This is a genomic window from Rhodanobacter sp. K2T2 (assembly GCF_013408815.1).
GTDB lineage: Bacteria > Pseudomonadota > Gammaproteobacteria > Xanthomonadales > Rhodanobacteraceae > Rhodanobacter.
On the sequence record NZ_JACCCA010000007.1, the window covers coordinates 114,004 to 171,518 of the forward strand.

The window sequence follows — 57,515 nt, forward strand, 5'->3', positions numbered from 1 at the left end:
CCAAGATTTTCGCCAGCGACGTGGTGCAGTACTTCCGCATCGGCGATCGCGGTGGCGCCACCGGCTACGACTTCAGCCTGTCGTTCGCCTTGCTGGCGGTCGGCCATCTGGTAGGTCTGTGGGTCGGCATCGCCATGCTGCTGGGCGCGGCGATCGCCTGGGGCTGGGCCGTGCCGCACTACACGGCGCTGGCGGGTGCGGCCGGTGTCGCGGCCGATGTGGCACAGGCGGCTTGGAGCCACAAGGTACGCTTTCTCGGCGCCGGCACCATCGGCGTGGCGGCGATCTGGACGCTGGCCAAACTGGTCAAGCCGGTGATCAGCGGGCTCGGTTCGGCGATGGCCGCCTCGCGCGTGCGCAAGTCCGGGCAGGGCGCCACGCTGCCACGTACCGAGCAGGACATGCCGATCGGCATCGTCGGCCTGATCAGCTTGATCTGTCTGCTGCCGATCGCGTGGCTGCTGGGCAATTTCGCGGTGACGACGGGACTCGGTTCGCATCTGTGGCTGCTGATCGTGGGCGGTATCGTTTTCGTCGTGGTGATGGGTTTTCTGGTGTCGGCGGTGTGCGGCTACATGGCCGGCCTGATCGGTTCGTCCAATAGCCCGTTGTCGGGCGTCGGCATTCTGGTCGTCATCATCGCGGCGCTGCTGCTGGTAGTGACCGTGCAGTCGCAGCTGCCGGTCAGCGCGGGCAAGGGCATGGTCGCGTTTGCGTTGTTCATTACCTCGGTGGTGTTCTCGGTCGCGACGATCGCCAACAACAATCTGCAGGATCTGAAAACCGGCCAGCTGGTCGATGCCACGCCCTGGAAGCAGCAGGTGGCGCTGGTGATCGGCGTGCTGGTCGGCGCGGCAGTGATTCCGCCGGTGCTCGATCTGTTGAACAAAGCCTACGGCTTTGCCGGCATGGCCGGCGTCGATCCGGCGCGCGCGTTGGCAGCGCCCCAGGCGGGCCTGATCTCGGCGCTGGCGCAGGGCGTGATCCAGGGCAACATCGACTGGAGTCTGATCATTCTCGGCGCGATCATTGGTGTCGCGCTCATCATCGTCGACGCGCTGCTGAGTCGCTTCAGCAAGTCGGCCTCGCTGCCGCCGCTGGCGGTGGGTCTGGGCATCTATCTGCCGATCTCGACCACGTTGATGATCGTGGTCGGCGCGATGGTCGGCTGGTATTTCGACAAGCGCGCCGACCAGACGCCGAAAGCCGAGGCGACCAAGCAGCTCGGGGTGCTGCTGGCCTCGGGCATGATCGTGGGCGAGAGCATCATCGGCGTGATCATTGCCGCGATCGTGGTGTTTTCGGGCAAAGCCACGCCGCTGGGTCTGGTGGGTGACGGGTTCGATACGGCAGCGATCTGGATCGGCGGTATCGCCTTCGTGTTTGTCAATCTGGCGCTGTATCTGTGGGTAGCCAAGCGGGGCCGGAAGTCGGCGCTGGCCTAGGAGCTTGCCGGACTTTAGCTGGCCGAGCTACAAATCCGGCCATGCGGTCCATCTACCGTCGACTCTTGGCCCATAGCACCACGATGGGCCGGCGAATCGCCAAAAATCTGTCCTCGCATGGTCAGATTTTCGCCTCGACCGCCAAAGCCCGACAGGCTCCTAGCATTCCTGTGACGATGGCGAACGCAGCCAACAGGTTGTTCACGACCTGACATAAGCCAGGCTTTACACTAGACAGCTATACAGAGGGAGTTCGTCGTCGCGTGAAGCCACAGGGCCCTAAGCCAACAGACGCGCAGCCACAAGACGTGCAGGAAAAGGTCGAGCCGGCGTTGAGCGCCGAGCAGGTGCTGGCGCCGCCGAGCCAGCGCATGGTGCTGTTGCGCCGGCTGGCCGGACCGCTGTTCTCCGTGGCCATGCTGTGCCTCGCACTGTGGGCACTGCATCTGCTCGCCAAAGAGGTGGATTACCACCAGGTACGCAAGTACGTGAACCGGCTGTCGCGCGGGCGGCTGCTGCTGGCGGCGCTGTTCACGGCGCTGGGCTATGGCGTGATGACGCTGTACGACCGCTACGCGCTAGTGTCCATCGGCCGCAAGCTGTCGTGGCGCCGCGTCACCCTGATCTCCTTCATCAGCTACGCCTTCAGCAATGCGGTGGGCATGGCGCTGCTGGTGTCCGGCTCGATCCGCTACCGGTTTTACATACAGAACGGGTTGACCACCGCCGAGGTGGGCCGAATCGTGCTTTTCTGCACCACCAGCTTCTGGCTCGGCCTGCTGGCGCTCACCGGCGTGACCCTGTTGTGCATCCCGCTGCCGCTAGATTTTCAGCTGGCCCCGCTGCGCGTGATGGCGCAGTTGCGTATTCCCATTGCGCTGGCGCTGACCGCGGTGCCGCTGCTGTGGCTGGCCGGCGGTTTGCTGCGTCGGCCGCTGCGCATTTTCAATCTGCGCATCAATATGCCGTCGGTCGCGACAGGCTTTCGGCAGATTTTGATCGGCGCGTTCGACTGGGGTCTAGCCGCGGCGGTGCTCTACATTCTCATGCCGGACCAGCTCAACAACGGTTTCGGGCACTTTCTGGCGATCTTCGTGATTGCGCAGATCGCCGGCCTGGTCAGCCACGTGCCCGGCGGCCTGGGCGTGTTCGAGGCGATCATGCTGGCCGGCTTCGGCGCCACCGGCAACGAGGCGCTCGCCGCGCCGATCCTCGGCGCGCTGGTGGTGTTCCGGGTCATTTACTACCTGCTACCGCTGTGCGGCGCCATCGTGATGGTGCTGCAGCGCGAGGCGCGCGGCATCCGGCAAAAATCGCTGCTGTCGCCGTGGTTCACCGGACTATTGCCATCGTTCTTTGCGGGGCTGACCCTGGTCTCCGGCGCGGTGCTCCTGTTCTCCGGCGCCACGCGCGCGTTGCCGAACCGCATGGAGCTGCTGCGCGAGGTGCTGCCGCTGTCGGTACTGGAAGTGTCGCATCTGCTCGCCAGCGTCATTGGCATGCTGCTGCTGATTCTGGCGCGCGGGCTGCAGCGCCGGCTCGACGCCGCCTACGTGCTGACCCTGATTCTGCTGGTGGCCGGCGCGATCTTCTCGCTGCTCAAAGGCATCGATTACGAAGAGGCGACCCTGCTCACGCTGCTGGCGATGGCGCTGGCACCGGCGCATCGTCTTTTTTACCGGCGCGCCTCGCTGTTCAGCACCACCTTTTCACAGGGCTGGATTCTGGCCATTCTGGCGATTCTCATCTGTGCGGCATGGCTGGTGACATTCAGCTTCAAGCACGTCGATTACAGCAATAGCCTGTGGTGGGAATTCAGCTTCCACGAGGGTGGCGCGCCGCGCGCGCTGCGTGCACTGGTGGCCGCGGCGGCAGCCGGCATGCTGTTTGCCGTCGCCAGCCTGATCAAGCCGTTGAAGCTGCATCGCGAGCCGCCGACCGAGGCCGAGCTGGCGCAGGCGCTACCGCTGATCAAGCAGTTCCCCTCGGCCCAGGCGCATCTGGCGCTGATGGGCGACAAGACCCTGCTGTTCGATGCCGCGCACACGGCTTTCGTGATGTACGACATCGAGGGCCGCAGCTGGGTCACCATGGGCGATCCGGTCGGGGCCGACGACGACACTCGCCGCGAGCTGGTCTGGGCGTTTCTCGAACAGTGCGAGCGCGGCGGCGGCTGGCCGGTGTTCTATCAGGTCAGTCCGGCGGATCTGGACCTATATCTCGAAGTAGGCATGAACCTGCTGAAGATCGGTGAAGAGGCGCGCGTGCGTCTGGATGGCTTCAATCTGGACGGCAAGTCCAAGAAAGTGCTGCGCAATACGGTCAACAAGCTGGGTCGAGAAGGACTGCGCCTGGAAATCATTCCGGCCGAATCGGTCGCTCCGCTGCTGCCGCAGATCAAGCAGGTGTCCGATGCCTGGTTGGGCGACAAGCGCGGGCGCGAGAAGCGCTTCTCGCTGGGCGCTTTCGATCCGCGTTATCTGGTGCGTACGCCGATGGCGCTGGTCTGGCAGAACGACAAACTGGTGGCGTTCGCCAACCTGTTTCTCACCGACACGCACGAAGAAGCATCGGTGGATCTGATGCGCTTTCTGCCCGACGGTCCGCCCGGCATCATGGATTATCTGTTCGTGGAACTGATGCAGTGGGCAAAGGCCCAGGGCTATCGCTGGTTCAACCTCGGCATGGCGCCGCTGGCCGGTTTGCAGAACCGGCGGCAGGCGCCGCTGTGGAACCGCTTCGGCGCCCTGGTATTCGGCCGTGGCGAGCGCTTCTACAATTTCCGCGGGCTGCAGCGTTACAAGGACAAGTTCGATCCGGAATGGGAGCCGCGCTATATGGCGGTGCCAGGCGGCATCGCCTTGCCCATGATTCTGACCAACGTCGCCAGCCTGATCGCTGGCGGCCTCACAGGCGTGGTACGTCGATGAAAGGCCGGCCGATGAAACACAAGAAGCTCATGGCGCTGGCCATCGTGGTCGTGGTGGTGGCGGTCGTGCTGCTGATCTGGCGACCGTTCGCCCGCGTCAGCCTCGAGAGCGTCACCGTGCCGATGCAGGTGAGCAGCTTCAGCTCGCCGCCGCCGGCCGGCAAAAGCGATGTGATGGCGATCATCTATTCCGGCGACGGTGGCTGGGCCGACCTGGATCGTCGCCTCGGCATCGCGTTCATCGACCGCGGCATTCCGGTACTCGGCGTCAACACCTTCAAGTACTACTGGCGCAACCGGACGGCCGACGAATCGGCCGCCGAGCTCGATGCGTTGATGACCAAATACACCACCGCGTGGAACAAGCCGCGCATCTGGCTGATCGGCTATTCCTTCGGCGCCGACCTGCTGCCCACCCTGGTCGGTAAACTCAGCCCGGCGAACCGGGCGCGCATCACCCAGCTGGTGCTGCTGGCACCGAGCAAGGAGCTCAATTTCGAGATCGAGCTCGAGGGTTACATGATCAAGCAGGGCTGGTTTCAGGACCACTTCAAGTCGTTGATGGAAAGCATCAACCCGATCAAGGAATACGATGCCATGCCGCCGCTGCAGGCGCTCGACAACAAGCCGCCGGTGGTCTGCTACTACGGCCTGGACGATGCCGACGACACCGTATGCACCGAGCCCAACGTGCCCAAGTGGATCGTCATGCATCCGAAGAAGGGCGACCATCACTTCGACGGCGGCTACCAGCCGCTGGCCAAGCAGATGCTTGACGAACTGCCGGCGTCATCGGCGTCTGCTGCAGCTAGCCATTAACTTGACGCAGTGTTCGGAGTTGCCGCCGGGCGTCGCTCAATTCTCCGGCCGTTCCTCTGCTCTGCGTCGCGTGGCCGAGATGGCCCGCGCGACCACCAGGGCGAGAAACGCGCTGACCACCAGCGAGAGTTCCAGACCGTAAGCCCACCACTGGCGTGACAGCGCCAGCGATACCGGCATGTGTTCGGACAGCGGTATAAGCACATAGATCGTGAGCACGATGCCTGCAAGGTAAAACAGCGCCGATCGCGCGGTGGGCACAACGAACGAGCAATACGCGGCCAGCAGCGCACCAAAGGTGATCACGCCCGCGCCCAAACCATAGACGACGAGGGCGTCCCATAAAAACAGCCCGATCTCGAATGCTGCGCGCGAACGCAAGCCGAGAAAAATTCCGCGCGGAGCCGAAAACGCTGCCGTGTAGGCGAGCGTGTGAACTACCACAAGCCCAACCGCGACGCCGAGCAAACCGCAAAACAGGGAGTGGCGGCGCAGTGTTTTCGGCATGGCGAGTGTGTCCACGAACAAGGTGGCGTGGCGCTTATTGGATACCAGCCGCTGCGGCCGCGAAAGCGCCGCTGTTGACGCAGGTTCAGCCCCTCATTTCGATGACCGGCCCGATAGCCAAGTACAATGGCATCTCGTTTTACTGCCAAGAAATCCTGTGACGGCTGCCGGTGTGTTCGCAGCGCCGCCCGATGCGGCGCTGGATGCGTTGTTCTTTCCTTTCGAGTCGGCCCAACTTCGCCTGCCGGCGGACGGTCGCGTGCTTTTTTTGAACGCGCGTGCCGGCGTGCGGCTGCGCGAGATGGCGTCGAAAAGCTGGCTCTGCCAGCAGAGCTTTATGCCGTTTGCGGACGAACTGGCGCGCAACGGCTTTGCCGTTGGTGAGCCCGCGCAGGGCGAGCAATTTGACCTGGTCATGGTGTTACCGCCACGCCAGCGCGACGAATCGCGCGCGCTGTTCGCGCGCGCTTTGCAGCATCTCGCGCCTGGCGGCAAGCTGTTGGCGAGCATGCCCAATACGGAAGGCGCCAAGTCAGGCGAAGCCGATCTGTCCAAGCTGGCCGGCGCCGTGCAGCACGTTTCCAAGCACAAATGCCGGGTCTTCTGGAGCACGCCCGCGAGCGCCGATATCGATCAGCCGCTGCGAGACGAATGGCAGGCCCTGGATGCACCGCGCGAGATGATGGACGGCTATATCAGTCGGCCCGGATTGTTCGCCTGGAATCGCGTCGATCGCGCCTCGGCACTGCTGGCGTCGCATTTGCCTGCCAGCCTGCACGGTCGCGTGGCCGATCTCGGCGCGGGCTACGGCTATCTCGCAACGCAGCTGATCGCGCGCTGTCACGGGGTGACGGCGCTGGATCTGTACGAGGCCGAGGCACGTGCGCTGGAGCCGGCGCGGATCAATCTGGATCGCGCCTGTCGCGCCAGCGGGCATGCCCCGGAAGTAGCCGTCCACTGGCATGACGTTACGCGCGGTCTGCGGCAGACCTACGATGCGATCGTCAGCAATCCGCCGTTTCATCAAGGTCGCGCCGATCTGCCGGCGCTGGGTCAGGCGTTCATTACCAGCGCGGCGGATGCGCTGCAGCCGGACGGCTGTTTGTGGCTGGTGGCCAATCGCCACCTGCCGTACGAGGGGCTGCTGACCCGACGTTTTCGCGAGATGCGCGTCGTGGTACTGGAAGAGGGTTTCAAGGTGATCGAAGCAAGCGGAGTGCGGCAATGAAACGGGTCAAGCCATGAAGTTAGTCAAACTGATCGCCAATCTGGGCTACGGCAGCCGCAAGGACGTCGCGCAGATGTTTCGCGCCGGGCGCATCACCGACCTCGCGGGCGAGGTGCTGTACGCCGACGACGTCGTGCCGCATGAAACCATCCGCATCGACGATGAGCCGATCGATCCGCCGGTGGGTTTGGTGCTGATGATGAACAAGCCGCTCGGCGTGACCTGCTCGCGCAAGGATCCGGGGCGGGTGGTCTACGATCTGCTGCCGCCGCGCTACAACGTGCGCACGCCGTCGCTGTCCAGCGTCGGTCGACTCGATCGCGATACCACTGGACTGCTGCTGTTTACCGACGACGGTGCGCTGCTGCATCGGATCATTTCGCCCAAGGCCCAGGTAGCCAAGGTGTATGAGGCGACGCTGGCGCAGGATCTGCGCGGCGACGAAGGCGAGCTGTTCGCCAGCGGCACGATGATGCTGGAGTCGGAGAAAGAGCCGCTGGCGCCTGCTTCGTTGGAAGTGCTCGGGCCGCGCCACGCGCGTCTGACCGTGACCGAAGGCCGCTATCACCAGGTGCGTCGGATGTTTGCCGCGGCCGGCAACCACGTCGAAACCCTGCAGCGCGTTTCAGTGGGTGGACTCACGTTGGGCGACTTGCCGCTGGGCGAATGGCGTGCCATCGATGCGGCAGAAGCTGCAAGGATTTTCGATCCCGCGTGATTAGCGGCGGCGGTCTAATGCCTTTAGATCAGATTGACGAGGGTCGGCACGGGCTCGCCGTACCACTTCAGCCGCTCATCCTGACAGCTGGGGCTGCCCATCGCGTACTTGCGACAGATCGACGGACGTTCGTCGTAGATCGTGCAGCGCGAGGTGTTGGGATCCACCGCGGCACACCAGCCGTCGTCACCTTTGGCCAGCGTTTCCATGCCGTGCAGATCGCGATCGATCAGCCATTCGGGCACGTGATCCTCGGGCATCAATACCACCGTGAGGCGGCAGCAGATGGCTTCACAGGATGTGCAGCGGATGCTGGGATCGATGCTTTCCGCGTAGGGTTTGGCGAGGCTGTTCACGCGTCAGCATGACAGCATCGCTCGCAGCGCATATGAACCGAGGCGTTTCAGCGCGCCGCCATCAGCTGTTGTTATCGCGCCACAGTGCCTGCCAGCCCTCGTTCCCCAGGCGCTGCAAGGTGTCCATGTTGCGCCGGTAGATGGCGTCGGTATCGGTCATCGCTTCCATCGCGCGCTCCACGCTGGCTTCGCGCAGCAGGTGCAGCGTGGGGTAGGGCGAGCGGTTGCTGAAATTCTCGATATCGTCCGGATCACTGTCGGCGAATTGATAATGCGGATGAAAACTGGCGACCTGCAGCTCGCCCTCCAGCCCCAGCGTTTCCACCGCGGCATCGGCGCTGTCGAGAAAATCGTTGTAGTCGAGAAAGTCGCCCAGCACGTGCGGATGGATCAGCAGCGTGGTTTCGCACTCGCTGGCGTCGATCGCATGAAGGCTCTGCAGCTCGCCGAGCAGATCGTCCAGCAGCGCGTCGGTGTCGCGCGCGTGGCTGACCACGTAACGGATCTTTTGCTGCACCATCGGCGCGCGTGCGAACGGACACAGGTTGAGGCCGACCACGGCACGCTCGACCCAGCGACGCGTGGCGTCGATATAAGGTTCGTCGCCAGGCTGCAGATCGGCGGTGATGAAAGGACTGACGGAGTCGTTCATAGCGTGCGGCGGTAACAGAGAAAGCGCGACTATAGCCGCTGCACCGGTCGACATCATTGGCGATCGGCCGACGCATCCCCATATCGTTTGTTCGACCATTCAGGCGCGCGCCGTATGCATCAACCGACCTTCGATAATGCGTTCGTCCGCGAGCTGCCCGGCGATGCGGTGCTGGGCTCGCGCCGTCGGCAGGTGGAGGGCGCCGCGTATTCGCGCATCGATCCGTCGCCGGTGAGCGCGCCGCGGCTGCTGGCGTATTCGCGCGAGATGGCGGCGACGCTCGGTTTCAGTGAAGAGGATGTGCTCGATCCGCCATTCGCCCAGGTTTTCGGCGGCAACGCCTTGTTGACCGGCATGGAACCCTACGCCGCCAACTACGGCGGCCATCAGTTCGGCAACTGGGCCGGCCAGCTGGGTGACGGCCGGGCGATCTCGCTGGGCGAAACCGTCAATACCCGTGGCGAGCGCTGGGAACTGCAGCTGAAGGGCGCCGGCCTGACGCCGTATTCGCGCGGTGCGGACGGCCGCGCGGTGCTGCGTTCGTCGGTGCGCGAGTTTCTGTGCAGCGAGGCCATGCATCATCTCGGCGTGCCGACCACGCGCGCGCTGAGTCTGGTCGATACCGGCGAGCATGTGGTGCGCGACATGTTCTACGACGGCAATCCCGCGCCCGAGCGCGGGGCCATCGTCTGCCGCGTGGCGCCGTCGTTCATCCGCTTCGGCAACTTCGAACTGCCGGCCTCGCGCGGCGATATCGCGTTGCTCAAGCAGCTGGTCGATTTCACCATCTGGCGCGATTTTCCGGAGCTGGAAGGCGAGGGCGAAGCGCTCTATGCCGAATGGTTTGCGACCGTATGCGAGCGCACCGCGCAGATGGTGGCGCAGTGGATGCGGGTGGGCTTTGTGCACGGGGTGATGAACACCGACAACATGTCGATTCTCGGTCTCACCATCGACTACGGCCCGTATGGCTGGGTCGACAATTTCGATGCCGACTGGACGCCCAATACCACCGACACGCAGCGCCGCCGTTACCGCTTCGGCCAGCAGCCCAACGTGGCGTGGTGGAATCTGAGCCGGCTGGCCGGTGCGCTGGCGCCGCTGTTTGCCAGCACCGATCCGCTGCAGGCCGGACTCGATCGCTATGCCACGGCGTTCGGCCTGGCCGATCGCGCCACCATCGCGGCCAAACTGGGTCTGGCCGAATGCCGCGACGACGACGTGACGCTGATGCAGTCGCTGCAGTCGCTGCTGCAGCAGGCCGAAGTCGACATGACACTGTGGTTCCGCGCGCTGGCCGATCTCGACCTTGCGGCTCCCAGCCTCGCGCCGTTCGACGACGCGTTCTATGACGAGGCGAAAAAACAGCAGGTGACGCCGGACTTCAACGCGTGGCTGGCGCGCTACACCGCACGGCTGGCCAACGACCCGCAGTCGACCGAGCAGCGTCGTGCCTGCATGAACGCGGCCAACCCGCGCTACGTGCTGCGCAATTACCTCGCGCAGCAGGCGATCGATCGGGCCGAGCAAGGCGACAATAGCGGCATCGACGAACTGCTGGATGTCATGCGCCATCCTTACGACGAACAGCCGGAGCGGGAGCATTACGCACAGAAGCGTCCCGACTGGGCAAGGCAGAAAGCCGGTTGCTCGATGCTGTCGTGCAGCTCCTGAGCCCACGCCCGAGCGACGCTTTGTCTGCTACGAAAACGCAAAAAGCAGGCAATGCCGGCTTTTTGCTTGAATGAGTGGTGCCCTCGAGACGATTCGAACGTCCGACCTGTCCCTTAGGAGGGGACCGCTCTATCCAACTGAGCTACGAGGGCAGCGGCGGGATTTTCGCATGGATCTTCCGACGGTGCGATCCGAGCCACGCGCACCTACCTGGTCCGCCCATTCTGGCGGCCGTCTCCCGGCCGATAAACAAGGCGCCTGCTAGAATGGCGGGCTAGGTCCTTTCAATTCACGGCGCCGCAAGGTGCCAAGCCCGTATCAGGAGTTACCCATGCCCCACGCCATCCTCACCGCGCTCGGCCTTTCCGACGCGCAGTCCGGCACGTATCTCGGTCAGGGCGAGTGGTCGAAGACCACCGACGCCGGCACGCTGCAGCCGGTCAACCCGGCGACCGGTGAAGTGATTGCCAGCGTGCATGCGTCCAGCGCCGCGGATTATGCGACGATCGTCGAGCGTGCCCAGGCAGCGTTCAAGGTCTGGCGCACCACGCCGGCGCCACAGCGTGGCGAAGCGGTGCGGCTGTGCGGCGAAGCACTGCGCAAGCACAAGGATGCGCTCGGTTCGCTGGTTGCGTTCGAGATGGGCAAGATCAAGCCCGAGGGCGATGGCGAAGTGCAGGAGATGATCGACATCGCCGACTTCGCCGTGGGCCAGAGCCGCATGATGTATGGCGCCACCATGCATTCGGAGCGCCCGGGTCACCGCATGTACGACCAGTACCATCCGCTGGGCCTGGTCGGCATCATCAGCGCGTTCAATTTCCCGGTCGCGGTCTGGGCGTGGAACGCCATGCTGGCCACCATCGCCGGCGATATCTGCATCTGGAAGCCGTCGCCGAAGACGCCGCTGTCGGCGATCGCCACGATCAAGATCTGCAACGAGGCGCTGAAGGCCGGCGGATTCCCGGACCTGTTCTTCCTGTTCAACGACGCCGGCACCGAGCTGTCGCAGGCGTTTGTCGACGACAAGCGCATCCCGCTGATCAGCTTCACGGGCTCGACCAAGGTCGGCCGCATGGTCGGCGAGCGCGTGGCGCACCGCATGGGCCGCTCGCTGCTGGAGCTGGGCGGCAACAACGCGATCATCCTGGACGAAACCGCCGACCTGAAGCTGGCCATCCCCGGCATCGTGTTCGGCGCGGTCGGCACCGCCGGCCAGCGCTGCACCACCACGCGCCGGCTGTTCGTGCATCACTCGATCCATGACAGCGTGGTCGAGACCCTGGTCAAGGCCTACGGCCAGGTCGAAGGCAAGATCGGCGATCCCACGCTCGCCACTACGCTGATGGGCCCACTCAACAGCCCCGAGGCGGTGCAGGGCTATCTGGCCGCTGTGGAAAAGGCCAAGGCAGCTGGCGGCAAGGTGCTGACCGGCGGCAGGGCGCTGACCGAGCGCAAGGGCAACTTCGTGCTGCCGACGATCGTCACGGGCTTGAAAAATTCGGACGAGGTGGTCCAGACCGAAACTTTCGCACCGATTCTCTACGTGATGCCGTTCACCACGCTGGACGAGGCCATCGACATGCAGAACGACGTGCCGCAGGGCCTGTCCTCGTCGATATTCACCAACAACCTGCGCGCGGCCGAGCAGTTCCTTTCGGCTGCAGGTTCGGATTGCGGTATCGCCAACGTCAACATCGGCACCTCCGGTGCGGAGATCGGCGGTGCGTTCGGTGGCGAAAAGGAAACCGGCGGTGGCCGCGAATCCGGCTCGGACGCCTGGAAGGTCTATATGCGCCGACAGACCAATACCATCAACTACTCCGACTCGCTGCCGCTGGCGCAAGGCATCAAGTTCGATCTGTAATCGTTCGAGCTTTTATGGCGCCGACGAAAGGCGGATGATGCGTCACCGCCTTTCGATCGCGAAGGCTTTGTTCCCACCCTGCACGCGTGAGCGAACCGATGAGCTATCAACCGGCGTACCCATCCGCCCGCACGACCAGCACCATGGCCATCGTCAGCCTGGTCTTCGGCATTCTCTCCTGGCTATTGCTGCCCTTCATCGGAGCGATTGTGGCCGTGGTCTGCGGCCATCTGGCGCGCAGCGAAATACGTCGTGCGCCGGTGGATACGGTGCTGGAGGGCGACGGCATGGCCGTCGCCGGACTGGTGCTCGGCTATCTGCACCTGACTTTTGTCGTGATCTGCCTCGTCGTGCTGTTTGGCGTGCTGTTTTTCAGCATCGGCACGTTCTGGCACTGATTCGGCAGAAGCGACCGATTTGCCTTCACGGCTGCTTGTCCGGATTTCATGCGTCAAGAGAAGCTTTTGTTACTTTGCTTTTCAGCTATGGCACTATGATCTGCGACAATTCAAGCTGCCTTGGTTCTAAGTTCGTCAGCTAATGTCTAGATACTCCAGAATAAGGAAATTTTCGGATGACATCGCAAACTATCGATCAGCCGTCGTTGTCTAGCACCAGCGCATACGCCGTCGTCAGCCTGATCTTTGGAATATTGACTTGGGTAGCGCTACCTTTGGCCGGTGCGCTGGTTGCCATTGTTTGCGGACGATTAGCAATGAGGGAAATCAGCAGGGCGGCGCCAGGTGAAATCGCGGGAGCCAGCCTTGCCAAAATCGGTATGTTATTAGCCCGCGTGCAGGTTGTACTTTGCGTGTGTTATGTCGCTGCTCACATGATCATGCAATTGATGTTTCGGCATCATTGAATATCCGCGGCACTACGTATCAGTGAATCGTTTCCACACGCCTTTTGATTTTCGTAGCTACCGCATCGTCGTCGCCGGCGGCAGTCGCGGTATCGGGCGCAGCATGGCGCTGGCGTTTGCGCAATCGGGCGCCGCGGTTTCGATCTGCGCACGCGGTGAACTCGCGCTGGAAGACACCCGTGTAGCGATGGCGGCATTCGGCGGGGTGACGCATGCGCAATCGTGCGATCTTGCCAGGCTCGATGAGATAGACGGCTATATTGCCAACGCGGCGACGGCTTTGGGTGGCGTCGACGTGCTCATCAACAACGGCACCGGTTTCGGTTTTGCCGATGACGAAGAGAGCTGGATGTCGGGCATCCATGTCGATCTTCTGGCGGCCGTTCGTGCGTCTCGCGCGGCGCTGCCGTTTCTCACGGCATCGAAGCGAGCGAGCATTCTGCACACCACGTCGATCGCCGCGCTGCGCCCGCGCGGCAGCGGTGCGCCGTATGCGGCGGTCAAGGCGGCGCTGACGCACTACGCCGGATCGCAGGCGTTGGCCCTCGCGAAAGACGGCATACGCGTCAACGCCATCGCGCCGGGTTCGATAGAATTTGCCGACGGCCTGTGGGAGCAGCGCAGCAAGGACGCTCCCGACGTCTATCGCGCCACGCTGGCGAAGATTCCGTTCGGGCGCTTTGGCAAGCCCGAAGAGGTGGCGCACGCTGCGCTGTTTCTGGCGTCGCCGTACGCGGGCTGGATCACCGGGCATACCCTGGTAGTCGACGGCGGACAGATGCTCAATGGCTGAGTATCTGGATAGAGATCCAACCATAGACAGGCCCGAATAACATGACGCTGCTGCAATCCACCTCGCGCTTCAGCGATCGCGTCGACGACTACGTGCGCTATCGCCCCGACTATCCGGCGGCACTGCTTGAATGGCTGCAGCGCGAGTGCGGTGTCACGACTGATTGGCTGGTGGCGGATGTCGGCGCCGGCACCGGCATTTCGTCGAAGATGCTGCTCGACGCCGGCTATCGGGTGATCGCGGTGGAGCCGAATGCGCCGATGCGCGCGGCGGCCGAAACGTGGCTGGGTGGCAATGCCAACTTCAGCGCGGTCGATGGCCGCGCCGACGCCACCGGCCTGGACGATGCCAGCGTCGATCTGGTCACCGTGGCACAGGCCTTTCACTGGTTCGATGAAGAAACGACGCGGCGCGAGTTTGCACGCATTCTCAAGCCCGGCGGCCTGGCGGCGATCTGGTGGAACTCGCGCCGGCTCACCGGTACGCCGTTTCTGGAAGGCTACGAAGCGCTGCTGCAGAACTACGGTACCGATTACACCAGCGTCGCCGAACGCTACGCCGACGACGTGCGGATGCGCGCGTGGTTCGGCGCGGGGTATGTCGGCAGCGGGCGTTTTCCGCACAGCCAGAAGCTGGATTTCGAGGCGCTGCGCGGGCGGCTGATGTCGTCCTCCTATGCGCCCAAAGAAGGCCATCCCAAACATGCGCCGATGCTGAAAGCGCTGCGCGAGCTGTTCGAGGCCTGCGCCGAGCGCGGCACGATAAGCTTCGATTACGACACCCGCGTCTTTGCGGGTCATCTGGCCTGACCATGTACGACGTTCTTCGCCCCCTGCTGTTCAAGCTCGATCCTGAAGTGGCGCACGGCCTCACGCTGTACGGGCTGGGCGTGGCTCAGCGCAGCGGCTTCGCGCACTGGCTGGCCAGGCCGCCGGTGGATCTGCCGACCACGGCGTTCGGCATCACCTTCCCCAATCCGGTCGGCCTGGCCGCTGGGCTGGACAAGAACGCCGACCATCTCGATGCACTGGCCGCGCTGGGCTTCGGTTTTATCGAAGTCGGCACGGTCACCCCGCTGCCCCAGCCGGGCAACGACAAGCCGCGCATGTTTCGACTGGCCGGACACGAGGCGATCATCAATCGTCTCGGCTTCAACAACGGCGGCGTCGAGGCGCTGGTGCGCAACGTGCAGAAGGCGGCCTATCGCGGCGTGCTCGGCATCAATATCGGCAAGAACAAGGACACGCCGAACGAGCGGGCCGTCGACGATTACCTGATCTGCCAGCGCCGCGTGCACGAATACGCCAGCTACATCACCGTGAATATCTCCTCGCCGAACACGCAGGGTCTGCGTGATCTGCAGGAAGAGGCCACGCTGCGCCGCTTCATCGGCACGCTGCGCGAGGCGCAGGAGCAACTCGGCTCGCAGCAGGGAAAGCGCAAGCCGATGCTGCTGAAGATCGCGCCGGATCTGGCCGAGGCCGAGCTCGATGCGATCGCCGAGGTGCTGCTCGATACCGGCATCGACGGCGTCATCTGCACCAACACCACGATCGATCACGCCTCGGTGGCGGATGATCCGCAAAGTACCGAGACGGGCGGGCTTTCCGGCAGGCCGCTGTTCGATCGCGCCACGGCCGTGCTGGCCGGTATGAGCCGTCGCGTGCAGGGGCGTATTGCGCTGATCGGCGTCGGCGGCATTCTCGACGGCAGCAACGCGGCGGAGAAAGTCGAGGCCGGCGCGGCGCTGGTGCAGATCTATTCCGGGCTGATCTATCGCGGGCCGCAGCTGATCGGCGAATGCGTCAACGAAATGCGCCGGCAGCGGGAAGACACGCATGCCGGCTGAGCGCATGAACACCACGCCGCAAGGCACGGACATGCCAGCGGAGCGAATAGATATGGGTGGCTACACGCTGATCGAAAACGCCTCGCTGGCGACCCGCAACACGCTGCGCGTGGCGGCCAAGGCCAGCCTGCTGGCGGAAATTCGCGATGCCACCAAGCTGCCCGAACTGCTGCAGTTTCCGGGCATTCGCGATCGCCCGCTGCTGGTGCTGGGCGAGGGCAGCAACGTGCTGTTTACTGGCGACTTCGACGGCACGGTGCTGGTCATGGCCACGCGAGGCGTGCAGGTCGAAAGCGATGGCGACAGCGCGCGCATCGCGGTGGCCGCCGGCGAGCGCTGGGACGACTTCGTGCGCTGGACTCTGGGTCAGGGTTACGCCGGCATGGAAAACCTGATCCTGATTCCCGGCACGGTCGGCGCCGCGCCGATTCAGAACATCGGCGCCTACGGCTGCGAAGTGGCCGAGTTCGTCGAGAGCGTCGAGGCGTGGGACATCCGCGAGCATCGTGTGATGACGCTGGATCATGCGACCTGTGCCTTCGCCTATCGCGACTCGCTGTTCAAGCGCGAGCCCGGTCGCTACATCGTCACCGCCGTGCGCTTCGTGCTGCCGCGCCAGCGCGAACTGCGCACCGACTATGCCGGTATCCACGATGAGCTCAAACGCATGGGCGTGGACAAGCCCGCGCCGTTCCACGTGGCCGAGGCCGTGGTGCATCTGCGCACGAAAAAATTGCCCGATCCGGAAGTGATCGGCAACGCCGGCAGCTTCTTCAAGAATCCGATCGTCGAGCGCGCGCTGGCCGAATCGTTGGCAAACGCGCATCCCGGTCTGGTGTCCTGGCCGGCCGGCGACGCGCACAGCAAGCTGTCCGCCGCGTGGCTGATCGAGCAGGCCGGCTTCAAGGGCCTGCGCGAGGGCGACGCCGGCATCTCCAATCGCCATGCGCTGGTGCTGGTCAATCACGGCAGGGCCAGCGGCGCGCAGCTGTGGGCGCTGGCGCAGCAGGTAATGGCCGGCGTACAGAAGACCTTTGGCGTGCAGCTCGAGCCCGAGCCGCTGATTATCGGTGCGAGCCCGCGCTGACGACGATCGCTGACGACGATTGGCTGCCATCGCCGGAACTTGCGATCGAGCCTGCGTTCCATGGAAGCGTTCGCCGCGGGCGCTCTCCGCCATACCTGCTGCGGTTCTGCCTCGTCATGGGATCATGGCTTCTGGCACGCGGCAGTCGGCCGGGGCGCCAGCAGAATTCCGTCGTCGTTTCATGGTCGAACAAGGCGCGGCATATCGCGCCCGCACGACACCTCCCATCAGCAATCCACAAGGAATCACCGGTCATGATGTTGAACAAGCTCAAACCCCTGACATGGAGCGTGCTGCTGGGTATCGGTTTGCTGGGCGGCGCGGCGCATGCAGCCGAGGCGGCGATTCCGGCCGTCGCCAGCGAAGCGGGCAACGTCACCCGCGCCACGCTGACGAACGGCCTGCGCGTGGTCATCGTGCGCGACACGCTGGCGCCGATGGTCACCACGCAGATCACCTATCTGGCCGGCGGCTGCGAGACGCCGAAGGGCTACCCCGGCACCGCGCACGCGCTGGAACACATGATGTTTCGCGACAGCGCCGGCATGACCGGCGCGCAGTTGAACGAGATGACCGGCAAGATGGGCGGCGACAACAACGCCTTCACCACCAACGATGCGACCCAGTATTACTTCGTGGCGCCGTCGGCCTATCTCGACATCCTGCTGCATATCGAAGCCACCCGCATGCAGGGCCTGCTGGTCAGCGACAAGGACTGGGGCCTGGAGAAGGGTGCGATCGAGCAGGAGGTATCACGCGACATTTCCGATCCGGGTTTCCTGGCCTTCGAGAAGGCCGAGGGAGCGCTGTTCGCCGGCACCGGCTACGAGGCCGATCCGCTGGGCACGCGGCCCACGTTCGACAAAACCACGTCGGCCGTGCTCAAGCAGTTCCACACCGACTGGTACGTGCCGAACAACGCGATCTTCGTGATCGTCGGCGACGTCGATCCGCAGGCCACGCTGGCCAAGGTCAAGCAGCTGTTCGATCCGATTCCGCAGCGCGCCACGCCGGCGCGCGTGCCGATCGCGCTGAAGCCGTTGAAGCCGCAGACCATCAGCAGCAGCACGCCGCAGGGCACCGGCACGGTGCAGTTTCTGTATCGCATGCCGGGCCAGCAGAGCAAGGATTACGCCGCGGCGCAGGTGCTGATGGACGTGCTGGGCAATGCGCGCAGCAGCCTGTCGGAGCTGGCGGCGCAGGGCAAGGTGCTCAGTGCCGATGCGCAGATGCAGCCGTTCACCCGCGGCGGCATCGGCGCCATCGAGGCCAGCTTCCCCAAAGGCGGTGACGCCAAGCAGACCCAGGCCAATCTCGAGGCCGTCGTGGCACAGCTGTTGAAAGACGGCATGTCGCCCGAGCTGGTCGATGCGGCCAAGCGCTCCGAACTGGCCCAGGCCGAGTTCAACAAGAACAGCGCCGTGACCCTCGCCAGCGCGTGGTCGCAGGCGCTGGCCTGGCAGGGCGTGGATTCGCCTGAGGCCGCCGAAAAGCTGATTGCCGCCGTCACCGTCGACGACGTCAACCGGGTGGCGCGCGAGTATCTGAAATCGCACCAGCGCATCACCGTGGTGCTCACGCCTAGCAATGACGGCAAGCGTCCGCCTGACAGCAGCGGCTTCGGCGGCACCGAATCGTTCGGCGGCGACGACAAGCTCGACGCGCCGCTGCCGGCGTGGGCCGAGAAGGCGCTGGGCACGCTGCAGATGCCGCACTGGACGCTGGCACCCACCGATATGAAGCTGGCCAACGGCCTGCGTCTGATCGTGCAGCCGGAAAGCATCAGCAAGACGGTGACCGTCGTCGGTCATGTCGATCACGACGCCGGCCTGCAGGAGCCGAAGGGGCAGGAGGGCGTCGGTCGCCTGCTCGCCTCGCTGTTCGATTACGGTACCACCAGCCTGGACCGCAGCGCGTTCCACAAGGCGCTGGACGATATCTCCGCCTCCGCGTCCGGCGGCAGCGACTTCACTCTCGCCGTGCCCAGCGGCGCATTCGACAAGGGCATGCAGCTGCTGGCCGACAACGAGCTGCATCCGGCGCTGCCGGCGCAGGCGTTCCAGGTGCAGCAAAGCACGCTGGCACGCACGCTGGCCGGTGAAATCGAATCGCCCGAATACAAGATGTTCCACGCGCTGACCAAGGGCATGCTGCCGGCCGGCGACTCGGGCCTGCGCGAGGCCCTGCCGAGCACGGTGAATGCGGTGACCCTGGCGGATGTCAAAAGCTACTTCGATGCGACCTATCGTCCGGACCTCACCACCCTAGTCGTGGTCGGCGACGTGACGCCGGCGCAGGCCAAGGCCACCGTGGAGAAGTACTTCGGCGACTGGAAAGCCACCGGACCCAAGCCCAACGTGATCCCGAAGCCGGTACCGCTGCATCCGGCCGCTTACACCGTGGTCAACAATGCGTTTGCTTCGCAGGACCAGGTGCTGATGGGGCAGATGCTCGATCTGAACCTGACCGACCCGAATCGTTACGCGCTGAAGCTCGGCAACGACGTGCTCGGCGGCAACGGTTTCGCCTCGCGCCTGATGGTCGACGTGCGCGTGAAGCACGGCTTCGCCTACGGCGCCAGCTCGGGCATGCGCTTCGATCGTTCGCGCTCGATCTTCTTCGTGCAGTACGGTAGCGACCCGAGCAAGGTCGGTCCGGTCGATGGGCTGATCCGGCAGAACCTGGCCGACATGCAGAACACGCCGGTGAAGCCCGACGAGCTGACCAACGCGCGCCAGTTCGAAATCCGCTCGATTCCACTGGGTGTCTCCAGCGTCAACGACATCGCGCATTCGCTGGTCGCCTGGGGCTACAAGGGCCAGCCGCTGGACGAGCCGATGGTCGCCGCCAAGTATTACCTCACCCTCACCGCGCCGCAGGTGCAGGAAGCCTTCAAGAAATACCTGCAGCCGGCGCACCTGGTCCAGGTCGTGCAGGGGCCGCTGCCAGCGGCGCATTGACGTCGCCGCGCGCCGCGCGCCGGCCCCGGCTTTCGCCGTGGGCCGGCGCGCATCTCAGGCGGCGCGCGGCTGGTCGTGCCGTGGACTGTCCAGGTTCGGCAGAAATACGGTAATCAGGCCCATCAGCGGCAGGTATGCGCATATTTGGTAGACGTACTCGATGCCGTGGCTGTCCGCGACGTGGCCCAGTACCGCCGCACCGATGCCGCCCATGCCGAAGGCGAAGCCGAAAAACAGCCCGGAAACCATGCCGACGCGACCGGGAATAAGCTCCTGCGCGTAGACCAGAATGGCCGAGAACGCCGAGGACAGGATCAGTCCGATGATCACGGTCAGCACGCCGGTCCAGAACAGGTCGACGTGGGGCAGCAGCAGGGTGAATGGCGCCACGCCGAGGATCGAGGCCCAGATCACCCACTTGCGTCCGATGCGATCGCCGACCGGGCCGCCGATCAGCGACCCGGCCGCGACCGCGAACAGAAACACGAACAGATGGACCTGAGCGCTCTGCACCGACGCGCCGAACCGGTGGATCAGATAAAACGTGTAATAGCTGCTGAGGCTGGCCAGATAGAAATACTTCGAGAAGATCAGCAGGCCGAGGATGCCCATCGCCAGCGTTACCTTGCGCAGAGGGAGCGAGTGCGTCGTTGCCGGCGCCCGCCGCCCGACCTGCTGCAGATGCTGCTGCCGATACCAGCGGCTGACCTGCAGCAGCACTACGATCGCCAGCAAGGCCGCCAGCGAAAACCACGCCACGCTGCCGCGCCCGTGCGGCACGATGATCCAGGCCGCTAGCAGCGGCCCCAGCGATGCGCCCGTATTGCCGCCGACCTGAAACAGCGACTGGGCCAGGCCGTGACGTCCGCCCGAGGCCATCCGCGCTACCCGCGAGGATTCCGGGTGGAACACCGACGAGCCCGTACCGACCAGCGCGGCGGCCAGCAGCAGCACGGAAAAATGCGGTGCCAGGGCCAGCAAGATCAAGCCGCACAGGGTAAACCCCATGCCCAGCGGCAATGAATACGGCATCGGGCGGCGGTCGGTGAACAGGCCTACCAAGGGCTGCAGCAGCGACGCGGTGATCTGGTAGGTGAGGGTGATCAGCCCGATCTGGCCGAAATCGAGCGCGAAATCGTGCTTGAGAATCGGATAGATGGCCAGGATCAACGACTGGATCATGTCGTTGAGCAAGTGCGAAAAACTGATCGCGCCAAGAATGCCGAAATCGGTACGGTCGCGGGTTGCCGCCGCGGTCGGTGCCGCCGTCACGGGCAAGGGCGACAGGGGGAAAGGATCAACGCGTGTCTGCATGGTCAACTCGATCAATGGGAGCCGGAGAGCCGGCGGCGCCGGTCGTTGCGCCGGCGACTGCGTCACCATAGAGTGCCGCGTGGCGGCCCGCATTCATGCATGGGCCAACAATCATCGAATCCGGGCCAGACCATGCGCAATACCCGTATCGACGCCTACGAAGACACGCCGCGCGACGTGCTCGCTACCGCCAACGACTATCCTACACAGGCCTTGCTGCCGCCGCACGCGCACCGGCGCGGCCAGTTGCTGCATGCCGTCGCCGGCGTGGTCACCGTGCACACGGCGGCGGGCAGTTGGGTGATGCCGCCGCGGCGCGCGCTGTGGATTCCCCCCGGCGTCGTGCACGAGGTGCAGCTGCGCGGTTCGGTGTCGATCATGAGCGTTTACGTGCACCATGCGGCGGCCGCTGCGGCGGGCTTGTCCACGACATGCCGGGTTATCGAGGTATCGCCGTTGCTGCACGCGCTGCTGCTGGAGGCGGTCGACCTGCCCGCCGAATACGCCCTGGATGGGCGCGATGGGCGGCTGATGGCCTTGCTGCTGGACGAGATCGGCAACATGCCGGAGCTGCCGCTGAGCACGCCGCTGCCGCGCGAGCGCCGGCTGGCGGCGCTGTGCCGCGCGCTGATCGACGCGCCTTCGCTGGAGATCGGCATCGACCAGATAGCGGCACGCGCCGGTATGAGTCGACGCAGTTTCACCCGGGCGTTCCGCGCACAGACCGGCATGAGCTTCGCCGCCTGGCGCCAGCAGGCCTGCCTGCTGGCCGCGCTGACCCGGCTCGATCGCGGCGAATCGATCACGCAGGTAGCCATGGATCTGGGCTACGGTAGCGCCAGCGCGTTCACCGCGGCGTTCCATCGCGTGCTGGGCGCCGCCCCAAGCCGCTATCTGGCATCCCACGAACGCGCCGCTCGCAGCGGCGCGGGCAGCTGAACCGGGGATTCGCTCGTCGGCTAGCACGCCGCGGGTTCATCGGTTTGTCAAAGTCCTGCGGCAAGCTGGTGAAGCCATCACCCGCTGCGGTATACCGCACTTGCACGCGACCGCGGGTTACCATCCCCCCAGCTGCACCCACGGGCCGGACACACGACCTGCCCGACGGACTATTGGACTGTACCGATGAACACCCGCATTATCCGCGAGGCCTTGCCGACCGATGCCTCCGTGCCGGCGGCCAACGATGCCGAGCCGTCCGTACCGACGCCGGTCGATCTGGCCGACAAGCGGCTCTACATCCACCGCGAGCTGTCCCAGCTGCAGTTCAATATCCGCGTGCTCGACCAGGCGCTGGACGAGCGCACGCCGCTGCTCGAACGGCTGAAGTTTCTGCTGATCTTCTCCAGCAACATGGACGAGTTTTTCGAGATCCGCGTGGCCGGGCTGAAGGGTCAGATTGCGCTGGATCACGAGATGATCGGCCCGGACGGCATCGCGCCGCGCCAGGCGCTGGCCGAGATCAGCAAAATCGCCCATCAGCAGATCGAGCGGCAGTACGGCATCCTCAACGAACGCATTCTGCCGGCGCTGGTCGACAAGGGCATCCGCATCGTTCGGCGACTGCAGTGGTCGCACAAGCAGAAGCTGTGGGTGCGCCGCTATTTCCGCGATGAGGTCGCGCCGCTGATCACGCCGATCGGGCTCGATCCCACCCATCCGTTTCCGCTGCTGGTCAACAAGAGCCTCAACTTCATCGTGCGGCTGGAGGGCATCGATGCGTTCGGCCGAGACTCCGGCCTGGCCATCGTGCCGGCGCCGCGTGTGCTGCCGCGCCTGATCCGCGTGCCCGAGGCGATCTGCGAGGGCGGCGACAAATATGTGCTGCTGTCGTCGATCATCCACGCCCACGTCGATGAGCTGTTCCCCGGCATGAAGGTGCTGGGCTGCTACCAGTTCCGCCTGACCCGCAACGCCGACCTCAGCCTCGATTCCGAAGACATCGAAGATCTCGCGCTGGCCTTGCGTGGCGAGTTGTACTCACGCCGCTTCGGCGACGCGGTGCGGCTGGAAGTGGCCGACAACTGCCCGAAGGAGCTGATCGACTACCTGCTCAAGCAGTATGGCCTGGCCGAGTCGGAGCTGTATGAAGTCAACGGCCCGGTCAACCTGGCGCGGCTGTTCCGCATCGCCAGCGAGGCCGGCTACCCCGAACTGCAGTACCCGGCATTTACGCCGACGCTGCCCAAGACACTCAAGCACGCCGAAGATCTGTTTCAGGTAATCGGCAAGCAGGACGTGCTGCTGCTGCATCCGTACGAATCGTTTGCGCCGGTGGTCGACCTGCTGCGGCAGGCGGCCAAGGATCCGCAGGTGCTGGCGATCAAGCAGACGCTGTATCGCACCGGGGCCAAATCCGAAATCGTCGACGCCCTGGTCGACGCCGCGCGCGCCGGCAAGGAAGTCACCGCCGTGGTCGAGTTGCGCGCGCGCTTCGACGAGGAATCGAATCTCTCGCTGGCTTCGCGTCTGCAGCAGGCGGGCGCGATGGTGATCTACGGCGTCGTCGGCGTAAAGACACATGCCAAGCTGATGCTGATCCAGCGCCGCGAAGGCAGCGAGCTGGTGCGCTACGCGCATCTGGGCACCGGCAATTACCACACCGGCAACGCGCGGCTGTACACCGACTACAGCCTGCTCACCTCCGACCAGGTGCTGTGCGACGACGTGCACAAACTCTTCAGTCAGCTCACCGGCATGGGCAAGGTGCTGCGCATGAAAAAGCTGCTGCATGCGCCGTTCACGCTGAAAAAGACCCTGCTCGAACTGATCGCGCGTGAAACCGCGAACGCCGAGGCCGGCAAGCCTGCACACATCATCATCAAGGTCAACGCGCTGACCGAGCCCAAACTGATACGCGCTTTCTACAAGGCCAGCATCGCCGGCGTGCAGATCGACCTGATCGTGCGCGGCGTCTGCTGCCTGCGACCGGGCGTGGAAGGCGTGTCGCAGAATATCCGCGTGCGATCGGTCATCGGCCGCTTTCTCGAGCACAGCCGCGTCTACTGGTTCGCCAACGACGGCGAACCGCTGCTCTATCTGGCCAGCGCCGACCTGATGGAGCGCAACCTCGATCGCCGCGTCGAAACCGCGTTCCCGATCCAGGGCAAAAAACTCCAGCAGCGCGTACGCAGCGCGCTCGATCTCTACCTCGCCGACAACACCAGCGCGATGCTGTTGCAGCCCGACGGGCAGTACGTTCGGGCGCCGTTAGCCGAGGGCGATACGCCGCGCAATGTGCAGGTTCAGCTGCTGGAAAAACTCTGCAACGTGGGTGCGCCTGTTGTCCATTGACGCATGCGGTGCTGGACGTTTATGGCGTGGCTTTCATCATCATTTGACGATGAAAAGATCGCAGATGCTCTGCACCGAGCTAAACATTTTTGCAGCAGGCATTTGAACTAACGCGTTTGCATGCGTAGATGCAAACGCGCGAAAAGATTCGCTTGCAAGTTGGAATGGCCCATGCAGCACCGGATGTGTCGGCATAATCTTACGCGACGACGCGCAACATCCTTACGTTGAGCGTTTGCTATAAAGCACGACGAGTGGTTCGATAGCTTCCTTGCAGACAGCCGTCTTGCAACGCTGCTATAAATTTTTCGAAAGGGGCGCTCGCGGAATCAGTGAGCCAATAGCCAACCGCCGCAACGGCGATCAGGGAGCCACATGTCAGGGATGAACATCCATATCTGGAAAAATATCGGCGCACGCCGAGCACTGCTTTTATGGCTTGCTCTGGTCCTGCAGATCGGATGGACTTTGCCAGGTTATGCCAATGACTACTGGGGGCCGCCCTATGCTTCATATTCAGGAAACAATACCCCTTATCCGACTATACAGGCGGCCGTCAATGCGGCGGCGGGGCCTTTATATGCGGATATTGGACAAAATCCCCCGTTTGGCACGGATTGTGTCCACGTCACTTGCACTGTCGTCATCCAGTATCTCGATCCCACCGCATCTGGAACAAAGGGCCTGGTGGCAGAAGTAGGACTCTCCGTTGGCGGCGCCGCGCCGAATGGAGTTGCTATACATGCAACCGATAACTCTGACAGCCCGCGCAAAAATATGGGCGGATGCAACATCTGCACTGGCAGCATTGGTACTTCTGGAGGCGATGCCAACCCGCATGGAGGCGTCGGAGATGGCGCAAAAAAGAGCGCTGGCGTAAATGTCGGCACAACCCTGGAAGGCGACCCGATCAATGCCGCCAACGGCAATGAATTCCGACAGGACACGGACTTTCAAATTTCCCCATGGCTGACCTTTCGGCGCTTTTATAACAGCGCAACTTACGTGCCATCGGCGGAATTGGGCATGCAGTGGCGCCACTCGTTCGATCGCTCGTTGGAAGTACTTCAGTCCAGCGCTGGTAGCGGCGGCATCAATACGCTGGTTCTCGACCGACCCGACGGCAGCGGCGAGCAGTTCAAACAGAGCAATGGCCTTTGGGTGGCCGACGCCGATACGCCGGACACGCTCACCCAACAGAACGATGCGAGCGGTAATCCCCTCAGCTACTCCGTTTTCATCGCGGCACTGCGCCAGACCGAAACCTACAGTGCGGCTGGCCTGCTACAAAGCGTCACCGATGAAACCGGGCAAGGCATTACGCTGACCTATAGCAACGCCTCGACTCCCGCCACGGTAGCACCGAGCGCTAACTTGTTGCTGACCGTTACGGACCCGAACGGTCGTACCATCGCCTTTACTTACGATAGTAGTGCGCGCGCCAGCACCGTCACCTTGCCTGACGGCGGCGTACTGACATATGGCTACGACACCAATAATCGCCTTGTGTCCGAGCAATATCCGGATGGCAAGACTCGTCAGTATGTCTACAACGAATCATCGCTGAACGGAAATTATAGCCAGCCGAGGTTGTTGACTGGCGTTATCGATGAAGCGGGAATTCGTTACGAAAGCACCGGCTATGACAATCAAGGTCACGCTATCTCTTCTAGCTTCGCCGGAGGCGTCGATAACACTGCCTTCAGTTACAACTACGGTTACAACGGTGCCGGCAATCTTGTGGTCAACTCAGCCACGTTGACCACACCTTTAGGGACGTCAACTACCATAAGCAAGCAGGACGATGGCTTTGGCGCCTTGAAAGGCAATGGCAGTTCATCGCCATGCGGTACGCAATGCAATCAGTTATGGAAGGCGCGGACTTACGACGCCAACGGTTATCCGGCGTCCTATACCGACTTCAACAACGTCCTCACCAAAACCACCTACGACGCCAACGGCCTACTCGATCAACAGATCGATGCGTCCGGTACGACCAGCCAGCGCACCACGACGACCACCTGGAATATCCCGCTGCGCGTGCCACTGACCCGCACTGTGGTCGACAACAACGGCAACACCGTGGCGCAGATGGCGTGGGTCTACAACGCGGCCGGCCAGCCCACGGCGCAGTGTCAGATGGACCCGATGATCGCCGCTGCCTCGTCCTACACCTGCGCCACCACCGGCACGCCGCCCAGCGGCGTACGCCGTTCGACGGCCACCTATTGCACCGCCGTCGACACGGTGCAGTGTCCGATTGTCGGCCTGCTGTTGACCACCACCGGCCCGCGCACGGATCTGACCGACGTCACCACCTACGCCTATTACCTGACCGACAGCGCCACGTCGAAACACGGCGACCTGCAGTCGATCACCAATGCGCTGGGTCACGTGACGACGTACGCCAGCTACGACGGCGCTGGCCGTGTCACCCGCACGATCGATCCCAACGGGGTGATCACCGATGTGACCTATACCCCCCGTGGCTGGCTGCAGACGAAAACTGTGCGCGCACTGGCCAGCGGCGCCGCCTCGTCGGCGGACGCCACGACGACGATCGCCTACACGGCTTACGGCGCCGTCTCGTCGGTCACCGACGCCGATGGCGTGATCACGACCTACGGCTACGACGCGGCCCATCGCCTCACCAGCATCACCGATGCCTTGGGTAATACCCTCCAGTACACGCTGGACGCGTCGGGCAACCGAACCAAGGAACAGACGTTCACCGCCGCCGGCGTCGCCACGCGCACGCTCAGCCGCAAGTTCAACACCCTAGGCCAGCTCACCGCGATCACCGATGGCCTGAACCAGACCGTGTTCAATGCCGGCACCAGCGGCAACTACGACGCCAACGGTAATCTGGTGCAGTCCGCCGATGCGCTGGGCTATCAACGCAAGCGCGGTTACGACGCGTTGAACCGCTTGGTCAGCACCATCGACAACTACAACGGCACCGATACGGCGACCAAAAACACCACCAGCAGCATGACCTACGATGCGCTGGATCGACTCACCGGCGTCACCGATCCGAGCAGCCTCACGACCACCTACGCCTACGACGGCCTGGGCAACGGCAAGACGCTGCAAAGCCCGGACACCGGCACCAGCACCGATACCTTCGATGCGGCCGGCAATCGTCTGACCCATACCGACGCCAAAGGCGTGGTCGGCACCTCGACCTACGATGCTCTCGATCGTCCGAGCAGCACCAGCTATACCGACACCACGCTCAACGTCGCCTATCACTACGATGAGGCCAACGCCGTCACCGGCTGTACGGTGTCGAGCCCGGTGGGCCGCCTCACGCGTGTGATCGAGAACGCCGTCACCACCACCTACTGCTACGACATCCGCGGCAACGTCATTCAAAAGCGCCAGCAGCTGGGTACCACGCTGGACACCACCAGCTACAGCTACACCCTGGCGGATCGTCTGCAGACGACGGTTAATCCCGACAGCACGGCGACCACGTACAGTCGCGATGCGGACGGCCGCGTGACGAGCGTGACGGTATCGCCGCCGATGGGCGCGGCGGTCACGGCCGTCAATGCCATCGCCTATCGACCGTTCGGGCCGGTCAGCAGCTACACGCTGGGCAATGGCCAGGTCATTACCCGCGCCTACGATGCGAACGACGCGTTGACCGACCTCACCAGTCCGGCGCTGAACCTGCACTTCGCGCGCGATGCGATGGGCGATATCACTGCCGAAAGTGCTGCTGCGGGCGCCAACCCTGCGACCGAAACCTACAGCTACGATCCGTTGTATCGACTCACCGCTATCGCCGATGGCACGACCGCGGTCGAAGGCTTGACCTACAACCCGACCGGCGATCGTCTGAGCAAGACCGGCAGCGGTCTTGCCGTCGGCAGTTACACGTACACCAGCGGCACCCACCAGCTCAGTGGCATCGGCACGGCGGCCCGCACATCCGACGCCAACGGCAACACCACGGCCAGCGCCAGCGCCGGCCAAACCTGGGGCTACGGCTACAACGGCCGCAACCGCCTCACCGTGGTGCAGGCCAACGGCTCGACCGTGGGCACCTACACCTACAACGCCATGGGCCAGCGTATCCAGAAGGTCGCCACGTCGCCGACAGCGATCACACAGCGCTACGCCTACGATGAGCAGAGCCATCTGATTGGCGAATACACCAGCGCCAACAACCGCGACACGATCTGGATGGGTGATGTTCCGGTGGCTACGGTGGATACGGCGGGAGCAACGAGTACGGTCAACTACGTCACTGCCGATCACATGGGCACGCCGCGCGCGGTGAGTAACGGCAGCGGCACGACGATCTGGTCTTTGCCCTATGTAGGGAATGCGTTCGAGGAGCTGTCGCCCACCTCAACGAACGGGTATGTGCTCAATCTGAGGTCCGCCGGCGAGTACTATGACGCCGAGTCGGGCTTGAATAGCAACGGCTACCGCATTCGCGAACAGGCCAGTTGGCGCTTCTTGCAGAGTGACCCGAAAGGACTGGCCGCTGGCATGAGCACGTATGCCGCTGTTGAAAACAACCCGCTCAGTAATATCGATCCGCTAGGCTTGGATGACACGCAATGCATGTACAACCCAGCTTCTTGTGGAATGGCCGATAATTTACCCGCTGCGGTTCCGGTGCCACAGGTATTGGTGGATTACTCGGCGGGATTGGGCGATGCGGCGTCTCTTGGTGTAACAGGTTTGATTCGTGATGCCATGGGGACTAATAACGAAGTAGACGAATGCTCCACGGCCTATAAGGTGGGCGGATGGTCATCATTCGCTCTTGGTGCCGGCCGACTCGCCTATGCTGGCTTAGCAAAAGCCGGTGCTGAAGCTGCTGCTTCCGGTCTTGAAGCCAGTGCTTTCAGGTCAGGACTTAGGAAAGCATTTGGTGGTGGAGATAGTTTCAGGCCGCCGAATTTGTCCAAGTACGCGACCGACGATGCGTTGCGGGCAGCAGCAGGAAGGACAAACCCCCTTGGAAATGCTTTGGGGGCGGGTGCGGCGGCAACTGGTGCATATGAAGGGAGCGGGGCCAAATGCCGTTGTCAAAAATAGTTATTTTTGTTGAGGCTGAAACATTATGAGAATATTTCCCACTGGCGAAAAGGATGGTCGTGCGATTGCCTTTGAAATTGAGAATGTATACGTGTCGCGTAAGGCGATCTCGCAACTTCTCAAGCAGGCAGACGGAGTCTCGAACGTCAAGTTAGGGGGACATTTCAGTTCTTCCAACGATATTCGTATCGAGTTCCAGTATCTCGGGTGCGACTATATGGTCTGGGAGCCCTTTGGGGACAACAGCCGATATTGGATTGGGCCGAAGAATCCGGAAGAAAGCGTTGCTGATGCCAAGGGCTTGGAGGATATCTTCAAGAGTTACCACCCGCCATTTTATCGATCGTTGCTCGGTGATTTGCTAACTCTTCGGATATTTCGGCGTGCCGTTGATCGTCACTGACGGCGAGTGAATACCCGCTATGCACCTACTGACGCTACGCGCCCGCCAAGCAGCGGGCGATGGTTCGCCGTGGGCTCGCCCGCCGGTGGCGCGCCATCCGCCGCGGCAAGTTCTCGGTGTCGTGTTGTCATTGAAGGGTTCGCCGGCGAGTACTACGACGCCGAGTCGGGCTTGAATAGCAACGGCTATCGCACTCGCGAGCAGGCCAGCTGGCGCTTCTTGCAGAGCGATTCGAGCAGCATGACCTACGATGCGCTGGATCGACTCACCGGCGTCACCGATCCGAGCAGCCTCACGACGACTTACACCTACGACGGCCTGGGCAACGGCAAGACGCTGCAAAGCCCGGACACCGGCACCAGCACCGATACCTTCGATGCGGCCGGCAATCGTCTGACCCATACCGACGCCAAAGGCGTGGTCAGCACCTCGACCTACGATGCTCTCGATCGTCCGAGCAGCACCAGCTATACCGACACCACGCTCAACGTCGCCTACCATTACGACGAGGCTAACGCGGTCACCGGTTGTAGCGTGTCGAGCCCGGTGGGGCGATTAACGCGAGTGGTCGAGAATGCGGTTACCACCACCTACTGCTACGACATCCGCGGCAACGTCATTCAAAAGCGCCAGCAGCTGGGTACCACGCTGGACACCACCAGCTACAGCTACACCCTGGCGGATCGTCTGCAGACGACGGTTAATCCCGACAGCACGGCGACCACGTACAGTCGCGATGCGGATGGCCGTGTGACCAGCATCGCGGTATCGCCGCCGATGGGCGCGGCGGTCACTGCCGTCAATGCCATCGACTATCGCCCGTTCGGGCCGGTCAGCAGCTACACGCTGGGCAACGGCCAGGTGATTACCCGCGCCTACGACGCGAACGACGCGTTGACCGACCTCACCAGTCCGGCGCTGAACCTGCACTTCGCCCGCGATGCAATGGGCAATATCAACGCCGAAGGCGCCGCCGCGGGCGCTAATCCCGCAACAGAAACCTACAGCTACGATCCGTTGTACCGACTCACCGCCATCGCCGATGGCACGGCCGCGATCGAAGGCCTGACCTACAACCCGACCGGCGATCGTCTGAGCAAGACCGGTAGCGGCCTGGGCGTCGGCAGCTACACGTACGCCAGCGGCACCCACCGGCTCAGCGGTATCGGCACCGCAGCCCGCACATCCGACGCCAACGGCAACACCACGGCCAGCGCCAGCGCCGGGCAGACCTGGGGCTACGGCTACAACGGCCGCAACCGCCTCACGGTGGTGCAGGCCAACGGCTCGACCGTCGGCACCTACACCTACAACGCCATGGGCCAGCGTATCCAGAAGGTCGCCACGTCGCCGACAGTGATCACACAGCGCTACGCCTACGACGAACAGAGCCACCTGATTGGCGAATACGCCAGCGCCAACAACCGCGACACGATCTGGTTAGGCGATGTGCCGGTGGCTACGGTGGATACCGCAGGCGCAACGAGCACCATTGCCTATGTGACCGCCGATCAGCTGGGTACGCCGCGGGCGGTGAGTAACAGTGCAGGGGTGACGATCTGGTCGTGGCCGTATGTGGGCAATCCGTTTGGAGAGTCGGCGCCGATATCGACTGCTGGGTATGTGCTTAATTTGAGGTATCCCGGCCAATACTTCGACGTTGAAACGGGTCTGAATTACAACGTTAACCGGATATACGAACCAGCGACCGGTCGATACATCCAGAGCGACCCTATTGGACTGGACGGGGGCATCAACACATACCTCTATGCGGGTGCCACGCCCCTAACTGAATTTGATCCCCTTGGTCTTCGTCCTCCTACACCAAGCGAAATTACTTTCCTCAGGAGCATCTTCGGAAGATGCTTTGACGCAAGCAAGCTGGATATAAACAAAAGACTATTCGGGAGTCGTGCATGGTCACCGTACGACCACAAAGTGAACTTGCCAGGGAGTGATTTTGTCGGCGGAAGTTCTGACAACTCCGTGAACATTGGCGATCCCTATATTGCTTCGATCCTCGCTCATGAAACGTTGCATACATGGCAGAGAGATCAAGGAGCGAACGTCACGACAAGCGAAATAGGGCCGCAAATTGCAGCCTCCCTTGGTGGATCAGACCCGTATTCGTATGATCAGTCCATGACCGATCCGGCCGCAAACCTTACGCAATTTCAGGCGCTGTTCAACGGCAAGAGTTACGAGGCACAAGCGCAAATGTGGCAGGACTACGTATATTCCAAACTAACTGGTGGAGACGTCGGCAAATGGTCACAGGTATCAAACTACGTCCAATCGCATTCTTCTTGCGGCTGCCAGTGACCACAATTTTATGGCCGCTAGTTGCGGTGCTTGTCGTCGTCTTGTGCGCTTGTACTGCGCCTGGAAAAGGGGTTAAGGCAGAGGGCGGGTATGCCGCAGCTGTGCCTGTTATTGCGGCGTTGGAGGCATATCACCAGGCAAACATTGCGTATCCAACATCGTTAGATCAATTGGTGCCTAAGTTCATAGCTGGCGACAAACTCATAGCTAAGTTGCCTGGCAACACCGACACTCCGTTCAAATACAGGCAGGTCGAGAAAAGCTATGAGCTCTCTTTCTCGTACACCGGTCCCGGTACGAATCAATGTGTGTATAGAGCGCCCACGAAAGCGTGGAAGTGCTACGGGGGCTACTAGAGAGTCACAATCACGATTGCTGCTTGCAAACTCAACTTGCGACGCCGGCCAGTACTACGATGCGGAGTCAGGTTTGGTGGACAATATCAATCGAATTTACGAACAGGGTTCTGGTCGTTATCTACAATCAGATCCGCTGGGTCTTGCGGCAGGTATGTCTACTTATGCGTATGTCAGCGGAAATCCTCTATCGAGCACAGACCCCAATGGGCTATTGGCGACGGTTCGAGTAAACGGCAATACCGTCACCGTGACTATACCAATAAGCTATGTAGGGCCTGGAGTAACGCCTCAACTCACGGAAATGTGGAATCAATCTATTGCGCAAACGTGGTCGGGGACATTTGGACAATATAACGTGACAACAAATGTAATACCTGGTGGTCCTGGTATTGCAAACACAAATACAATAACTGTTCCAGCGGGAATAGGGCGATCCGAAACTGTTGTGGATGGTAACGCCGGCACTTGGTATGCGCTTGATCAAACGGGAACTCCAAACCCATGGACTGCTGCCCATGAAGCCGGTCATTTAATGGGTCTTGAGGATCAGTACATAGATTTTTGTTCGAATGGAAAGACTATATCTATGCCGTATTGGGGCTTTGATAACGATATTATGGGTGCTACCACCGCCCCGGTTACCTCTTCGGATATACAAGGGGTTATTAACGCTCATAAACATTGGTGGCAACGATGAATTGCGTACCCTATCTAGTTTTTGCTCTTTTACTTCTTTTCGGCAGTTCTGTAATGTCGGCAGAAGATGCTTGGCTGCAGCCTGCGCCAATTAATTTTTGGGGAAAGGATTGGCGGAAAATTCCAGCAGCCAACTATCTTGACCTTGGCGATGACCCTGTTGCAGTAAATATGCTTAAAGACGCCAAGTTTATTGTTGACACAAGCACTTCAGGACGATCACTGTCTCTGAATTGTAAACTACCAAGTAAACGATACTTAGTTCGATCCCTATTTTTAGGAAATATGAATAATGGTGTATACCAAAGCTCGAATGGCTTAATTATAACTGCTGCTTCATTCTCGGAGCCACGTGAACCATCCAACGGAGCCATTGCAACTTGCTTGACTGGCGATCCCGTTGATGTGCGTGGTAATACTAGCTTTGATAAGTAAGCGATTCAGAGGAGTTATCTTTAATAGGATGATTTAAGGTGACGTTCCCGTCCAGTGTCACGGTATAACGAGGCTAAGCAACTCCTTGCCGAATACGGCTCCACCGGCTGCGATGACACCTGGCTGGGCGATCTGCTGGTATCCGCTTTGGACAAAACGAGCAGTAATAACGTGATGTCCAGCATGGTTAACTGTGCGGTGGCTGACCCACTTGTTGCTCCCGGAGTTGCGGCCAAAGGCGGGAGGTATCGTCGCCTGGTGTTGCCGTATGTGGGGAATGCATTGGAGGAGCTGTCGCCCACGTCAACGAGTGGTGCATGCTCTATCTGCAATCAAGCTGTAGTGCGTTTGCTGGATGACCGATCCCGAGAGATTGCGGCGCGGCGTGTGGTGATCGGCTATAACCGGGATAAATCATGATCTACAGACAGGCATGCGGCCTCTCATGCATGATTCACCGGTCGTTTTCACTCAGGGTCTGGCATTGAACAAGCGTGGTTCCCGTTCGGCGTTCCCGACGCGTGTGAGTGCGCAGGATGTCGCCGACAAGGCGGGCGTGTCGATTTCGGCGGTGTCGCGTACCTTTACCGAGGGCGCCAGCGTGTCGGCGAGCATGCGTGCGCGGGTCGAGGCGGCGGCGGAAGCGCTGGGCTTTCGGCCCAATCACGCCGCGCGCAGTCTGGTCACGGGCCGCACCGAGTTGATCGGGCTGGTGTCCAATCATTTTGCGAATCCGGCGTTTCTCGATGTGTTCGATCACTTTACCCGGCAATTGCAGGCGCGCGGCCTGCGGCCGCTGCTGGCCAATCTCGCCGAGCGCGGCGGCGCGGATGCGGCGCTGGAGATGATGCTGAAATACAACGTCGATGCGGTGCTGATCGCCACTTCGGCGCCGCCGGCCGGCTTTGCCGAACGCTGCGTGGAAGCAGGGCTGCCGGTGATGCATCTGTTCGGGCGCGGCGGCGGTCCGGTGTCGGTGCCGGTGGTGACGGTGGACAACGCGGCTGCCGGGGCCGCCGTGGGCGATCTGATGGTTTCGCGCGGGCTGCTAAGGCTGGCGTTTCTCGGCGCGTCGCGCACCGACGTGGCGTCGCGCGACCGCTGTCGCGGCTTCGAGCGCGCGCTGAAAAAACGGGGTGTCACGCTGGTGGCCAAACACTTCACCGGCGACTACTCGCACGAACACGGCCGGCTCGGTCTGCATGCGCTGCTCGATGCGTCGCCGGATATCGACGGCGTATTTTGTGCCGACGACATCATCGCGCTCGGCGCGATGGACGCGTGCCGCGAGCGCGGCGTCGCGGTGCCGACGTCCGTCAGCATCGTCGGCTTCGACGATATGCCGCTCGCGGCGTGGGCGTCTTATCGACTCACCACGGTGCGCCAGCCGATCGCCGCGATGATCGAGCAGGCCATCGCACAGATGGCGGCGTGGCTGCTCGAACCGGATCGGGTGCCTGCGTCAAACATTTTCACCAGCGAGATCGTCGAGCGCGACAGCCTGCGCGCTGACACGCCCGTCAAAGGTCGATCCAGCGCCGCTCGGCCGCCGACTGCAGCGCGGCGGCGATAACGCAGTCCACTTCGTGTCCCGCGCGAAAATCCGGCCACACGGATTGGCCGCTGCCGATCGCGCGGATGAAATCGCGCGCCTCGATCACGATCTGTTCGTTGTAACCGGTGCCGTGGCCGGGGCCTTGATTGAACGACGCATAGTCGGGATGGCCGGGCCGCATCAGAATCTTCTGAAAGCCCTGCCGTTCCAGCGGGCGACTCGCATCGAAAAGCCACAGCGCGTTCTGATCCTCCTGGTCGAAGGCGAGGGCGCCGCGCGTGCCGGTAATGCGATAGGTGTAGCCCATCTTGCGGCCGGCGGCGACGCGGCTGAAACCGAGCGTGCCGGTGGCGCCGCTGGCAAAGCGCAGCAGCAGCTGGCCGAGGTCGTCGTTGCCCACGGCCTCGTCGCCGTGAGGCCCGGCGCGTCGCGCGTGGACGATATGCGTATCGGCGACTAGTGAGCGGAGGGGGCCGGCGAGGCGCAGGCAAGCGTTGATCGCATGTGCGCCCACGTCGGCGAGCGCGCCAGCGGCCGTGGCCGTGCTCTCGCGCGTGCGCCAGCTGGCCGGCAGCTGCGCCGAATGCAGATAGTCCTCCACGTGCTCGGCCGCGATATGGATGACGTCGCCGATTTCGCCGGAGGCGATGATCTCGCGCGCCAACTGGCTGGCCGGCGTGCGGATGTAGTTGAAGCCGACCATATGCGCGACACCGGCCCGCTCGGCGGCTTCGGCCATCTGCAGCGATTCTTGCGGCGTGCAGCCCAGGGGCTTTTCGCAGAACACGTGCTTGCCTTGCGCGATGGCCGCCAGCGCCATCGGCAGATGCGTGCGCGGCGGGGTGGCGATCACCACGGCATCGATGTCGGGATCGTTCACCAGGGTCTGCCAGTCGCCGGTCGAACGCCGCCAGCCCCAGGCCTGCGCGTGCTCGCGCGCACCGGCCTCGGTAGAGGTGGCCAGCATCTCGCATACCGGTGACAGCGGGGTATCGAACACGGTTCGCACCGACTGCCATGCCAGCGTGTGCGCCTTGCCCATGTAGCCGGCACCGATCAGGCCGATTCGCAGCTGTGTCATCGCCATTCCTCGTAGGTGATTCGCCGACTCTACGCATGCTGCAGTGCACTTTGCAAGCGCTTGCAAAACGGCGTAGCGTTCGCTTCGACCGTCCATTTTCCCGGCCTGAGGAATGCCCATGTCCGCACTCACTGCTCGCGCACCTGCTGTCGTTACCGGCTCGACCATCGTCGATGCCGCACATCTCGATGTCGACGCCATCGTGCGTGAGCTGTTCGACGGCTCCGGCGCGGTGACCGTGCGCGGCCTGTTTTCGGCGGCGGACATCGCGCAGGCGCGCGAGGTGGTGATGCGCGAGTCCGAATCGTCCGCGCCCAAGGTCACGCATTTTCAGGGCGCCGCGGGCAAGGCCGGCACCATCGATCTGCAGCGGCGCGTGTGGAATTTGTTGGCCAAGGGCGAGGTGTTCTCGCGCATGGCCGCGCACCCGCAGCTGATGCAGATCATGCGCGCTTTTCTCGGCAGCGGTTTCACCATGGGGTCGATCGCGGCCAACCGCATTTTGCCCGGCGGGCCAGGTCAGGAGCCGCATATCGATTATCCGTATTGGGATTACCACTCGCCCTTGACGCATCCGGCCCGGCTCAACGCCAGCTTTCCGCTGAATGCGCAGGCCACGATCATGCTCGATCCTTTTACGGTGGAAACCGGGGCGACGGCTTACGTGCCGGGTTCGCAGCGCGAGCTGCATTATCCGGTGGAAAGCGACCGTTTCTACGATCGCTGCGAACGCATGCTGGGCGAGCCCGGCGACACGGTGATCTTCTTCGGCGCGGTATGGCATTGCGCCATGCCCAATCTGTCGTCGAAGGATCGCTCGGCGATCCTGATCCAGTACCTGCCGAAGTGGGTCAAGCCGATGGAAAACCTGCCGGCGGCGCTACCGGCCGAGTTCATCGCGCAGGCGAGCCCGGATATGCGCCAGCTATTGGGGCTGGAATTTCCTTATCCGGAAATACTCGACAGCGCCAGGGCCGGCAATGCCGAGGGCCGCATGCGCTAAACCTGTGCAGCTGGCGCGGCCGATGCGCTATCGAGCGCTGCCTCAATCCGCGCCGTGCTGGGCCAGCCGCCGGTAAATCGTGCTGCGGCTGACGCCGAGCTTGCGCGCCGCGGCCGCCACGTTGCCGTCGCAGGTCGCGATGGCCTCGTCGATCGCGTGCAGCTCGATCGATTCCAGGCTGCCGGACAAGTTGCCGTGCGGCAGCGTGCGCGCAGAAGTGCCGCTCTGCATCTGCAGGTCGTCCGGCAGATCGTGCCGGGTCAGCACCGATCCGACGTTGCCCAGCGCCATCAGGCTGCGCAGCAGTCCCACCAGCTGTCGCAAATTGCCCGGCCAGCGTCGGCCGGCCAGATCCTGGACCAGTTCCGGGTGCAGATGCATCGGAATCTGGTCGCCACCCAGCGCCCGCCACAGCTGCTCGATCACCGACGCAAGATCCACATGTTCGCGCAGCGCCGGCAGGCGCAAGGTCGACTGTGCGATGCGGTAATACAGATCGGAGCGAAATTCACCGCGCTCGGCCGCTGCGGCGAGGTCGCGATGCGTGGCCGCGATCACGGTCACATCGATGGGATGCGCGCGGCTGCCGCCGAGCGGCGTGACCTCGCGCTCCTGCAGCACGCGCAGCAGGCGGCTCTGCATCGCCAGCGGCATATCGCCGAGCTCGTCGAGAAACAGCGTGCCGCCATCGGCTTCGCGCAGCAGGCCGGGCGAACCATCGCGCCGGGCGCCGGTAAAGGCGCCGGGCAGATAGCCGAACAGCTCCGACTCGATCAGGCTTTCGGGCAGGGCGGCGCAATTCACCGCAATGAACGGCGCACCGGTGCGCGCGCTGCGCCGGTGCAGTTCGCGCGCCACCACTTCCTTGCCGGTGCCGGTTTCGCCTTGCAAAAGCAGCGGAATATCCGCGTCGAGCAGGCGTACGCTGCGATCGATCGCTTCGTTAATCGTCACCGAGAAAACCGGTGCCGGCGAACGCAGCGGCTTGACGTGCGTACTGCGCGTAGCGCGCGATGGAGCGCTGGTTTGCCGAGGCACGTCGCGACGCGCGTGCACCATTTCGCCGCTCTGGCAGCGCATGCCGGCCACGCTGCCGGGGCGCGGCAATGCCGAGGCGAACAGCTCGTCGTAGCGGCGCTTGCCCAGTTCGCTCCAGTCCATGCCGAGCAGTCGCAGAGCGTGCCGATTGGCCGCCACCAGCTTGTGCGCCTCGAACACCAGCATGCCTTCGCGCGCCGTGCCGAGCAGCGCCGCGTCCGGCTGAATGCGCACGATGTCGGCGCCGTCGAAATCGCTTTCGAACAATCGATGCTCGATCTGCTCCACCGCCAGCTGCACCATGCCCAGCGCATGCAGATGATGCGAGGACGACTCGCCGGACAGATCGAGTACGCCGACCACTTCGCCATGCGGATCGAAAATCGGCGAAGCCGAGCAGCTCAGCACCTTGTGCGGCGCGTAATAGTGTTCGCCGCCGCGCACTTCGATGGCGCGACGTTCGATCAGCGCGGTGCCGATCGCATTGGTGCCGGTGGCCGCTTCGCTCCACGGCGCACCCGGCCGCAGCGACACGCGCGCGGCCTTGTCCAGAAAGTCGGCGTTGCCCAGCGCGTCGAGAATGAAACCATCCGGCGCGGTAAGCACCACGATGCTGCCCGCGTGGTTGGCGCTGGCGTACAGCGCTTCCAGTTCGGGCCGGCACAGGCGTCGCAACACGTCGTACTGTTCCTGCATCTCGCCCAGCTGATGTCGCTCGACCAGCGCAAGGTTGGGTTGCGCATCCGCCACCAACCCTTGCATGCGGCAGCGACGCCACGAGGCGAGGATGGTGTCGGACACCAGTCCTCGCGGTTCCGAGCCGCCGTCGAAGAAGCTGCGTCGCGCGGTGTTGATCGATTCGGTGGATGCCGGGTGCCGCATGGGTGATCTCGTGTGTCGCAAGATGCGACACCTCCATAAGTGGTGTTTCGATACAAAACATACGCCGCACCAAAGTGCAACAGGCGCGCCGCCAGGTTGGTTGTTGCGTTGCAGCGATCGGGAAATTTTTCCCGGACATGGGGCGAGCCGGTCGATTGGCACAGTGCAGCATCCTAAATTTTTCTCGCCTGCTGGCACGGCTCCTGCTCTGGCGTCTGTACCTTTCCCAGACGCGGAGTGCCCATCCATGACCAAGCTCGAACAACAGCATCTCGCCGTGCAGGTTCCCTTCAAGCCGCGCTACGGCAACTTCATCGGTGGCCAGTGGGTGGCGCCGAAAGGCGGCAAGTATTTCGACAACATCACGCCGATCACCGGCCATCCGTTCTGCGAAATCCCCCGCTCCGACAAGGACGATGTGGAAGCCGCGCTCGACGCCGCGCACGCCGCCAAGGATGCCTGGGGCAAGACCTCGGTCACCGAGCGCGCGCGCATCCTCAACCTGATCGCCGATCGCATGGAGCAGAACCTCGAGGTCATCGCCTACGCGGAGACCTGGGACAACGGCAAACCGATTCGCGAAACGCTCAACGCCGACGTACCGCTGGCGATCGACCACTTCCGTTATTTCGCCAGCTGCATTCGTGCGCAGGAAGGCTCGATGGGCGAGATCGACAACGACACGGTGTCCTATCAGTTCCACGAGCCGCTCGGCGTCGTCGGTCAAATCATTCCGTGGAACTTCCCGCTGCTGATGGCGTGCTGGAAGCTGGCGCCGGCGCTGGCCGCCGGCAACTGCGTGGTATTGAAGCCCGCCGAACAGACGCCGGTGAGCATCCTGATATGGGCCGAGATCGTCGGCGACCTGCTGCCGCCGGGCGTGCTGAACATCGTCAACGGTTTCGGTCTGGAAGCGGGCAAGCCGCTGGCCTCGAGCAGCCGTATCGCCAAGATCGCCTTCACCGGCGAAACGACCACCGGCCGTCTGATCAGCCAGTACGCCAGCCAGAACCTGATTCCGGTGACGCTGGAGCTGGGCGGCAAGTCGCCGAACATCTTCTTCGCCGACGTCATGGACGAGGACGATGATTTTCTCGACAAGGCGATCGAAGGTTTCGTGCTGTTCGCCTTCAACCAGGGTGAGGTCTGCACCTGCCCGAGCCGCGCGCTGATCCACGAATCGATCTACGACAAATTTATGGAGCGCGCGCTTAAGCGCGTGGCCGCGATCAAGCAGGGCAATCCGCTCGATCCGAACACCATGGTCGGCGCACAGGCATCGGGCGAGCAGCTGGAGAAGATTCTTTCCTACTTCGACATCGGCAGGCAGGAAGGCGCCAAGGTGCTGATCGGCGGCGAGCGCAACGTGATCGACGGCGAGTTCAAGGACGGCTACTACGTCAAGCCGACGGTGTTCTTCGGCCACAACAAGATGCGCGTGTTCCAGGAAGAAATCTTCGGGCCGGTGGTGTCGGTCACCACCTTCAAAGACGACGCCGAAGCGCTGGCAATCGCCAACGACACGCTGTACGGCCTCGGCGCCGGCGTGTGGACGCGCAACGGCACGCGGGCGTATCGCTTCGGCCGCGGCATCCAGGCCGGCCGCGTGTGGACCAACTGCTATCACGCCTATCCGGCACACGCCGCGTTCGGTGGCTACAAGCAGTCGGGTATCGGTCGCGAGAATCACAAGATGATGCTCGACCACTACCAGCAGACCAAGAATCTGCTGGTCAGCTACTCGCCGAAAAAGCTCGGCTTTTTCTGATCGCGCCAGGGCACACGGCCGGCCGGGAGAAGCCGGCCGTGTGCTCACGGCCGAGACAGCCGCAGGCGAGGCGTCCTATCGGTGCTGGCCGACGTTCACGCGCCCCCACGCGCAAGGGTGCAAGGCACAAAGTCGTATTCGCTGCCGTTTTGTCGATGGCGGCCATGCCCATGCCCTTATCGGCGAGCTGTTCAAACGAAGCATGAGTAAGCGCAGCAACGACAGTAGTCGTGACGGCGCTTACTTCAAAAATTGCGGGTCGACGAGGGGAGGGTCACGTAAACAGCCAAGTCACGCGACCGATACGCCGCAGCTGACAGCGGCGCGTCAGCGCGAACCGCAGCCATCAGATCATCGATGCGATGCCACCACGTCCGCGTTACCGCCGGCGCATGCCGAGCGCTCACCGGCCGGCCGATCGCCGTCGTTGTCCTCTTCCGATCGCCATGCACTCATCAGCTTTCTACACCTAACGAATCACCACGAGGAAGATGCACATGAAACGTCTGACTATCTTGCGCAAGACCACCTTGATCGTTGCGCTGCTGGCGGTTGTCGGCGGTGCGCTGGCCGCCGACTACGCGCCGGTCACCGATGCGCGTTTGAAGGCGGCGGCCAGTGACGACGGCTGGCTGATGTATCGCCACGACTACACCAGCTCCGGCTACTCGCCGTTCGACACCATCAACGCCGGTAACGTCGGCGGTTTGAAGCAGGTGTGGGATTACAAGACCGCCTTCGAGCAGGGCCACGAATCGCCGGCCATCGTCAACGGCGACTATCTCTACATCACCACGCCCAAGGATGAGCTGGTCGCTTTTCAGGCCAGCACCGGCAAGCAGTTGTGGCGCTACCAACACGATCTGTCGCAGGTCGGCTTGAAGACGGTGTGCTGCGACGTGGTCAATCGCGGCGTCGCTCTGTACGGCAACGACGTCTATATGGCCACGTTGGACAACTACGTCGTCGCGCTCGACGCCGTCACCGGCAAGCTGCAGTGGAAGAAGCAGTTGCTCGCCGCCGACGAGGGCGCGGCCATGACGCTGGCGCCGCTGATCGTCAAGGGCAAGGTCATCGTCGGCCTGTCCGGTGGCGAATACGGCGCGCGCGGTTTCATCACCGCCTTGGATGCCAAAACCGGCAAGCAGCTATGGAAGCAATACACCATTCCGGCACCCACCGAGCCGGGTGGCAAGACGTGGCCCAAGGGTGCCTACAAGACCGGTGGCGGTGGCGCCTGGCTCACCGGCACCTACGATGCCGAAAGCGACACGCTGTTCTGGGGCGTGGGCAACCCGGGCCCGTGGCTGGCCACGCTGCGTCCGGGCGACAACCTCTACACCGACTCGGTCATCGCGATGAACCCGGCCACCGGCAAGATCAAGTGGAACTACCAGTACACGCCCAACGACACCTGGGATTACGACGGCACCAACGAAACCGTGCTGACTGACATCGACTATCAGGGCGTGCAGCACAAGGCCATCGTCAGCGCGAGCCGCAACGGCTGGTTCTATGCGATCGATCGCACCGACGGCAAGCTGATCTACGCCCAGAAGTTCGTGACGGCCACGTCGGTCAGCGGTTTCAAGGACGGCAAGCCGGTCACCGATCCGGCCATGCGTCCGACCATCGACAAGGAAGTGTTTACCTGTCCCAGCTTCCTCGGCGGCAAGAACTGGTGGCCGATCTCGGTCGATCCGAAAACCCACACATCCCCGCCATGCATACCTGCATGACGATCAAGGGCGCCACGGTCAGTTACAAGGCCGGCCTGCCGTTCCTCGGCGAGTCGTTCAAGGTGATGGCCGATCCGGCGTTCAAGGGGCAGTGGGGCGATGTGATCGCGCTGGATCTCAACACCGGCAAAAAGGTCTGGAACCATCCGTCCGAACTGCCGTGGAACGACGGTATGCTCAGCACCGCCGGCGGTCTGGTGTTCTCCGGTGGCGCCGATGGGTTTCTCTACGCCTTCGATGCGACGACCGGTGCCGTGAAATGGAAAAGCCCGCAGCTGAGCTCGGGCATCATCGGCGTGCCCAGTACCTGGAAGGTCGACGGCAAGCAGTTCATCGGCATCTACGCCGGCTGGGGTGGCGCAACGCCGATCTGGGGCGGCGACATGGCCAAGGATCCGAAAGTGCAGAACATTCCGCTGGGCGGGCACTTCTACGTATTTTCGATCTAACGGAGTCCATGCATGAAGCGACAGATGGGTAAAAAAAGTCGGTTGGCATGGCTGGTCGGAACGGCCGCCGTACTCCTGTACGGCGGCACCGCCAGCGCATCCGAGCTGTCGATCTGCGTCGACAAGAGCAGCCCGACCGCGACGGTAGATAGAAGCATCGCCCAGGCCATCGCCACGCAGGAGGGCAGCACGCTGTCGCTGCACGAGTTCGACGGCAGCGGCGGCAACGACGACGACGGCTTCAGCCTCAAGGAGTTCGACAAGCTGGCCAAGGCCAGCTGTTCACTGGTGCTCGGTTTTCCGTTGGATGCCGATGCGAAAGCGGCGCTGCCCGGTCTGCTGGCCACTACGCCTTACGGCCACACCGGCTTCGTGCTGGTCACGCCGAAAGCCAGCAAGGTGACAGCGCTGGATCAGCTGGCGAAGAACACCGACGTGGCCGTGACCTACCAGACCACGCCGAACCTGTATTTCGTGACGCATCCCAACGTCAACGCCGATATCCACCTCACCGACGATGCCTCGCTCAGTGCGCTGGAAAAACACCAGGTGCATGCCGCGATGTTGTGGCAGCCTACCGTAGTGGCCTATCTGGCCAGCAGGCACGAGTCGGCGCGTTTCACGTATCACGAGCTGGACGAGCCGCATGCGAAGTTCAACCTCGTCGCGCTGTATGACGAGGCGCACGCACCGGCGGCGCGCGATTTCGAAAAAGCCGTTGCCGCGCTCACCGACTCGGGCGAGCTGGCGAAGCTGCTGGCGCCGTATGCCGAAATCGGTGCGGCGACACCGAGCCAGCGCGGCAAGAGCGCCATGCTGAAGCGGTCGTCCGTCCACGGCGGCATCGATCGGCGCTGTGGTTCGAAAAAAGCGGCCAAGCCCGACGGTCCGGCGCCGGCGCTGTTTACCTCGGCGCAGGCGGACAGCGGCAAGATCAAGTTCCTCACCTATTGTGCGATGTGCCATGGGCCGACGCTGCTCGGTCGGTCGGGGCCCGCATTGAGGGGGCCGAACTTTGCCTCGCCCAAGGCGGACTTTCATGTCAGCGATGTGTTCGGCATCGTGGCCAACAACATGCCGGCGACGGTACCGGGCACGCTGGCGCACGACGACTATGTGGAAATCATGGCCTTTCTGCTGCAGCAGAACGGTTATCCGGCTGGCGACAAGGCGCTGACGTTCGATGACGCCACAAAATCCAAGGTAAAGCTGCTATACCGTGGCGGTCCCATCGACAACCAGTGATCGCAGTGTCCTGTTATGCGAAACCACGGGCGCGTTGGGTGCATCGGTGGTTTCGTATTTATTGGCTGGGGAGAGATCGTCGTGACACAGGGTATCGAAAACCTTCATCCGGGCGTGCCAAAGAAAGGGGCCACCATTCGTTTGGATCGGGCTATCGCACTCGCGTTGTTGGTCGCCGCGCTGTCGTCGCGGCAAGTGCTGGCGCAGGACACCACGCCGCCACCGACAGACAGCGCCGCAGCCCCCAAGGCCACGACCTTGCCCGCGGTAAAGGTCAACGCCAGCCGCATGGCGATATCGCCGTTCGATCTTCCTGCGGCGCTGACCATCGTCAATGTCGAGCCGACCTCGGCGGCCAACCCCGGCATCAATCTTTCCGAGACGCTGACCGGCGTACCCGGCATCATCGCGCGCGATCGGCAGAATTACGCGCAGGACGAGCAGATCTCGATCCGCGGCTTCGGCGGCCGCGCCACCTTCGGCGTGCGCAGCATCCGCCTGTATATCGACGGCATTCCCGCCACGCTGCCGGACGGGCAGGGCCAGGTCTCGCCGTTCAATATCGACAGCGCCGATCGCGTCGAAGTGCTGCGCGGCCCTTTCTCCGTGCTGTATGGCAATGCGGCCGGCGGCGTGGTGCAGATGTGGAGCGCCGACGGCACGGTCGTGCCGCAGACCACGCTCGGCTTCTCCGGTGGCAGCAACGACACGTTTCGCTACAGCGCCGACACGCGCGGCATCGTGGGGCCGGTCGATTACAACATCGCCGCGTCGGAATTTCTCTCCGGCGGCTATCGCCAGCACAGCCGCGTACACCGCGAATCGGACAACGCCAAGTTCGGTATCGATCTGGGTAAGCAGCGCAAACTGACGGTGGTATTGAACCGCTTCTACCAGCCCGTGGCGCAGGACGAACTCGGCCTCACCCGCGCACAGGTCGACGCCGATCCACGCCAGGCCACTTCGGTCGCCAGCCAGTTCAATACCCGCAAGAGCAGCAAGCAGACCCAGCTCGGCCTGATCTACGAGCAGCAGATCGACGAGGACGACCAGATCCGCGCGATGGTCTATCACGGCCAGCGCAGCATTCTGCAATTTCAGTCGATACCGGTGGCCACCCAGAAAAATCCGCTGCAGTCCGGCGGCGTGGTGCAGCCCGATACCGACTACGGCGGTACCGACGTGCGCTGGACGCATAGCGGCGATCTGCTCGATCGCGACTACGAATTCGTGCTGGGCGTCAGCGCCGACTATCAGCATCAGCGCCGGTTCGGTTTCAACAACTACATCACCAACAGTCAAGGCGTGACCGAACTGGGTGTTGTCGGCGCACTGCGTCGCAACGAGAACGACGACGTCGACAACGTGGACGAATACGCGCAGTGGTACTGGCACTTCGCCGATCGTTGGTCGCTGCTGCTGGGCCTGCGCCGCGACGATGTGCATTTTCACGAGCAGGATTTCTACATCACCGCCACCAATCCCGACGACAGCGGCCACGTCACGTACTCGGCCACCACGCCGGTGGTCGGCGTACAGTTTCGTCCGGCGGACAACGTTCGGCTGTACGCCAGCTACAGCAAGGGCTTCGAAACGCCGAGCTACAACGAGCTGGGCTACCGCAGCGACGGCCAGCCGGGTCTCGCCTTCAACCTACAGCCACAGCACAGCAAGAATCTGGAAGTGGGCGCCAAGTGGCAGATCGTGCCCGCGCTGGAGTTCGACGCGGCCGCGTTCCGCGCCGATACGCGCAACGAGCTGACGGTCGACACCAATGAGAACGGGCGCTCCACCTATCAGAACGTCGGCAGCGCACGGCGTCAGGGCCTGGAGTTTTCGCTGACCGGGCAGCTGGGCAACGACTTTCAGCTGTCGGCCGGCTTTACCCATCTGCTGGCGAGCTTCCGCAGCCCCTTCCTCACCTGCACCACCACGCCGTGTGCCGTGCCCACCACGCCGGTCGCCGCCGGCACGCCGATACCGGGCGTACCGGACAACTACGGCTCGCTGCGCCTCGAGCACGGCACCGACCTGGGCTGGCGTCAGGGTGCCACGCTGCAAGGCGTAGGCTCGGTCACCGTCAACGATACCGACACGCAGCGTGCGGCAGGCTATGCCTTGGTCGATATCGATACGAGTTACACCTTCGCGCTGGGCGCGACCACGCGGCTGCAGCTCAGCGCCAGCATCGACAATTTGGCCGATCGTCGCTACATCGGCACGGTCATCGTCAACGACAGCAACGGCCGCTATTTCGAGCCCGGCCCCGACCGCACTTACATGCTGGGCGCGCGGCTTACGTTCTAGCCAGCCACGGAGAGAATCATGTCTGAGGTTTCCGTCACCGATGCCGCCGTCGACCCGCGGGTCGACAAGGTCATCGCCACCGCCGCCGCCAATGCGCTGATCGAACGGCTGCGGCAAAAGCATGGCCCGGTGCTGTTTCATCAGTCCGGCGGCTGCTGCGACGGTTCCTCGCCGATGTGCTATCCCAAAGACGATTTCATCGTCGGCGACAACGACGTGCAGCTCGGCGTGATTGCCGATGCGCCGTTCTACATGAGCCCATCGCAGTACGAATACTGGAAGCACACCCAGCTGATCATCGATGTGGTCGAAGGCCGTGGCGGCATGTTCTCGCTGGACAACGGCGAGGGCGTGCGCTTTCTCACGCGCTCGCGCCTGTTCACCGACGACGAAATCGCCCAGCTGCAGAAAGACGGTCGCTTCTGAGCCAGTCGACCGCGATGAAAGCCAACCAACTCTGATTCAACACGCAAGCAAGTTCTCGACCGGAGACAGCTCATGATCAAGGTCAGTGTGATGTACCCCAACGTGCCCGGCGCGCGCTTCGACCACGCGTACTACAAAGACAAGCATATGCCGCTGGTCAAGCGCCTGATGGGCGACAGCTGCAAGTACTACACCGTCGACAAGGGTCTCAACGGCGGCGCGCCGGATGCGCCGGCTACCTATGTCGGCATGTGCCATATCTTCAGCGAATCGGCCGAGGCCTTTCAGGCCGGCTTCGGTCCGCACGCCAAGGAAATTCTCGCGGACATCGCCAACTACACCGACCTCGCGCCGGTGATGCAGATGAGCGAAGTGATCGTGGGCTTTCCGGGCTGAGCATTCGGTCGATCAGGCCGTCGATCGATGCGGTGACGGCCTGATCGATTCGCGCCGGGCGATGTCACGCGTGCCGGCGATAGCTGGGCGCGCGAAGGGGTAGGCGAAGCCGGATGTCGTTCGAATAATGGGACGGCGCGTCGGCATCACCAATCGCCACCAGCATCCGACGCGAGCAGGGCTTTCGGTGCTTTGTTCCCCCAGGCTTGCCGAACCAGCTGCTTGGCCACAGCCGCCGGTGCGCTGGCGAGCGCCAGGCGCAGTCCGACCACCTTGCCGCCCCACAGCAGCTTCTCGGTAAACTCGGGATACATGGCCAGCGCCTGCTCGCGCTGTTCCTCGGAAACGAACAGGTGGATATGTGTCTGCCCCGGCGGAATCGTCACGAAGATCTTGCCGCGAACGCGAAACGAGCCCGAGTGATGATGCGGCTGCTCGGTCACCTCGGGCAGGGACAGGGCATAGGTTCGTAGTGTGGCGAATTTCACCGTGCGTTCCCTCGTTTGAAAACGTCCGTGCGGTTGTATGCCGTGTCGCCCGCCGCGGTCAAATGCCCACTCGCGCAGAAATACCTCAGTTCGACTCGATATTCTGCCCGATACGCCAAAGCACGCCGGTGGGATCGACGAGGACGAAATCGCGCACGCCCCACGGCCGGTCCTCCGGGGCTTGCGCTTTCACGCCATAGCGTTCCGCCAGTTGCCGATCGACCACCTGTTTCCACCACGCTTCCACATCCGCCACCAGCAGATGCATCATGAAATTTGCCGCGTGTTCCTGCTGGTAAAACCGCTGCAGCAGAAAGCTGGATGGGCCCGCATGCAGATACGCCAGATCGTTGGATGACCACGCCACGCTAAAGCCCAGGTCTTCGTAGAAGCGCTTGGACAGCTCGAAGTCGCGGGCGGGAACAAAAGCTTTTATCTCGACGGTATCCAGATTCATCGAATGCTCCATGGTGTTTTGCATCGGGCTCAGGCGAGCGGTAAGTGGCGCTTTGTTCGATGCGCGGCTCAGTCTACGGGCCTGACTTTGCCGAGGCGCCCAGCGGCAGACTGTCTGCCTCCGGTCGCCGACTGTAGCGTGCCGGCCTTGCCGAGACCGAAGTCGGGCATGTTGATATAAACATTCTCATAGGTCCCCGGCGAAGCCGCATACGTCTCGTGCCATATGCCAACCGTGCCATCGGTGCCGACCGTCTTGTTGAACGCCTGCCATGCCGGCAGGTGTTCGGCATTCTTGTTCTTCGCGTAGGCGAGCAGTTGCTCCATCGAGCGCCAGTACTGCACCATGATGGTGGTGCGCGAAAACCACATCTCGGCCTGCATGAAGCCGAGCTCGGGCTGGCGATAAAGCTCCTCGATCATGCGCGGCATCGCACGAATCACCGGCAGCCACTTATGCGCCTTCAGCGGCCGGTTGATCCGCATGCCGATCAAAAAAACCACAAAGTCGCCCTCGATAGCGGCGGTAAGACGCTCGGATCGAATCATGCGGATGCCTGCTCCAACGTCCGGCACCCTTTGTCTGCCGCCGCTGTATCAACGCCTTCCGTTGGAGCAATCGCGAGTGCTGTTTGCAAAGAAGTTCTCACTTTGAAGGTTTGGGTTGCCACAGCTCGATGGGGTTGCCCTCGGGATCGTGCAGCCGTGCAAAGTCCCCATTGGGATAGCTCTGCGGCGCCTCGACTTCAATGCCGGCGGCGCGGAGCTGCGCAATCATGGCCTTGAGATCGGCCACCCGAAAGTCGACCATCCAGTTGGGCCCCGGCTTGCCGAAATACGTCGTGTTCTTCGGAAAAGGAGCGAACGCGGTGGGACCGGCCTCTTGCTGCCACGACTTCTGTCCGTAGCTTGTCGGCACCACCGAAATACCGAGATAGGTTTCGTACCACTGCGCAAGCCGCTCGGGATGCTCGGAGCGGAAGAACAGGCCGCCAATGCCTAAAACTTTCTGCCTATGGCTCTGCGTGGGCGGGTCGGCCGCCAAGGCGGAGCAGGGGGCAATGACGAAGAGAATCCAAAGGACGGTGCGCAGCGATAGATGCTTCATAGCGTCTCCCGAGTCGGCGGTTGGCCAGCGTTGACTGTGTTGGAATTGTAGGCGCGTTTGGTGACGTCCAGCGCTAGCGTTGAACGGCGCACATCCGAACCCCTCAGATCAATGTCAGGTTCCCGACGTGACCAACGACACATCCGGAATCCAAAGTTGCGACCACCGCGCCACCTTTTCGCCTGGACCCAGCCATTGCGGCGAAGCCGGGGTGGTCATTCCAAAGCCGGTGGGCTGCGCCAGGCATCGAGCGTTGACAGTCGCGTAAAGGCGAGCGTCGTTCTCAAAGACAACTGCAATCAGCACACCGCATTGCGCGCAGAGCAAAAAGTCGGCGGTGTTGGATCCTTGTCGATACCGACGCAGCGCGTCCGAGCTGAGCGCCGTGACGGACAGTTGCCCAGCGGGATCGGAAACATAGGCGGCGCCGTGCTTTTCGCAAAACGAACAGTCGCAGGCGCGCGGAACGATGCTTGCCGGGTCGAGCGCGGTGGAAAAGCTTAGGTGCAGCTGGCCGCAATGGCAGCCGCCTGACAATGAAAACGTGCTGGCTAGTGGCGACATCGTTGTACCTGGGGCGGCTTGTTATCCAAACGGAGTAGCAGCGGAACCCTCTGCGCTGCCATGGAAATCAAATCACATGCTCGCGAAACTGCACCACATTGCCTTCGGGGTCGTGCCCGTCGCAAATGCGCGAACCCTGAAACTGCCACTCTTGTTCTTGCGGGTTGAGCTCTCCACCGAGTGACTGCGCCAGCACGCGCGCGGCAGCGATGCTAACGACAGGCAGAGCAAGTTTGATGGCGGTCGCCTCGCCTCGCGTCGCTTCGGCGGCACATCGATGTGCATAGAGGCCGCGCGTTCGGCAGGAATGGCAACAACCACGAGCTGAAAAGTCGGCGACTCGAGCACGACGTAGTCCTGCTCCGCGTGCGTGATCCGCAGATCGGCGACGTCTGCATAAAAGTCACTGACCTTGGCAACACTCTTGGCATAGACCACGGCACCTGCTGCGAACGGGACGGGCACGTCGATCTTCCTGTGCGTTGTGTTTTAACGCGGCATTTCAATTATCGGAAAGCCATCCGCTCTGCATGAGCAGTTGGCCCGCAGGCTACTCACGGTGGTCAACATTCGCCATCAGCTCGGACTCAGACCGAAGTACGCATAGGCCGAGGCGACCGACAGCCCAAGCCACGCCTGGCCTACGCTGGTAAGCGCAGGCAACGTCGCGGGATGATTCAAGCCGGTCCAGAACGCCCACGCGCCGGTAACCAGCCAGGCAGCCACGTATAGCCATGTCGTCCAACGGAGAACGTTCTTGGCCCTGTCCGAGGCGGCCACCAGCAGGCGTGCCGCAGGCGCTTCACCCGGCTTGGCAATGGCCAGCTCCGAAATGATCAGCGCAGATACCAGGCCCCCCAGCACGGACATGGCTTGGGATTTGACGTCGTTGAACGAGGCGGCCGTCAGCTCCGTGCAGCCGGCGGTGCTGACGCAATCGACGACAGCAATGGCTGCGTGCACGAGCAAAACGTAAAACACGAGCAGAACGATAGCGATGACGCCTCCAGCCACTGCCTTCATAAATCCTCCTGAGCCGACGTTGAGCCAGGTGCCGGCGTGTCACGGTTGATCCTGCATCAATGGACGGCCGCGGTCTCGAGTGCGGCGACTACAGCAAGGGCTTCTCTTCCATCAGCCCCACCAGATTGCCATCCGGATCGCGCAGAAAGCCTGTCCACAATGCATGGTCCGGCATCTTCGCGGCAAGCTGCGGCGCGCGCTCGTCCTTGGCGCCGCGTTCCACCAGCGCGGCATGGACGGCAACGATGTCCGACACCTTGAAATAGAGGATGGAATTCTGACCGACGGCACCCGAGCCTTGCGGCGTACTCAGCATCACGCGAATACCCGCCGCGTCCAGGAAGGCTAAATTCGGCCCGGCGCTGAACAGAAAGGTCAAGCCGAGCACGTCGCGATAAAACGTCAGCGCTGCATCGACATCGCTGACGGTAATGGCTATCTGCCGGATGGTGGAAAGTGTGGGATTGACGCCCATCGGTCGGACCTCGCTGTTTGTACGCCCGCGCGGCAATGCCCTCTATCGATCCGACTGCAGCAGGGCCGCCATGCGCTGGTGAACCATAGTGATCGCCTTGAGTGGCCGGATCATCACCTTGAATTCGACGATCTGGCCCGCCTCGTTCCACTTTATCAGGTCGACGCCATTGACCTGTATGCCGTCCAGCTCGGTCTCGAACTCCAGCATGGCGTCCGACGCCCCAACGATCTCACGTACGTAGTGAAACGTCGGGTTGAAGAACACATGGAAGGCTGCGCCCAGATAAGTGGCAACCCGTTTTCTGCCGTGCTGCGGCGTGTGAACCACCGGCGAGTAGAAGACGGCGTCCTCCGCGAGCAGGCCCATCAATGCCGATGGGTCGCGCTGCCGGACAATGCGATGCCAGATTTCAATAGGATGATCCGTCATGGTTCACCTTTGCGGGTCGGTCGGATGCCTGACGCCGGAATCAAAGGATAGCCGACCTCGAGGCGAATGGATGGGCCGCGCAATGTCGCGATGGCGATGACTGCCTTAGGGTCGCAAGCGAAAACCCGTACGCCAGCTCACCGCCTCGCATCGTCGAACGCGGCCTTGCGCGACGCCACGGTGATTCAGTGAATCCAGTCGCGTTCTTGCACGACCCGGTAGACGCCACGTTCTTCGCCGACGCCGGTGTGCGAATCGCGTGCCGCCCCAAGCCTCTGCGATTCCACCACGCGGATGATGTCGCGCACGGCCCGCGCATCGTTGAAGATGGCATGCCCCAGCAGCGACAGCGTGTGATCGGCCAGCTCGGCGCCATGGCTGGCGGTCACCACATCGCCATGCGCCACAATCATGTCGATCAGCCGGTTGAGCGCATCGACCTGATCCAGGGTCATGCCGAAGCGGTAGCGGCCGTCGGCGTCGTCGGGCATCGTCTCCGTGGCATAAGGCGTTTCGTCGTCGGCAGGCGCCGCGTCGCTTTCGCCGCGGTAGGCCGGAAACGAGAGATTGCTAAGCACCATGCCCATCTGTTCCACCAGAAATTCCAGGCAGATCGTGACCTGCTCCGCGTTGATCTCGGGGATACCTTCCTGCGCTACGTCCGGCGTGCGCGGTTGTGCGATATGCGAGAGAAACTCCGCGTAGTCGCGCAGCTTCTGCAGCCGGAGCTGGCCGTTCTCCGGCAGAAAATAACCCATCGTGTCCCGATCATCCGCATCGAACGTCGCCATGGCCGCCTCCTCATTCCGTCGAAGTACCCGTCCACAGCATGACGCCGGACGGGAAGTCGGGAGGTTAGAAACCGCTCATAGCCGGCGGGCTTATTTCCCTTGCGGGTGTTGTATTCGCCGCCCTCCCGACGCAGGCATCGCGTCGGTTGTGCCTACAAAAAGCGTAGGTACAAAAAAACCACCGGTTTGACGGAGGTGGGCACCGCTATGAGAGGAGTTTCTACGCTCCTTGACATCGAGTCTGCTATCGCGAGTGCGAGGTGTCAACTGCCCGAGCGAACGACGCAATGGAACGGATTTGCTCGACGAGTAAGCCGCACGCGCGCGATCGATTCCCTCACGACGAAACATGCATCAGCGTCACTAATGAGCTGCCGATTGTGCGAGAAGCCGATATCGTAAAGAACGCCGCGGACCTCTCGCTGCATGACATCGATATCCCGACGGGGCGACCTGCAAGTCTTTGCAGATCGGCTCGACCCCGAAGGTGCTCCGATGGTCGTCGATGAAGTCCCTCAAGACTTGACTCGCCGGTCGAGCTCCGCCTGGGCGAAAAAAGCATTCGCCAGCTTCAGGATCTCGTTGGCTCGGCGCAAATCCTTGTTCTAGCGCTCGAGTTCTTTCATCCGCGGCGCTTCGGCGGTGGTCACGTCGTCGCGAAGACCGGTGTCGACCTTGTGCCGCTGCACCTAGCCCAGCAAGGTTTGCGGTACGCAGCTGATCTTAGGCGCCGTCGAATCCACAGCAGCCCACAGCGATAGTTACTCTCCGCGATGCTCCTGCACCATGCGCACGGCGCGCTCGCGGCTTCGTTCTAGACATGGCATGCCTCAACGTTGTGTGTGCCCAGCGCCTAAAAGTTTGACTTGAGCAGCCTGCCGAACGCAGGTCCGCTCGAAGGATGGGTTAGGCTGTTGCCGAAAGGTGCAGAGTATCCGTGCCGCCAAAGCCTCAGTGAGCAATTCGGGACTTGCCATTCAAGGTGATCGAGGCGGGAAGTTGTCAGAGCATTGCGCCATCTTGATTACGCGTTCGGCGTGGTCTTTTGCAAGCGAGGCCAACTCTAGGCCGGCCAATAGACAGAAGGTGGACGTGATGTTGTACGCCTTCTCAATGTCATCAGCGGGATAGTGACCACCCCCGATTGCGCGGCGCACGAGCTGATTGATGCCGGTATGCGTAAAGTCGTGCAAGCTCTTTATCAACGCCCTGAAAGGTTGCATCGAATGGCCGGGCTGCACAGCCTCGATTTCTGCAAGCAAATCGGGAAACTTCTTGATCTTTCCGTTTTTGAAGTCGACGATTCCTTGCGGGTCTGCGCAACGGAAGAGCCAGCGCCCACGGACATACGCTTCCCCCGAAGGGCGCAGCAACGCGAACATTGAACTGTATTGAAGATGAGTGCCAAGCAGGAGGATGGAGGATTGGTGCTCAAGCGACACTTCAAGACACGACACCGCAAGCTTTTCTTTCTCGCCGCCGGCAAACTCGGCGGTCTGCAAAGCTTCATTGACGGCATTCGCCACCTTAAATAGGTTCGCGTAGGCCGCCTCTAGCTTGCTGGTCATATTAATTCCAATTGGCCGAGCGCCGTCCCCTAGCCTAAACTGCGATTTTCCCGTCGGTGGTATGTGCTTGTTAGGTGGCAAGCGTATTTAATTTTTACGTGTGAAGAACTTGTAAGCGCCCCAACTACCCGCCCCAGCGAGCAATGCTCCGCCAACGGCCCACCCGATAATGGGGACTGCGGCAGATGTTGCAGCTGCAGCAACAACGGACCCGATTCCGCCAGCCATACCCGTACCTCCAATCGCGAGGGCGCCACCACCTGCGGTTGCAAGAGCGCCTGTAGTTGCTGCCGCCCCAGCTACTCCCGCCGCCGTCGCAGAAGCTATAGCTGCCGCAGCTGCAGCTGCAGCTGCAGCTGCAGCTTCTGCTGCTGCGGCAACCGTAGCGACGCCGATTGCTGCACCTGCGCCCGCGCCCACCGTAGCACCCACACCGGCAGCGGCAGCCTGCCCAATTGTGTCCATTTCGTTTGCAGAACTCATCGAATTTCCCCTGTTAATTGGATAGAGCTTAACGCTTGAGTTAAGCGGCGGCGAAGCCGTCCGCCTTGAACGAATTGTTAGCTAGCTTACCGCTGCACTAATAGCGGCAAAAAGCCTAAGCCAGCAGGGCCGATTGCTATAGGGAAGCGAAGGACCTTGCCACATGACGTGATCTCGACCGCGAGCTCTTGCGCAGCGATGTTTGGCGACGACAAGAACGAGGAAAAATTTTGGATAACGTAATCATCCGACAGGTGGATTTCTCGTAGCTCTTCAGAGTGTAGATGCTCCTCGTCCGACTTCTGATTTGAGTCGACGGGGCGCAGATTGAAGCTGAGAACTACGGCATCGTTGCGAACGGTTGCTACGAAGTTATCGGCGCCGATCGATTCGCCTACGTGATCGTACTGTAGGTACACGGCTGAAGCGCCTTTACGGAGTACGCGTTGCATAGATCCTTCCCTGCCAGCTAACGCTGGAGTTAAGCGGCGACGAGGCCGTCCGCCTCGAACGAAATGTTAGACGCCACTGGCGCCTAGATGATTGTAGAAGCCGACCAAGAGAAGCACGATGGCCAACGTAACAACGCCGATGACCTCCAAGTCCCAGTTGGAATGTAAGAAGCGCACTCGAAAAGACTTGGATAGCAAAAGCGGCACTAAGACGATTAGACCTGCAGTAAGGCACAGCAGGCCGAACCAAAAATTGAACTGCATCCACTCCCGTACTGCGTGAATCATGTTTTGTGACGCCTGATGCCTAAATTAAGCCGCACTATGAAGCGGTGGCGGTTTGAATGGATTTTACGTCTCCAGCTCGTTGGATACGTGTTCGATTAATTCTCTAGTGTTCTTGGAATACTCTGCCTCTAAATCGATGCCGCACTTATTCGCAAGAACGATGATCGACCAGAGGCAGTCCGACAACTCATGCCCAAGTTTCGCTTGGCAGTCGTCAATTTTTCTGACGCCAGCATTCGCCTGAATCAGTTTTGCTAGGTCGCCGACATCGCCTACGAAACCGAGCGTAAGCTCCTCCGTGGTCCATACACGTCCATACCTCTTGATCTCAAGCTGTTCGTAAAGCTCATTGAGCCGTAGGGCAGATTTTTCCAGGTCGGTAAAGTTCATGTTGATCACATATGACGTCTGAATTGAGCCGACCCGCGAAGCGGGTTCGGCTTGAATAAATAGCTAGCCGTGCACAAAGTTGCAAATCTCACTTGAAAAATCGCGAAGGAATGCCTGCTTGTTCTGCAGCGGTTCAACGGTATGGGGCGGCGGTTGATCCATGAACGAGAAATGGCCTGCGCCGTCGGCGATGCGAACATTCACTGTTTGCCAGCCTCGCATGGTCTGAGCCAGCCATTCACTTTGTGCGGGAGGCGTGATGTTGTCCGCAGAGCCGACCCACACCTGAATGGGAACGTGCACCGCATCGAGTGCGCCTGGCACCTGGAAGAACCCGGTTGGCGGTGCAATCAGGCCAAGACGCGTTAGCCGTCCATCCGCTTGGATGTCGATGCGCTCACCGAGCCTTGACCACATTTGTCCCCCGGCCAGCGCGAGAAGAAGGGTGGCACCGATGGAGTGCCCCACACTCGCCGCCGTTGCGTCGGGTTGCACAAAGGCATCGAGCGTAAGACAAATCCGCCTTGCGCGTAGCATCAACTCTGCTTCTGTGGGTTCCAGTGAACTGAGTCGTGGAAAGTGTGGAGCAACGACGGTGCAACCTGTTTCTTTCAACGTGTCCAGCAGCGTAACGTGGCGCTCTGGATTGCCACCTGCACCCACCGCAAAAAGCACAACGGGGGAAAATTCTTTCGCCTCGCGCACGGAGACCTGGAATGATTCTGACTCGTCCTGCAATGTATGAGTGTGCATCGAGACCCCTTCCTTACTTCGAAAAATCAGTGCGGCTAACGTGGAGCTGACCGGCCCGCGCGGTTTTTAGCGCAGGTACGGTTGAGCGCAGGGTTGTGCAGCATTGGGGGCGATTGATAGAGGCGATTGGGTTGCAGCGGGAGGTGTTGCACAATTCAGCGCGGGACTAGCCGTACCCACTTCTTGCCGTCCAGCGCGCAGATGCCGTCGCTGTCTGGGCACTGCGCCAGCGTACCGGCTGTTTCTGCCGCCTGAACTTGCTCGGCCCACTTGAGGTTGCTCAGGTCCTGCCGTGCCGACCAGACCATATAAGTCGACGCGCCGACGATAGCCAACGCGCCCATCAAAAGGCCGATGAACCCTTTCCAAGCTGTCGCCACATGTGCGCGATCCGTCTTGACGACACGCTGTTCCAGCGTGTTGATCGTACCGATCATTTGCTTCACTCGTCGAGCTGCTGCACGCCGTTGCCAAGGCGTTGGAGTATTTCGGAGACAGCGGTATTTGCGCCGGCCGAGATGGATTTTGCCGCAGTCTTCTCCACCCCATCAACAATGCGCGTAACGGATTGATCGGCGACATGACCAAGGCCTTGCGCAGTCTGAGTCAATTGCTGCGTTGCTTGCCGTGACTGCTGAGCGACATGTTCGCCAAGCTCGGTCATACGGTTGGCAAACATGCTGATCTTGACGACAAGTGCTTCCACTTCGCGCTGGTCCATGGTT

53 protein-coding genes, 1 tRNA gene, 1 pseudogene and 1 other annotated feature (1 of these 56 running past the window's edge) are annotated in these 57,515 nt (G+C 62.2%); of the genes and pseudogenes, 30 read left to right on the top strand and 25 right to left on the bottom strand.

What is annotated here, in order from left to right; translation table 11 throughout:
* From HDE78_RS12675 to HDE78_RS12685, 3 genes are all read left to right on the top strand, one after another.
* Positions 1 to 1,445: the 3' portion of an oligopeptide transporter, OPT family gene (locus tag HDE78_RS12675; protein ID WP_179480008.1), read on the top strand. The gene continues 556 nt to the left of window position 1, outside the view; 1,445 of the gene's 2,001 nt are visible here — the last part of the coding sequence; the start codon falls outside the window, past its left edge; it ends in the stop codon at positions 1,443 to 1,445.
* A 263-nt stretch (positions 1,446 to 1,708) separates the two neighbouring features.
* A complete protein-coding gene (gene mprF, locus HDE78_RS12680; RefSeq protein WP_343205669.1) occupies positions 1,709 to 4,375 on the top strand; it encodes a bifunctional lysylphosphatidylglycerol flippase/synthetase MprF in 2,667 nt (888 codons plus the stop codon).
* A gap of 11 nt (positions 4,376 to 4,386) precedes the next feature.
* Entirely contained in the window at positions 4,387 to 5,193 is an 807-nt protein-coding gene (locus HDE78_RS12685; RefSeq protein ID WP_179480010.1) for an AcvB/VirJ family lysyl-phosphatidylglycerol hydrolase, read from the top strand.
* Between the two features lie 36 nt (positions 5,194 to 5,229).
* Here the strand turns inward: HDE78_RS12685 and HDE78_RS12690 are convergent, their stop codons facing one another.
* Positions 5,230 to 5,700, bottom strand: a complete 471-nt coding sequence (locus HDE78_RS12690) for a hypothetical protein (RefSeq protein ID WP_179480011.1) — start codon at positions 5,698 to 5,700, stop codon at positions 5,230 to 5,232.
* 157 nt (positions 5,701 to 5,857) lie between these two features.
* Here HDE78_RS12690 and HDE78_RS12695 point away from each other — a divergent pair, with 157 nt between their 5' ends.
* Positions 5,858 to 6,928 carry a class I SAM-dependent methyltransferase gene (locus HDE78_RS12695; protein WP_343205668.1) on the top strand — a complete coding sequence of 357 codons (1,071 nt, stop codon included), beginning with the start codon at positions 5,858 to 5,860 and terminating at the stop codon, positions 6,926 to 6,928.
* A 13-nt stretch (positions 6,929 to 6,941) separates the two neighbouring features.
* Positions 6,942 to 7,646, top strand: a complete 705-nt coding sequence (locus HDE78_RS12700) for a 16S rRNA pseudouridine(516) synthase (RefSeq protein ID WP_179480015.1) — start codon at positions 6,942 to 6,944, stop codon at positions 7,644 to 7,646.
* A 23-nt stretch (positions 7,647 to 7,669) separates the two neighbouring features.
* On the opposite strand, the gene HDE78_RS12705 is transcribed toward HDE78_RS12700, so the two are convergent.
* Both HDE78_RS12705 and HDE78_RS12710 read right to left on the bottom strand, forming a co-directional pair.
* Positions 7,670 to 8,002, bottom strand: coding sequence for a YkgJ family cysteine cluster protein (locus tag HDE78_RS12705; RefSeq protein ID WP_179480017.1), 333 nt, complete (start codon positions 8,000 to 8,002; stop codon positions 7,670 to 7,672).
* A 61-nt stretch (positions 8,003 to 8,063) separates the two neighbouring features.
* Positions 8,064 to 8,654: a DUF1415 domain-containing protein gene (locus tag HDE78_RS12710; protein WP_179480019.1), complete on the bottom strand. Its 591-nt coding sequence runs from the start codon at positions 8,652 to 8,654 to the stop codon at positions 8,064 to 8,066.
* Between the two features lie 114 nt (positions 8,655 to 8,768).
* Here HDE78_RS12710 and HDE78_RS12715 point away from each other — a divergent pair, with 114 nt between their 5' ends.
* Positions 8,769 to 10,328 carry a YdiU family protein gene (locus HDE78_RS12715; RefSeq protein WP_179480021.1) on the top strand — a complete coding sequence of 520 codons (1,560 nt, stop codon included), beginning with the start codon at positions 8,769 to 8,771 and terminating at the stop codon, positions 10,326 to 10,328.
* Positions 10,329 to 10,403: 75 nt separating this feature from the next.
* Here the strand turns inward: HDE78_RS12715 and HDE78_RS12720 are convergent.
* A tRNA-Arg gene (locus HDE78_RS12720) sits at positions 10,404 to 10,480 on the bottom strand.
* Between the two features lie 179 nt (positions 10,481 to 10,659).
* Here HDE78_RS12720 and HDE78_RS12725 point away from each other — a divergent pair.
* The 8 genes from HDE78_RS12725 to HDE78_RS12760 all read left to right on the top strand — a co-directional run bounded on the left by HDE78_RS12725 (position 10,660) and on the right by HDE78_RS12760 (position 19,749).
* Entirely contained in the window at positions 10,660 to 12,195 is a 1,536-nt protein-coding gene (locus HDE78_RS12725) for an aldehyde dehydrogenase family protein (RefSeq protein WP_179480023.1), read from the top strand.
* A 98-nt stretch (positions 12,196 to 12,293) separates the two neighbouring features.
* A complete protein-coding gene (locus HDE78_RS12730) occupies positions 12,294 to 12,593 on the top strand; it encodes a DUF4190 domain-containing protein (RefSeq protein WP_179480025.1) in 300 nt (99 codons plus the stop codon).
* A 176-nt stretch (positions 12,594 to 12,769) separates the two neighbouring features.
* On the top strand, positions 12,770 to 13,060 hold the full coding sequence (locus tag HDE78_RS12735; protein WP_179480026.1) for a DUF4190 domain-containing protein: 291 nt from the start codon (positions 12,770 to 12,772) through the stop codon (positions 13,058 to 13,060).
* A 22-nt stretch (positions 13,061 to 13,082) separates the two neighbouring features.
* Positions 13,083 to 13,853, top strand: a complete 771-nt coding sequence (locus HDE78_RS12740) for an SDR family oxidoreductase (RefSeq protein ID WP_343205667.1) — start codon at positions 13,083 to 13,085, stop codon at positions 13,851 to 13,853.
* 41 nt (positions 13,854 to 13,894) lie between these two features.
* The gene (locus tag HDE78_RS12745) at positions 13,895 to 14,662 is read left to right on the top strand and encodes a class I SAM-dependent methyltransferase (RefSeq protein WP_179480028.1); all 768 of its coding nucleotides are present in this window, start codon (positions 13,895 to 13,897) and stop codon (positions 14,660 to 14,662) included.
* Positions 14,663 to 14,664: 2 nt separating this feature from the next.
* On the top strand, positions 14,665 to 15,702 hold the full coding sequence (locus HDE78_RS12750) for a quinone-dependent dihydroorotate dehydrogenase (protein WP_179480030.1): 1,038 nt from the start codon (positions 14,665 to 14,667) through the stop codon (positions 15,700 to 15,702).
* Between the two features lie 52 nt (positions 15,703 to 15,754).
* Positions 15,755 to 16,789 (top strand): UDP-N-acetylmuramate dehydrogenase, encoded by a 1,035-nt coding sequence (gene murB, locus HDE78_RS12755; protein WP_179480362.1) that lies wholly within the window; start codon positions 15,755 to 15,757, stop codon positions 16,787 to 16,789.
* A gap of 254 nt (positions 16,790 to 17,043) precedes the next feature.
* Positions 17,044 to 19,749, top strand: coding sequence for a pitrilysin family protein (locus HDE78_RS12760; RefSeq protein WP_179480032.1), 2,706 nt, complete (start codon positions 17,044 to 17,046; stop codon positions 19,747 to 19,749).
* A gap of 54 nt (positions 19,750 to 19,803) precedes the next feature.
* Here the strand turns inward: HDE78_RS12760 and HDE78_RS12765 are convergent, their stop codons facing one another.
* The gene (locus HDE78_RS12765) at positions 19,804 to 21,063 is read right to left on the bottom strand and encodes an MFS transporter (protein WP_179480034.1); all 1,260 of its coding nucleotides are present in this window, start codon (positions 21,061 to 21,063) and stop codon (positions 19,804 to 19,806) included.
* Positions 21,064 to 21,162: 99 nt separating this feature from the next.
* Between HDE78_RS12765 and HDE78_RS12770 the strand changes: the two genes are divergently transcribed.
* The 8 genes from HDE78_RS12770 (at position 21,163) to HDE78_RS12805 (ending at position 35,203) form a co-directional block, all read left to right on the top strand.
* Entirely contained in the window at positions 21,163 to 22,002 is an 840-nt protein-coding gene (locus HDE78_RS12770) for a helix-turn-helix transcriptional regulator (protein WP_255457786.1), read from the top strand.
* 186 nt (positions 22,003 to 22,188) lie between these two features.
* Entirely contained in the window at positions 22,189 to 24,357 is a 2,169-nt protein-coding gene (ppk1, locus tag HDE78_RS12775) for a polyphosphate kinase 1 (RefSeq protein ID WP_179480036.1), read from the top strand.
* Positions 24,358 to 25,134: 777 nt separating this feature from the next.
* Positions 25,135 to 29,415 (top strand): RHS repeat-associated core domain-containing protein, encoded by a 4,281-nt coding sequence (locus HDE78_RS12780; RefSeq protein WP_255457787.1) that lies wholly within the window; start codon positions 25,135 to 25,137, stop codon positions 29,413 to 29,415.
* Positions 29,416 to 29,440: 25 nt separating this feature from the next.
* Complete coding sequence (locus HDE78_RS12785) at positions 29,441 to 29,818, top strand: hypothetical protein (RefSeq protein WP_179480040.1); 378 nt, start codon at positions 29,441 to 29,443, stop codon at positions 29,816 to 29,818.
* Positions 29,819 to 29,989: 171 nt separating this feature from the next.
* Positions 29,990 to 32,140: an RHS repeat-associated core domain-containing protein gene (locus tag HDE78_RS12790; protein ID WP_179480041.1), complete on the top strand. Its 2,151-nt coding sequence runs from the start codon at positions 29,990 to 29,992 to the stop codon at positions 32,138 to 32,140.
* Between the two features lie 264 nt (positions 32,141 to 32,404).
* Positions 32,405 to 33,196, top strand: coding sequence for an RHS repeat-associated core domain-containing protein (locus HDE78_RS12795; protein WP_179480043.1), 792 nt, complete (start codon positions 32,405 to 32,407; stop codon positions 33,194 to 33,196).
* A 53-nt stretch (positions 33,197 to 33,249) separates the two neighbouring features.
* Complete coding sequence (locus HDE78_RS12800) at positions 33,250 to 33,630, top strand: hypothetical protein (RefSeq protein ID WP_179480045.1); 381 nt, start codon at positions 33,250 to 33,252, stop codon at positions 33,628 to 33,630.
* A gap of 445 nt (positions 33,631 to 34,075) precedes the next feature.
* Positions 34,076 to 35,203, top strand: a complete 1,128-nt coding sequence (locus tag HDE78_RS12805) for a LacI family DNA-binding transcriptional regulator (protein ID WP_179480047.1) — start codon at positions 34,076 to 34,078, stop codon at positions 35,201 to 35,203.
* Here HDE78_RS12805 and HDE78_RS12810 read toward each other — a convergent pair.
* The gene (locus tag HDE78_RS12810) at positions 35,151 to 36,266 is read right to left on the bottom strand and encodes a Gfo/Idh/MocA family oxidoreductase (protein WP_179480049.1); all 1,116 of its coding nucleotides are present in this window, start codon (positions 36,264 to 36,266) and stop codon (positions 35,151 to 35,153) included. The genes HDE78_RS12805 and HDE78_RS12810 overlap by 53 nt on opposite strands.
* A 118-nt stretch (positions 36,267 to 36,384) precedes the next feature.
* Between HDE78_RS12810 and HDE78_RS12815 the strand changes: the two genes are divergently transcribed.
* Positions 36,385 to 37,269: a phytanoyl-CoA dioxygenase family protein gene (locus HDE78_RS12815; protein ID WP_179480051.1), complete on the top strand. Its 885-nt coding sequence runs from the start codon at positions 36,385 to 36,387 to the stop codon at positions 37,267 to 37,269.
* 42 nt (positions 37,270 to 37,311) lie between these two features.
* On the opposite strand, the gene HDE78_RS12820 is transcribed toward HDE78_RS12815, so the two are convergent.
* Entirely contained in the window at positions 37,312 to 39,189 is a 1,878-nt protein-coding gene (locus tag HDE78_RS12820; protein WP_179480053.1) for a sigma-54-dependent Fis family transcriptional regulator, read from the bottom strand.
* 247 nt (positions 39,190 to 39,436) lie between these two features.
* Between HDE78_RS12820 and adh the strand changes: the two genes are divergently transcribed.
* From adh to HDE78_RS12850, 7 genes are all read left to right on the top strand, one after another.
* The gene (adh, locus tag HDE78_RS12825; protein WP_179480055.1) at positions 39,437 to 40,957 is read left to right on the top strand and encodes an aldehyde dehydrogenase; all 1,521 of its coding nucleotides are present in this window, start codon (positions 39,437 to 39,439) and stop codon (positions 40,955 to 40,957) included.
* A 497-nt stretch (positions 40,958 to 41,454) separates the two neighbouring features.
* The gene (locus HDE78_RS12830) at positions 41,455 to 42,696 is read left to right on the top strand and encodes a PQQ-binding-like beta-propeller repeat protein (RefSeq protein WP_255457788.1); all 1,242 of its coding nucleotides are present in this window, start codon (positions 41,455 to 41,457) and stop codon (positions 42,694 to 42,696) included.
* On the top strand, positions 42,693 to 43,145 hold the full coding sequence (locus HDE78_RS21085; RefSeq protein WP_255457789.1) for a PQQ-binding-like beta-propeller repeat protein: 453 nt from the start codon (positions 42,693 to 42,695) through the stop codon (positions 43,143 to 43,145). Before HDE78_RS12830 ends, HDE78_RS21085 begins: the two co-directional genes overlap by 4 nt.
* A gap of 12 nt (positions 43,146 to 43,157) precedes the next feature.
* Positions 43,158 to 44,390: a transporter substrate-binding domain-containing protein gene (locus HDE78_RS12835; RefSeq protein WP_179480057.1), complete on the top strand. Its 1,233-nt coding sequence runs from the start codon at positions 43,158 to 43,160 to the stop codon at positions 44,388 to 44,390.
* A gap of 81 nt (positions 44,391 to 44,471) precedes the next feature.
* Entirely contained in the window at positions 44,472 to 46,697 is a 2,226-nt protein-coding gene (locus HDE78_RS12840) for a TonB-dependent receptor (protein ID WP_343205665.1), read from the top strand.
* An 18-nt stretch (positions 46,698 to 46,715) separates the two neighbouring features.
* On the top strand, positions 46,716 to 47,123 hold the full coding sequence (locus tag HDE78_RS12845) for a DUF779 domain-containing protein (RefSeq protein ID WP_179480059.1): 408 nt from the start codon (positions 46,716 to 46,718) through the stop codon (positions 47,121 to 47,123).
* 72 nt (positions 47,124 to 47,195) lie between these two features.
* Positions 47,196 to 47,519 carry an EthD family reductase gene (locus HDE78_RS12850; protein ID WP_179480060.1) on the top strand — a complete coding sequence of 108 codons (324 nt, stop codon included), beginning with the start codon at positions 47,196 to 47,198 and terminating at the stop codon, positions 47,517 to 47,519.
* A gap of 146 nt (positions 47,520 to 47,665) precedes the next feature.
* Here the strand turns inward: HDE78_RS12850 and HDE78_RS12855 are convergent, their stop codons facing one another.
* From HDE78_RS12855 to HDE78_RS12935, 18 genes and pseudogenes are all read right to left on the bottom strand, one after another.
* On the bottom strand, positions 47,666 to 48,007 hold the full coding sequence (locus tag HDE78_RS12855; protein ID WP_179480062.1) for an MmcQ/YjbR family DNA-binding protein: 342 nt from the start codon (positions 48,005 to 48,007) through the stop codon (positions 47,666 to 47,668).
* An 85-nt stretch (positions 48,008 to 48,092) separates the two neighbouring features.
* Positions 48,093 to 48,464, bottom strand: a complete 372-nt coding sequence (locus HDE78_RS12860; RefSeq protein ID WP_179480064.1) for a VOC family protein — start codon at positions 48,462 to 48,464, stop codon at positions 48,093 to 48,095.
* A 68-nt stretch (positions 48,465 to 48,532) separates the two neighbouring features.
* Complete coding sequence (locus HDE78_RS12865) at positions 48,533 to 49,012, bottom strand: DUF4188 domain-containing protein (protein ID WP_179480066.1); 480 nt, start codon at positions 49,010 to 49,012, stop codon at positions 48,533 to 48,535.
* Positions 49,013 to 49,109: 97 nt separating this feature from the next.
* Positions 49,110 to 49,571, bottom strand: a complete 462-nt coding sequence (locus tag HDE78_RS12870) for a VOC family protein (protein ID WP_179480068.1) — start codon at positions 49,569 to 49,571, stop codon at positions 49,110 to 49,112.
* 114 nt (positions 49,572 to 49,685) lie between these two features.
* Positions 49,686 to 50,135, bottom strand: coding sequence for an aldehyde-activating protein (locus HDE78_RS12875; protein WP_179480069.1), 450 nt, complete (start codon positions 50,133 to 50,135; stop codon positions 49,686 to 49,688).
* A 72-nt stretch (positions 50,136 to 50,207) separates the two neighbouring features.
* On the bottom strand, positions 50,208 to 50,600 hold the full coding sequence (locus tag HDE78_RS12880) for a hypothetical protein (RefSeq protein WP_179480071.1): 393 nt from the start codon (positions 50,598 to 50,600) through the stop codon (positions 50,208 to 50,210).
* Positions 50,601 to 50,711: 111 nt separating this feature from the next.
* Positions 50,712 to 51,158 carry a hypothetical protein gene (locus tag HDE78_RS12885; RefSeq protein ID WP_179480073.1) on the bottom strand — a complete coding sequence of 149 codons (447 nt, stop codon included), beginning with the start codon at positions 51,156 to 51,158 and terminating at the stop codon, positions 50,712 to 50,714.
* Between the two features lie 88 nt (positions 51,159 to 51,246).
* The gene (locus HDE78_RS12890; protein WP_179480075.1) at positions 51,247 to 51,633 is read right to left on the bottom strand and encodes a VOC family protein; all 387 of its coding nucleotides are present in this window, start codon (positions 51,631 to 51,633) and stop codon (positions 51,247 to 51,249) included.
* Positions 51,634 to 51,675: 42 nt separating this feature from the next.
* A complete protein-coding gene (locus HDE78_RS12895) occupies positions 51,676 to 52,065 on the bottom strand; it encodes a nuclear transport factor 2 family protein (RefSeq protein WP_179480077.1) in 390 nt (129 codons plus the stop codon).
* A 185-nt stretch (positions 52,066 to 52,250) separates the two neighbouring features.
* Positions 52,251 to 52,856, bottom strand: a complete 606-nt coding sequence (locus HDE78_RS12900) for a hypothetical protein (RefSeq protein WP_179480079.1) — start codon at positions 52,854 to 52,856, stop codon at positions 52,251 to 52,253.
* Positions 52,857 to 53,273: 417 nt separating this feature from the next.
* A pseudogene (locus tag HDE78_RS12905) lies at positions 53,274 to 53,683 on the bottom strand (IS3 family transposase); the annotation flags it as partial.
* Positions 53,301 to 53,417 (bottom strand) — a sequence feature (AL1L pseudoknot). It overlaps the preceding pseudogene by 117 nt.
* Before the next feature lie 150 nt (positions 53,684 to 53,833).
* Positions 53,834 to 54,424, bottom strand: a complete 591-nt coding sequence (locus HDE78_RS12910; protein ID WP_179480081.1) for a hypothetical protein — start codon at positions 54,422 to 54,424, stop codon at positions 53,834 to 53,836.
* Between the two features lie 323 nt (positions 54,425 to 54,747).
* Complete coding sequence (locus tag HDE78_RS21090; protein ID WP_255457793.1) at positions 54,748 to 54,879, bottom strand: hypothetical protein; 132 nt, start codon at positions 54,877 to 54,879, stop codon at positions 54,748 to 54,750.
* Positions 54,880 to 54,993: 114 nt separating this feature from the next.
* Complete coding sequence (locus HDE78_RS12915; RefSeq protein ID WP_179480083.1) at positions 54,994 to 55,359, bottom strand: hypothetical protein; 366 nt, start codon at positions 55,357 to 55,359, stop codon at positions 54,994 to 54,996.
* A gap of 351 nt (positions 55,360 to 55,710) precedes the next feature.
* Entirely contained in the window at positions 55,711 to 56,037 is a 327-nt protein-coding gene (locus tag HDE78_RS12920) for a nucleotide pyrophosphohydrolase (RefSeq protein ID WP_179480085.1), read from the bottom strand.
* A gap of 63 nt (positions 56,038 to 56,100) precedes the next feature.
* The gene (locus HDE78_RS12925) at positions 56,101 to 56,790 is read right to left on the bottom strand and encodes a hypothetical protein (protein WP_179480087.1); all 690 of its coding nucleotides are present in this window, start codon (positions 56,788 to 56,790) and stop codon (positions 56,101 to 56,103) included.
* Between the two features lie 155 nt (positions 56,791 to 56,945).
* A complete protein-coding gene (locus HDE78_RS12930; RefSeq protein ID WP_179480089.1) occupies positions 56,946 to 57,227 on the bottom strand; it encodes a hypothetical protein in 282 nt (93 codons plus the stop codon).
* Positions 57,228 to 57,232: 5 nt separating this feature from the next.
* A complete protein-coding gene (locus HDE78_RS12935) occupies positions 57,233 to 57,511 on the bottom strand; it encodes a hypothetical protein (protein WP_179480091.1) in 279 nt (92 codons plus the stop codon).
* Positions 57,512 to 57,515 lie beyond the last annotated feature (4 nt).

Excerpts from the sequence above, each read along its gene's own strand:
- HDE78_RS12685 (WP_179480010.1), top strand. The coding sequence starts at position 4,387 with ATGAAACACAAGAAGCTCATGGCGCTGGCCATCGTGGTCGTGGTGGTG.
- HDE78_RS12690 (WP_179480011.1), bottom strand. The coding sequence starts at position 5,700 with ATGCCGAAAACACTGCGCCGCCACTCCCTGTTTTGCGGTTTGCTCGGC.
- HDE78_RS12700 (WP_179480015.1), top strand. The coding sequence starts at position 6,942 with ATGAAGTTAGTCAAACTGATCGCCAATCTGGGCTACGGCAGCCGCAAG.
- HDE78_RS12710 (WP_179480019.1), bottom strand. The coding sequence starts at position 8,654 with ATGAACGACTCCGTCAGTCCTTTCATCACCGCCGATCTGCAGCCTGGC.
- HDE78_RS12715 (WP_179480021.1), top strand. The coding sequence starts at position 8,769 with ATGCATCAACCGACCTTCGATAATGCGTTCGTCCGCGAGCTGCCCGGC.
- HDE78_RS12725 (WP_179480023.1), top strand. The coding sequence starts at position 10,660 with ATGCCCCACGCCATCCTCACCGCGCTCGGCCTTTCCGACGCGCAGTCC.
- HDE78_RS12730 (WP_179480025.1), top strand. The coding sequence starts at position 12,294 with ATGAGCTATCAACCGGCGTACCCATCCGCCCGCACGACCAGCACCATG.
- HDE78_RS12735 (WP_179480026.1), top strand. The coding sequence starts at position 12,770 with ATGACATCGCAAACTATCGATCAGCCGTCGTTGTCTAGCACCAGCGCA.
- HDE78_RS12745 (WP_179480028.1), top strand. The coding sequence starts at position 13,895 with ATGACGCTGCTGCAATCCACCTCGCGCTTCAGCGATCGCGTCGACGAC.
- HDE78_RS12750 (WP_179480030.1), top strand. The coding sequence starts at position 14,665 with ATGTACGACGTTCTTCGCCCCCTGCTGTTCAAGCTCGATCCTGAAGTG.
- murB (WP_179480362.1), top strand. The coding sequence starts at position 15,755 with ATGGGTGGCTACACGCTGATCGAAAACGCCTCGCTGGCGACCCGCAAC.
- HDE78_RS12760 (WP_179480032.1), top strand. The coding sequence starts at position 17,044 with ATGATGTTGAACAAGCTCAAACCCCTGACATGGAGCGTGCTGCTGGGT.
- HDE78_RS12765 (WP_179480034.1), bottom strand. The coding sequence starts at position 21,063 with ATGCAGACACGCGTTGATCCTTTCCCCCTGTCGCCCTTGCCCGTGACG.
- HDE78_RS12770 (WP_255457786.1), top strand. The coding sequence starts at position 21,163 with ATGGGCCAACAATCATCGAATCCGGGCCAGACCATGCGCAATACCCGT.
- ppk1 (WP_179480036.1), top strand. The coding sequence starts at position 22,189 with ATGAACACCCGCATTATCCGCGAGGCCTTGCCGACCGATGCCTCCGTG.
- HDE78_RS12780 (WP_255457787.1), top strand. The coding sequence starts at position 25,135 with ATGGGCGGATGCAACATCTGCACTGGCAGCATTGGTACTTCTGGAGGC.
- HDE78_RS12785 (WP_179480040.1), top strand. The coding sequence starts at position 29,441 with ATGAGAATATTTCCCACTGGCGAAAAGGATGGTCGTGCGATTGCCTTT.
- HDE78_RS12795 (WP_179480043.1), top strand. The coding sequence starts at position 32,405 with ATGAGCTCTCTTTCTCGTACACCGGTCCCGGTACGAATCAATGTGTGT.
- HDE78_RS12800 (WP_179480045.1), top strand. The coding sequence starts at position 33,250 with ATGTCGGCAGAAGATGCTTGGCTGCAGCCTGCGCCAATTAATTTTTGG.
- HDE78_RS12805 (WP_179480047.1), top strand. The coding sequence starts at position 34,076 with ATGCATGATTCACCGGTCGTTTTCACTCAGGGTCTGGCATTGAACAAG.
- HDE78_RS12810 (WP_179480049.1), bottom strand. The coding sequence starts at position 36,266 with ATGACACAGCTGCGAATCGGCCTGATCGGTGCCGGCTACATGGGCAAG.
- HDE78_RS12815 (WP_179480051.1), top strand. The coding sequence starts at position 36,385 with ATGTCCGCACTCACTGCTCGCGCACCTGCTGTCGTTACCGGCTCGACC.
- HDE78_RS12820 (WP_179480053.1), bottom strand. The coding sequence starts at position 39,189 with ATGCGGCACCCGGCATCCACCGAATCGATCAACACCGCGCGACGCAGC.
- adh (WP_179480055.1), top strand. The coding sequence starts at position 39,437 with ATGACCAAGCTCGAACAACAGCATCTCGCCGTGCAGGTTCCCTTCAAG.
- HDE78_RS12830 (WP_255457788.1), top strand. The coding sequence starts at position 41,455 with ATGAAACGTCTGACTATCTTGCGCAAGACCACCTTGATCGTTGCGCTG.
- HDE78_RS21085 (WP_255457789.1), top strand. The coding sequence starts at position 42,693 with ATGACGATCAAGGGCGCCACGGTCAGTTACAAGGCCGGCCTGCCGTTC.
- HDE78_RS12835 (WP_179480057.1), top strand. The coding sequence starts at position 43,158 with ATGAAGCGACAGATGGGTAAAAAAAGTCGGTTGGCATGGCTGGTCGGA.
- HDE78_RS12845 (WP_179480059.1), top strand. The coding sequence starts at position 46,716 with ATGTCTGAGGTTTCCGTCACCGATGCCGCCGTCGACCCGCGGGTCGAC.
- HDE78_RS12850 (WP_179480060.1), top strand. The coding sequence starts at position 47,196 with ATGATCAAGGTCAGTGTGATGTACCCCAACGTGCCCGGCGCGCGCTTC.
- HDE78_RS12860 (WP_179480064.1), bottom strand. The coding sequence starts at position 48,464 with ATGAATCTGGATACCGTCGAGATAAAAGCTTTTGTTCCCGCCCGCGAC.
- HDE78_RS12865 (WP_179480066.1), bottom strand. The coding sequence starts at position 49,012 with ATGATTCGATCCGAGCGTCTTACCGCCGCTATCGAGGGCGACTTTGTG.
- HDE78_RS12870 (WP_179480068.1), bottom strand. The coding sequence starts at position 49,571 with ATGAAGCATCTATCGCTGCGCACCGTCCTTTGGATTCTCTTCGTCATT.
- HDE78_RS12875 (WP_179480069.1), bottom strand. The coding sequence starts at position 50,135 with ATGTCGCCACTAGCCAGCACGTTTTCATTGTCAGGCGGCTGCCATTGC.
- HDE78_RS12885 (WP_179480073.1), bottom strand. The coding sequence starts at position 51,158 with ATGAAGGCAGTGGCTGGAGGCGTCATCGCTATCGTTCTGCTCGTGTTT.
- HDE78_RS12890 (WP_179480075.1), bottom strand. The coding sequence starts at position 51,633 with ATGGGCGTCAATCCCACACTTTCCACCATCCGGCAGATAGCCATTACC.
- HDE78_RS12895 (WP_179480077.1), bottom strand. The coding sequence starts at position 52,065 with ATGACGGATCATCCTATTGAAATCTGGCATCGCATTGTCCGGCAGCGC.
- HDE78_RS12900 (WP_179480079.1), bottom strand. The coding sequence starts at position 52,856 with ATGGCGACGTTCGATGCGGATGATCGGGACACGATGGGTTATTTTCTG.
- HDE78_RS12910 (WP_179480081.1), bottom strand. The coding sequence starts at position 54,424 with ATGACCAGCAAGCTAGAGGCGGCCTACGCGAACCTATTTAAGGTGGCG.
- HDE78_RS12915 (WP_179480083.1), bottom strand. The coding sequence starts at position 55,359 with ATGCAACGCGTACTCCGTAAAGGCGCTTCAGCCGTGTACCTACAGTAC.
- HDE78_RS12920 (WP_179480085.1), bottom strand. The coding sequence starts at position 56,037 with ATGAACTTTACCGACCTGGAAAAATCTGCCCTACGGCTCAATGAGCTT.
- HDE78_RS12925 (WP_179480087.1), bottom strand. The coding sequence starts at position 56,790 with ATGCACACTCATACATTGCAGGACGAGTCAGAATCATTCCAGGTCTCC.
- HDE78_RS12930 (WP_179480089.1), bottom strand. The coding sequence starts at position 57,227 with ATGATCGGTACGATCAACACGCTGGAACAGCGTGTCGTCAAGACGGAT.
- HDE78_RS12935 (WP_179480091.1), bottom strand. The coding sequence starts at position 57,511 with ATGGACCAGCGCGAAGTGGAAGCACTTGTCGTCAAGATCAGCATGTTT.